Annotated in this window: 51 protein-coding genes, 1 tRNA gene and 11 pseudogenes (2 of these 63 only partly in view); 16 read left to right on the forward strand and 47 right to left on the reverse strand. The window is 38.1% G+C overall.

What is annotated here, in order from left to right; genetic code table 11:
• The 5 genes from MKX69_RS13395 to MKX69_RS13415 all read right to left on the reverse strand — a co-directional run.
• Positions 1-729 carry the beginning of an ApeA N-terminal domain 1-containing protein gene (locus MKX69_RS13395; RefSeq protein WP_010829803.1) on the reverse strand. 777 nt of this gene lie to the left of the window's left edge, so the window shows 729 of its 1506 coding nt (coding positions 1-729); the start codon lies at positions 727-729; its stop codon lies beyond the left edge, outside the window.
• A 265-nt stretch (positions 730-994) separates the two neighbouring features.
• Positions 995-1447 carry an ASCH domain-containing protein gene (locus MKX69_RS13400; RefSeq protein WP_010829804.1) on the reverse strand — a complete coding sequence of 151 codons (453 nt, stop codon included), beginning with the start codon at positions 1445-1447 and terminating at the stop codon, positions 995-997.
• Between the two features lie 14 nt (positions 1448-1461).
• Positions 1462-2421, reverse strand: coding sequence for a S66 family peptidase (locus tag MKX69_RS13405; protein ID WP_010829805.1), 960 nt, complete (start codon positions 2419-2421; stop codon positions 1462-1464).
• A gap of 297 nt (positions 2422-2718) precedes the next feature.
• Entirely contained in the window at positions 2719-3399 is a 681-nt protein-coding gene (locus tag MKX69_RS13410; RefSeq protein ID WP_016177626.1) for an IS6-like element ISS1N family transposase, read from the reverse strand.
• 647 nt (positions 3400-4046) lie between these two features.
• The gene (locus tag MKX69_RS13415; RefSeq protein ID WP_002290399.1) at positions 4047-5345 is read right to left on the reverse strand and encodes a polysaccharide deacetylase family protein; all 1299 of its coding nucleotides are present in this window, start codon (positions 5343-5345) and stop codon (positions 4047-4049) included.
• A 365-nt stretch (positions 5346-5710) separates the two neighbouring features.
• Between MKX69_RS13415 and MKX69_RS13420 the strand changes: the two genes are divergently transcribed.
• On the forward strand, positions 5711-6619 hold the full coding sequence (locus MKX69_RS13420; protein ID WP_002295743.1) for an IS982-like element ISEfm1 family transposase: 909 nt from the start codon (positions 5711-5713) through the stop codon (positions 6617-6619).
• 328 nt (positions 6620-6947) lie between these two features.
• On the opposite strand, the gene MKX69_RS13425 is transcribed toward MKX69_RS13420, so the two are convergent.
• From MKX69_RS13425 to MKX69_RS13450, 6 genes and pseudogenes are all read right to left on the reverse strand, one after another.
• On the reverse strand, positions 6948-7511 hold the full coding sequence (locus MKX69_RS13425) for a restriction endonuclease subunit S (RefSeq protein WP_002294754.1): 564 nt from the start codon (positions 7509-7511) through the stop codon (positions 6948-6950).
• Positions 7512-7525: 14 nt separating this feature from the next.
• Positions 7526-8569, reverse strand: coding sequence for a hypothetical protein (locus tag MKX69_RS13430; RefSeq protein WP_002292292.1), 1044 nt, complete (start codon positions 8567-8569; stop codon positions 7526-7528).
• A 132-nt stretch (positions 8570-8701) separates the two neighbouring features.
• A complete protein-coding gene (locus MKX69_RS13435; RefSeq protein ID WP_002292291.1) occupies positions 8702-9106 on the reverse strand; it encodes an organic hydroperoxide resistance protein in 405 nt (134 codons plus the stop codon).
• Positions 9107-9305: 199 nt separating this feature from the next.
• Positions 9306-9554 (reverse strand): GlsB/YeaQ/YmgE family stress response membrane protein, encoded by a 249-nt coding sequence (locus MKX69_RS13440; protein WP_002292290.1) that lies wholly within the window; start codon positions 9552-9554, stop codon positions 9306-9308.
• Positions 9555-10188: 634 nt separating this feature from the next.
• A complete protein-coding gene (locus tag MKX69_RS13445) occupies positions 10189-11070 on the reverse strand; it encodes a magnesium transporter CorA family protein (RefSeq protein WP_156249574.1) in 882 nt (293 codons plus the stop codon).
• 47 nt (positions 11071-11117) lie between these two features.
• Positions 11118-11384 (reverse strand): annotated as a pseudogene (locus MKX69_RS13450) (helix-turn-helix domain-containing protein); the annotation flags it as partial.
• A 213-nt stretch (positions 11385-11597) separates the two neighbouring features.
• Between MKX69_RS13450 and ypfJ the strand changes: the two are divergent.
• From ypfJ to MKX69_RS13465, 3 genes and pseudogenes are all read left to right on the forward strand, one after another.
• On the forward strand, positions 11598-12491 hold the full coding sequence (gene ypfJ, locus MKX69_RS13455; RefSeq protein WP_341010572.1) for a KPN_02809 family neutral zinc metallopeptidase: 894 nt from the start codon (positions 11598-11600) through the stop codon (positions 12489-12491).
• A 340-nt stretch (positions 12492-12831) separates the two neighbouring features.
• Positions 12832-12913: transfer RNA gene (locus MKX69_RS13460), tRNA-Leu, on the forward strand.
• Positions 12914-13028: 115 nt separating this feature from the next.
• A pseudogene (locus MKX69_RS13465) lies at positions 13029-13928 on the forward strand (cytochrome P450); the annotation flags it as partial.
• Here MKX69_RS13465 and MKX69_RS13470 read toward each other — a convergent pair.
• Positions 13922-14278: pseudogene (locus MKX69_RS13470) on the reverse strand (ABC transporter substrate-binding protein); the annotation flags it as partial. The pseudogenes MKX69_RS13465 and MKX69_RS13470 sit on opposite strands and share 7 nt — an antisense overlap.
• 490 nt (positions 14279-14768) lie before the next feature.
• Here MKX69_RS13470 and MKX69_RS13475 point away from each other — a divergent pair.
• Positions 14769-15218 carry a DIP1984 family protein gene (locus MKX69_RS13475; RefSeq protein WP_038809364.1) on the forward strand — a complete coding sequence of 150 codons (450 nt, stop codon included), beginning with the start codon at positions 14769-14771 and terminating at the stop codon, positions 15216-15218.
• 297 nt (positions 15219-15515) lie between these two features.
• Here the strand turns inward: MKX69_RS13475 and MKX69_RS13480 are convergent, their stop codons facing one another.
• Positions 15516-18092 (reverse strand): Spy0128 family protein, encoded by a 2577-nt coding sequence (locus MKX69_RS13480; RefSeq protein ID WP_072538801.1) that lies wholly within the window; start codon positions 18090-18092, stop codon positions 15516-15518.
• Between the two features lie 138 nt (positions 18093-18230).
• Between MKX69_RS13480 and MKX69_RS13485 the strand changes: the two genes are divergently transcribed.
• Positions 18231-19269, forward strand: a protein-coding gene (locus tag MKX69_RS13485; RefSeq protein WP_142434254.1) for an IS630 family transposase whose coding sequence is annotated in 2 segments (ribosomal slippage) — positions 18231-18728 and positions 18730-19269 — 1038 coding nt in all. Because the reading frame shifts where the segments join, the coding sequence is not laid out codon by codon here.
• 5 nt (positions 19270-19274) lie between these two features.
• Here MKX69_RS13485 and MKX69_RS13490 read toward each other — a convergent pair.
• The 5 genes and pseudogenes from MKX69_RS13490 to MKX69_RS13510 all read right to left on the reverse strand — a co-directional run bounded on the left by MKX69_RS13490 (position 19275) and on the right by MKX69_RS13510 (position 21653).
• Positions 19275-19556 (reverse strand): hypothetical protein, encoded by a 282-nt coding sequence (locus MKX69_RS13490; protein WP_038809225.1) that lies wholly within the window; start codon positions 19554-19556, stop codon positions 19275-19277.
• A 9-nt stretch (positions 19557-19565) separates the two neighbouring features.
• Positions 19566-19664 (reverse strand): annotated as a pseudogene (locus MKX69_RS13495) (BRO-N domain-containing protein); the annotation flags it as partial.
• 120 nt (positions 19665-19784) lie between these two features.
• The gene (locus MKX69_RS13500) at positions 19785-19928 is read right to left on the reverse strand and encodes a hypothetical protein (RefSeq protein ID WP_156272371.1); all 144 of its coding nucleotides are present in this window, start codon (positions 19926-19928) and stop codon (positions 19785-19787) included.
• 170 nt (positions 19929-20098) lie between these two features.
• Positions 20099-20899: pseudogene (locus tag MKX69_RS13505) on the reverse strand (NCS2 family permease); the annotation flags it as partial.
• Between the two features lie 154 nt (positions 20900-21053).
• Positions 21054-21653: an NUDIX hydrolase N-terminal domain-containing protein gene (locus MKX69_RS13510; protein ID WP_038809230.1), complete on the reverse strand. Its 600-nt coding sequence runs from the start codon at positions 21651-21653 to the stop codon at positions 21054-21056.
• 169 nt (positions 21654-21822) lie between these two features.
• On the opposite strand from MKX69_RS13510, the gene MKX69_RS13515 reads away from it, so the two are divergent.
• Positions 21823-22830 carry a DUF389 domain-containing protein gene (locus MKX69_RS13515; protein ID WP_227645005.1) on the forward strand — a complete coding sequence of 336 codons (1008 nt, stop codon included), beginning with the start codon at positions 21823-21825 and terminating at the stop codon, positions 22828-22830.
• A gap of 73 nt (positions 22831-22903) precedes the next feature.
• On the opposite strand, the gene MKX69_RS13520 is transcribed toward MKX69_RS13515, so the two are convergent.
• Both MKX69_RS13520 and MKX69_RS13525 read right to left on the reverse strand, forming a co-directional pair.
• Positions 22904-24298, reverse strand: coding sequence for an MFS transporter (locus tag MKX69_RS13520; protein ID WP_005879142.1), 1395 nt, complete (start codon positions 24296-24298; stop codon positions 22904-22906).
• Positions 24299-24428: 130 nt separating this feature from the next.
• On the reverse strand, positions 24429-25622 hold the full coding sequence (locus MKX69_RS13525) for an amidohydrolase (RefSeq protein ID WP_005879141.1): 1194 nt from the start codon (positions 25620-25622) through the stop codon (positions 24429-24431).
• Positions 25623-25802: 180 nt separating this feature from the next.
• Between MKX69_RS13525 and MKX69_RS13530 the strand changes: the two genes are divergently transcribed.
• Complete coding sequence (locus tag MKX69_RS13530; RefSeq protein ID WP_181811526.1) at positions 25803-28133, forward strand: helix-turn-helix domain-containing protein; 2331 nt, start codon at positions 25803-25805, stop codon at positions 28131-28133.
• Between the two features lie 49 nt (positions 28134-28182).
• Here the strand turns inward: MKX69_RS13530 and MKX69_RS13535 are convergent, their stop codons facing one another.
• Positions 28183-29214: an FUSC family protein gene (locus MKX69_RS13535; protein WP_038809228.1), complete on the reverse strand. Its 1032-nt coding sequence runs from the start codon at positions 29212-29214 to the stop codon at positions 28183-28185.
• A 193-nt stretch (positions 29215-29407) separates the two neighbouring features.
• Here MKX69_RS13535 and MKX69_RS13540 point away from each other — a divergent pair.
• Both MKX69_RS13540 and MKX69_RS13545 read left to right on the forward strand, forming a co-directional pair.
• Positions 29408-29611, forward strand: a pseudogene (locus MKX69_RS13540) (IS3 family transposase); the annotation flags it as partial.
• A gap of 95 nt (positions 29612-29706) precedes the next feature.
• Complete coding sequence (locus tag MKX69_RS13545) at positions 29707-29904, forward strand: IS3 family transposase (protein WP_002297837.1); 198 nt, start codon at positions 29707-29709, stop codon at positions 29902-29904.
• A 57-nt stretch (positions 29905-29961) separates the two neighbouring features.
• On the opposite strand, the gene MKX69_RS13550 is transcribed toward MKX69_RS13545, so the two are convergent.
• Positions 29962-30399: a universal stress protein gene (locus MKX69_RS13550; RefSeq protein ID WP_002336201.1), complete on the reverse strand. Its 438-nt coding sequence runs from the start codon at positions 30397-30399 to the stop codon at positions 29962-29964.
• Between the two features lie 8 nt (positions 30400-30407).
• A complete protein-coding gene (locus MKX69_RS13555) occupies positions 30408-32015 on the reverse strand; it encodes an Nramp family divalent metal transporter (RefSeq protein WP_341010573.1) in 1608 nt (535 codons plus the stop codon).
• 275 nt (positions 32016-32290) lie between these two features.
• Here MKX69_RS13555 and MKX69_RS13560 point away from each other — a divergent pair, with 275 nt between their 5' ends.
• From MKX69_RS13560 to MKX69_RS13570, 3 genes and pseudogenes are all read left to right on the forward strand, one after another.
• Positions 32291-33022, forward strand: a complete 732-nt coding sequence (locus tag MKX69_RS13560) for a metal ABC transporter ATP-binding protein (protein WP_142434257.1) — start codon at positions 32291-32293, stop codon at positions 33020-33022.
• On the forward strand, positions 33023-33877 hold the full coding sequence (locus MKX69_RS13565) for a metal ABC transporter permease (RefSeq protein ID WP_142434258.1): 855 nt from the start codon (positions 33023-33025) through the stop codon (positions 33875-33877).
• 2 nt (positions 33878-33879) lie between these two features.
• Positions 33880-34814 (forward strand): annotated as a pseudogene (locus tag MKX69_RS13570) (metal ABC transporter solute-binding protein, Zn/Mn family).
• A gap of 323 nt (positions 34815-35137) precedes the next feature.
• Here MKX69_RS13570 and MKX69_RS13580 read toward each other — a convergent pair.
• The 4 genes from MKX69_RS13580 to MKX69_RS13595 all read right to left on the reverse strand — a co-directional run bounded on the left by MKX69_RS13580 (position 35138) and on the right by MKX69_RS13595 (position 37977).
• Positions 35138-35563, reverse strand: a complete 426-nt coding sequence (locus MKX69_RS13580) for an HAD hydrolase-like protein (protein ID WP_002334633.1) — start codon at positions 35561-35563, stop codon at positions 35138-35140.
• A gap of 18 nt (positions 35564-35581) precedes the next feature.
• Complete coding sequence (locus MKX69_RS13585) at positions 35582-36925, reverse strand: PFL family protein (protein ID WP_341010574.1); 1344 nt, start codon at positions 36923-36925, stop codon at positions 35582-35584.
• A gap of 14 nt (positions 36926-36939) precedes the next feature.
• Positions 36940-37206: an ACT domain-containing protein gene (locus MKX69_RS13590; RefSeq protein WP_002290085.1), complete on the reverse strand. Its 267-nt coding sequence runs from the start codon at positions 37204-37206 to the stop codon at positions 36940-36942.
• A gap of 102 nt (positions 37207-37308) precedes the next feature.
• Positions 37309-37977 (reverse strand): 2,3-bisphosphoglycerate-dependent phosphoglycerate mutase, encoded by a 669-nt coding sequence (locus tag MKX69_RS13595; RefSeq protein ID WP_002334632.1) that lies wholly within the window; start codon positions 37975-37977, stop codon positions 37309-37311.
• Positions 37978-38258: 281 nt separating this feature from the next.
• Here MKX69_RS13595 and MKX69_RS13600 point away from each other — a divergent pair.
• Positions 38259-39119, forward strand: a pseudogene (locus MKX69_RS13600) (MATE family efflux transporter); the annotation flags it as partial.
• Here the strand turns inward: MKX69_RS13600 and MKX69_RS13605 are convergent.
• From MKX69_RS13605 to MKX69_RS13665, 13 genes and pseudogenes are all read right to left on the reverse strand, one after another.
• Positions 39113-39732: pseudogene (locus tag MKX69_RS13605) on the reverse strand (PTS transporter subunit IIC); the annotation flags it as partial. The pseudogenes MKX69_RS13600 and MKX69_RS13605 overlap by 7 nt on opposite strands.
• A gap of 19 nt (positions 39733-39751) precedes the next feature.
• Entirely contained in the window at positions 39752-40048 is a 297-nt protein-coding gene (locus tag MKX69_RS13610) for a PTS sugar transporter subunit IIB (RefSeq protein ID WP_002307675.1), read from the reverse strand.
• A complete protein-coding gene (locus tag MKX69_RS13615) occupies positions 40041-40505 on the reverse strand; it encodes a PTS sugar transporter subunit IIA (RefSeq protein ID WP_341010575.1) in 465 nt (154 codons plus the stop codon). The genes MKX69_RS13610 and MKX69_RS13615 overlap by 8 nt, the downstream gene beginning before the upstream one ends.
• 539 nt (positions 40506-41044) lie before the next feature.
• Positions 41045-42310: a serine/threonine transporter SstT gene (gene sstT, locus MKX69_RS13620; RefSeq protein WP_341010576.1), complete on the reverse strand. Its 1266-nt coding sequence runs from the start codon at positions 42308-42310 to the stop codon at positions 41045-41047.
• Positions 42311-42856: 546 nt separating this feature from the next.
• A complete protein-coding gene (locus MKX69_RS13625) occupies positions 42857-44149 on the reverse strand; it encodes a 5-methylcytosine restriction system specificity protein McrC (RefSeq protein ID WP_002336733.1) in 1293 nt (430 codons plus the stop codon).
• A complete protein-coding gene (locus tag MKX69_RS13630) occupies positions 44124-45791 on the reverse strand; it encodes an McrB family protein (protein WP_341010577.1) in 1668 nt (555 codons plus the stop codon). The genes MKX69_RS13625 and MKX69_RS13630 overlap by 26 nt, the downstream gene beginning before the upstream one ends.
• A 547-nt stretch (positions 45792-46338) precedes the next feature.
• Positions 46339-46923: pseudogene (locus tag MKX69_RS13635) on the reverse strand (type I restriction endonuclease subunit R, EcoR124 family); the annotation flags it as partial.
• Positions 46924-46972: 49 nt separating this feature from the next.
• Complete coding sequence (locus tag MKX69_RS13640; RefSeq protein WP_016177626.1) at positions 46973-47653, reverse strand: IS6-like element ISS1N family transposase; 681 nt, start codon at positions 47651-47653, stop codon at positions 46973-46975.
• A gap of 31 nt (positions 47654-47684) precedes the next feature.
• On the reverse strand, positions 47685-48086 hold the full coding sequence (locus tag MKX69_RS13645; RefSeq protein ID WP_435867853.1) for a S8 family serine peptidase: 402 nt from the start codon (positions 48084-48086) through the stop codon (positions 47685-47687).
• Positions 48087-48224, reverse strand: coding sequence for a hypothetical protein (locus tag MKX69_RS13650; RefSeq protein ID WP_177164651.1), 138 nt, complete (start codon positions 48222-48224; stop codon positions 48087-48089). It abuts the gene before it with no gap.
• Between the two features lie 259 nt (positions 48225-48483).
• A complete protein-coding gene (locus MKX69_RS13655) occupies positions 48484-49032 on the reverse strand; it encodes a hypothetical protein (protein ID WP_002292681.1) in 549 nt (182 codons plus the stop codon).
• The gene (locus MKX69_RS13660) at positions 49033-49890 is read right to left on the reverse strand and encodes a ParA family protein (RefSeq protein WP_002292680.1); all 858 of its coding nucleotides are present in this window, start codon (positions 49888-49890) and stop codon (positions 49033-49035) included. It lies immediately after the preceding gene.
• A 405-nt stretch (positions 49891-50295) separates the two neighbouring features.
• Complete coding sequence (locus MKX69_RS13665; protein ID WP_002343056.1) at positions 50296-51204, reverse strand: IS982-like element ISEfm1 family transposase; 909 nt, start codon at positions 51202-51204, stop codon at positions 50296-50298.
• Between the two features lie 145 nt (positions 51205-51349).
• Between MKX69_RS13665 and MKX69_RS13670 the strand changes: the two genes are divergently transcribed.
• Positions 51350-52030 carry an IS6-like element IS1216 family transposase gene (locus MKX69_RS13670; protein WP_001015311.1) on the forward strand — a complete coding sequence of 227 codons (681 nt, stop codon included), beginning with the start codon at positions 51350-51352 and terminating at the stop codon, positions 52028-52030.
• Between the two features lie 365 nt (positions 52031-52395).
• Here the strand turns inward: MKX69_RS13670 and MKX69_RS13675 are convergent, their stop codons facing one another.
• From MKX69_RS13675 to MKX69_RS13695, 5 genes are all read right to left on the reverse strand, one after another.
• Positions 52396-52794, reverse strand: coding sequence for a hypothetical protein (locus MKX69_RS13675; protein ID WP_234699759.1), 399 nt, complete (start codon positions 52792-52794; stop codon positions 52396-52398).
• Between the two features lie 534 nt (positions 52795-53328).
• Positions 53329-53619: a hypothetical protein gene (locus tag MKX69_RS13680; RefSeq protein ID WP_024636107.1), complete on the reverse strand. Its 291-nt coding sequence runs from the start codon at positions 53617-53619 to the stop codon at positions 53329-53331.
• Positions 53612-53890, reverse strand: coding sequence for a DUF2089 family protein (locus MKX69_RS13685; protein ID WP_002330374.1), 279 nt, complete (start codon positions 53888-53890; stop codon positions 53612-53614). Before MKX69_RS13685 ends, MKX69_RS13680 begins: the two co-directional genes overlap by 8 nt.
• 208 nt (positions 53891-54098) lie before the next feature.
• Positions 54099-54359: a restriction endonuclease subunit S gene (locus tag MKX69_RS13690; RefSeq protein ID WP_341010583.1), complete on the reverse strand. Its 261-nt coding sequence runs from the start codon at positions 54357-54359 to the stop codon at positions 54099-54101.
• A complete protein-coding gene (locus tag MKX69_RS13695) occupies positions 54360-55040 on the reverse strand; it encodes an IS6-like element IS1216 family transposase (protein WP_002287920.1) in 681 nt (226 codons plus the stop codon).
• Positions 55041-55842: 802 nt separating this feature from the next.
• On the opposite strand from MKX69_RS13695, the pseudogene MKX69_RS13700 reads away from it, so the two are divergent.
• Positions 55843-56223: pseudogene (locus MKX69_RS13700) on the forward strand (PH domain-containing protein).
• A 192-nt stretch (positions 56224-56415) separates the two neighbouring features.
• Here the strand turns inward: MKX69_RS13700 and MKX69_RS13705 are convergent.
• Both MKX69_RS13705 and MKX69_RS13710 read right to left on the reverse strand, forming a co-directional pair.
• On the reverse strand, positions 56416-57249 hold the full coding sequence (locus MKX69_RS13705; protein WP_005876744.1) for an energy-coupling factor transporter transmembrane component T family protein: 834 nt from the start codon (positions 57247-57249) through the stop codon (positions 56416-56418).
• On the reverse strand, positions 57236-57671 hold the final stretch of the coding sequence (locus MKX69_RS13710) for an ABC transporter ATP-binding protein (RefSeq protein WP_021109053.1). The gene runs 1256 nt beyond the window's last position; the window shows 436 of its 1692 coding nt (coding positions 1257-1692); its start codon lies beyond the right edge, outside the window — the gene reads right to left on this strand; the stop codon is at positions 57236-57238. The genes MKX69_RS13705 and MKX69_RS13710 overlap by 14 nt, the downstream gene beginning before the upstream one ends.

The following is a 57671-nucleotide window of genomic DNA, read 5'->3' on the forward strand; positions in this document are numbered from 1 at the left end:
ATGCAAAGGTATACCATTTAGGAATTCTAATAGCTTTTTGATGTATAGAGCGTTTTGAAAGAAGGAACGAAAGTTTCTCATTTCTCCACTATTTTCAAAAACTTTCAGATAGGACTTTTCTTCAAGAGAATAAGTACTGTTACTTTTATTCCTATTAAGAGTAATAGCTTCTAATATAGACAAATTTTCAGAATGAATGTTAAAAGTTCTTTCCCCATATTTGTCTAGATCAAACTGTACAGCCCCTTTATTTTCCTGGGGAAATACTAAGGTTGAAATAGAAGTTTTATCTATCCATGTATGTAAATGATTAACGGAAAACCTAATACTTTCAACCATGGGATCTTTTTTGAAATCACCGAATACTTTGTTGAGAGCGGTTCTTATTACATCATTACCCTCAATCTTATTAAAATTCACATCGAGTATATAAAATTCATTTACAGAATATGAATCAATACTAAAGCCAGGAATACTATCGGTACCTTTTACTCTATAACACCCTTCCAAGGCCAATAATTTCCCATCTTGTGAAAAACCATAAATTCGGTTTAAATGTTGAAATGTATCATCAAAGCTCTCAGAAAAGGAATCGAATAATTCAAGAATAATGGATTGAGATTTATAGTGCAGAATCCCTCTTATTCCATCCTTCATTTCCTGGTCTTCTCTAAACCATATAGCTAAAACATCAAAATCTTCATGCAGGTTATATTTATCAAGTTTCATTGTTTAAAAACCTCTCTTTTCAATGACATATATAGAAAAAATAGCTTTTTATAAAAGGAACATCTATTCGACACTCTAAATCTACATGGATAACGTTTGAAAATCAACATGTTGCTTATGACGGTTTTGGGTACACCCTAACCATACAAAAAGCGCCTTTTTTGGTGTTGTTCCCTGCTTAGTAAGATACTATGACTCCGTCAGGTATCCACCTGCACCTTGGCCACCCCTCTGGCATCCTTAGGGGTGGCTCTTCTGATTTTCATCATTGCTCCGCTCCTGGGAACACCATTTCAAATTCCTCACAGACCACTTGAGACTCTTCGCTAAAGGGAAGGCCGGCTTCCTGGTACGCTTCCGAGAAGAAATCGGTATGTACGCTCCTCCAATAGCCAAGGGTGCGGTCGCCTTCGCCTTCCTTGAAGGCATGGCGTTCTGACACATCTTGGAAGGGAACCACATAAACTTTGGTGATCTGGGTGATACAAATCGCATTATCCTGCCTGTCCAAGATGACATTGAACCCTCCTTCTAACGGCAAGGGTTCTTGATCTGCCTCATACAGGTCATAACCGGAGGTAGTGGCGGTCTTCACGCCCTGGCGGGTCAGTTCTGCCAGTTCGTCGGGAACCACGCCATACTGCCACGCTTCATAGGTGTGGTGCTTGTAGCGGGGGTATTCCTCAATAAAATGATTCCATAGTTCTTCTGCCTGCATCTGTTTTCCTCTCCTTAGATCATGATTTTAAGATTGCCTGCGTCTAGTTTAATTTTTTTGCCTATAGGAAAAGTAAAAATAGGTTGGGTATGGCCAAAGTTCACATCATAGAGGACGGGAATGCTCTTCAATACAGGGTGCTTGTCTAGAATACTTACCAGTATTTCTTCGGTCATCCCTGTCTCTTCAGGAAATCGGCCAATCACCAATCCCTTTGGATTTTTGGCAACCTGGAGCAGGGACGCCAAATCACGGGCGAAGTCATGGGACGTGTTCTCTTCTGCGGATTCGACAAAAAGGATTCCGTTATGGAGATCTGGCATATACTCGGTTCCCTGGAGCAGGGTGAAGGTATTGAGATTGCCCACATAGCTAACCCCTTCTGCTGTTCCGGGGGTATAGACCTTCCAAGCGTTCTCAACCAAATTTCGCGGCTCCTCGGGTAAGAACCACAAATCATCGCTGTAATGATCCGAGGCAGCCAGTTGGACCTCCTCCCTTCCCGCACATACCTTTAAAAAGTACTCTGTCTGGTAGTCTTGGAGCTCGTCCATCTTGAAGCTGGAATAGTGAGGTCCAATATACGTTACCAACCCGGTCTTAGCGGTGATTGCATTATTCAGGGCAGTGATATCGCTGTAGCCGCAAATAATCTTAGGATTACTCCGGATAAGATCGTAATCAATATAAGGCAGCAACTCATTGGAGTTGAAACCGCCAATGGTGGAGAGAATCGCCTTCACATTGTGGTCGGAAAAAGCCGCGTGGAGGTCTTCCACGCGCTCTTCTATCGAGGCCGAGCCGATCAAATCGGTGGCGTGGATATTCTTACTAAACGTGACCTTATAGCCCAGACTCTCCAGTCTTTCCTGAGCCTTTCGGTTCCCTTCCATCCCTCCCACTCTTTGAAAATTACTCGAAGGCGACAAGACCCGGATTTCATCGTTGGATTTTAACTTTTCAGGAATAATCATTTGTTACACATCCATTCTTTGTATTATGTTGTCAGATAATTATACCAAAGTATAAAAATCCAACTAGCTGTTAAAGGGAGCTGCAAAAAGCTCCTCATTCCTAAGTACGCATTCACGTACCAATGTGTAACAAATATACTAAAAAAATAATTATTTGTAGTATAATAGTTACATTGAAAGGAGGAAGACCATGAACGAAACCGTATGGGACCTCTTGGACCAGTACAAGGGCATCCTGACGCTGGTTCTGTTGCGAAGTTTGAAAATCAAACGCGCCCTCTCTGAACTCCAAATATCTTAGGCTGTTATTCCCATTAATACCTTGATTTCAGTAGACACCGAAAAGCCGAAGAGCGTTCCATTTCTTCGGTTCTTTTTATATATTCCTCGAATGGTCTCCATGCCCTTAATCGTGGAAGAGGCTGTACGGAGACTTTGATAAAATTTATTTCGTCGTTTAATAGGTCGATGGTCTTGTTCTATTAAATTGTTAAGATACTTCACAGTTCGGTGCTCTGTCTTAGTATATAAACCCACACTCTGTAACTTTCTAAAGGCGGAGCCAAGAGAAGGTGCTTTATCGGTCACAATTGCTTTCGGCTCACCAAACTGTTTATGGAGTCGTTTTAAGAAAGCATAGGCTGCTTGCGTATCCCGTTTCTTTCGTAACCAGATATCTAAGGTTAAGCCGTCCGCATCAATTGCACGATAAAGATAATGCCCACGTCCCTTAATTTTGATATAGGTTTCGTCCATTTTCCATGAATAGAAGGATTGTCTATTTTTCTTCTTCCAAAGATAATAGAGGACTTTGCTGTACTCTTGTACCCAACGATAAATCGTAGTATGACAAACATTTATTCCACGATCATATAACAATTCCTGAACTTCACGATAGCTTAGATTGTAACGCAGGTAGTAACCAACAGCGACAATAATGACGTCTTTTTTGAATTGTTTGCCTTTAAAATGATTCATTACTCTGTCCTCTCTGTCTTTTTTCTCAATTTTACACTAAAATAGATTTTTTGGAAAACTTTGCAACAGAACCCTATTTATAAACTGTAAAAGCCTAACTTTGAACGACAGCATAAACTGTTGCAAAAGTTAGGCTTTTTATCTGCTTTCGTGTGTCTACCTAGAGCTTTTTCTGACAGAAGTATTTACCAAAAGTTAAACGAAGAAAGTGAAAATCGAGAAGAAAGAATCACTCTTTAGCATGAAAAAAAAGAACTTTATCCTGATTAAAATAACGAAACAATCAAATATGACTTGTGCAAAAAAAGAGATGAGACCACTGCTACTTTTAGCAATGGTCTCACCTCTGTTTTACTGGTTATCGTCAGGTCAAAACGGTTTTTTTACAACCTATCTGCGGTATTCAAGAAGCTGTTTTTCTCTGTTCATTCTTATTGCTTGATGCAGACCAGCCTTTTCACAACCTAACACGCGGTGTTCAAAGAGCTGACCTTCAACAATAAGTCAAAACGCTCTTTTTACAACCTCTATTCACGGTGTTCAAGAAGCAACTCCTCAGCAATAAGCGCTAGATTTCCAAAATATGAGAAACTATTTTAGAAATCTAGTTCTTATTTGCTCGGAGCTGGACGCTTCTTTCACAACCTCTATCCTCGATCTTTTTGGTCATACACTTCTTTGACGTTGATAAATTGATCAAGTATTGGATTTTCTCCTTTTAGGTCAGCTTCGAAACGGATACCGTCAATATTGATTCTGGCGTTACGGTAGTAGTCAGTTCCTAGTTGTCCCCATGCAGGAGTTGAGGCATCGACATTGCAGAAGATATCAAATCCTTGTTGTTTCAAGTAAGCAAATTTTTGATTTGCTTCAGAATAAGGTTGCCAATCGCTGATGTCAGCGCCAAATGGGTAGATCAAAATATTTGTTTTGCCTAAAATAGGTGCAACTTCATTTTGCCAACGTTCATTATCTTGTTGGATATCGGCTAAAGAAGCTTGTGTCATATTCAAGTGTCCCCAAGTATGAGAAGCAAAACTCCAACCATCTTTCTTTAATTGATCAGCAACTTTTTTGGCTGCTTCGATTTCTTTGTTTGTTTTTTCGTTATCACCATATTCTGATTTTGATGTACGGTAACCTAATACACCATTATAGCCTGTTAAAGCTAATGTTCCTTTGGCGCCTTGATAAGAAAAATCGGGATGTTTTTTAATGAATGAATCGATCAATGGAACCATATCATAGTCACCAACAGTTTCCTTCTTATTGTCGATATAAATATTCTTGATTTGGTTCTGTTTATCGACAATCAACTTACTTGGAAATCCTGAATTGTCCATGTATTCATAATAGCTGACATCGTCTTGCGAAAGAATTAACGGTTTCTTTCCTTCTGGAAGAGAAACACCTGTAAAGGTCAGTTTTCCATCTGTTCCTTTTTTGACTAATCCATTTAGATTAACAAGAACATAGTTATTTTTATATAACTGATCAATGGTTTTATTGAATTCGGAAATAGTGACCATATAATCTTTATACCCTTGTGCTTGCTGGGTATGAAAAGCCTTAGCTGGATCAACGATCAGACTATGAAAGAAGACGTGTGAGATTTTGGTCGGGTCTTCCCATTTTACCAAGGATTCTTTTTCTTTTTTCAAAGTTGCTAACAATTGTTGCGCTTCTTTGGCGTCGTCTTTTTCAAGTAAGGCGATGGCTTCATCATAATGATAACTTGCAGCAAGCTGTTTTGCTTGATCAAGCTGTTTCGTCGTTTGTTTATCTTCAACAGGTTTTGAGCTGCTGCTTGAGTGTTGAGTTGTTTGACTAGTGTTTTCTAATTTATTGTTTGTTGCTGCTTGTGTAACAAAAAAGATACTTACACCTAGAATAATAACAGTGCATACAGAAGTGACAGCCAATATGATTTTGTGTGTATGTTTCATTTTATCGTCCCCTACTACTTTTTGATTTCAAAAACCCCCGTAAGCTTTTCTTAACCTTTTGAAAAACTTCCCATAACCATTGTAACGAATATAGAAACAAGTGTAAAAGAAACTTTTGTTTTTTTGATTTTTCTCTTATTTTCTTTAACTAGAGCGCTTTTTATGAGAAGTACTATTTTGTAAAAGTTATAAAGTGAGAGAGGTGAAAATGTTCGGATTTTCGCTGTTTTTATTTCCAAGAAAAACTAAAATAAACCCGTGGTGCTAGTTAATTTTTTCCTAGAGGAAAATGTCTAAACATGTTGGTAAATCAACAAAAAAACGCATATAGTAGTCTCAAAACTCCCAAGAAATGAGGACTACATATGCGTTCATCAAAATATACTGAACATTATACAGATACTTTTATAACATTCAAGGAAATTATGAGAACTGTTTCTAACATATACCACAATTGTGTACCAGATAAGATTAAAAACCGAAGAAATACTGATCAACTGAAGCAACGCGATACAGTGATTATTGCTTGTGTTATATGGGGCATAATTAATGGCTATACTAGCCAAAGAGCCACGTATAGAGCGGTTTGTTCCGTCTTATTTCCTAATGGTGACTTTCCTAGTAGGAGTCGATTCACTCGCTTAAGTTCAAACTTAGCTTACACTATCAAGATTATTCGATACTTTTTCATCAAGAAGCTCACCAAAGGTGAACTAGTCGGAATTATAGATAGTTTTCCTAGTCCATTATGTAAACCAGTTAGAAATAGACAAGCAAAACTATTGAATCAAATAGCCAAAGTTGGCTATAACTCAACAAAAAAATCTTATTTTTATGGTCTTAAAATTCATATGATCGTTACTAAGACTGGCTTTCCGATTACTTACTCAATCACGAATCCAGGTGTCCATGACGTGAAAGTGTTAGAGACTTTATCGGAAGAAGCGAATCTTCCCAATATCCTAGGGGACAAAGGATATATTAGCCATAAAATCCATGAAAAGCTTGCCCTTAAGGGCATTACTATATCCGTTCCGCCACGTAAAAACATGGATAAATCAGAAAAACTAGACCACAGCTTACTTGGAAAACAAAGAAAAACAGTTGAGACTGTTTTTTCTTCCTTAGAAAAATTAGGTTGTCAAAATTTCAACTCACGTTCTGTTAAAGGGCTAGAGAGTAGATTTGAAAGCATATTACTGGCTTACAGTGTTCTATTAAGTCGAGCACAACGACGTTTTGAAGGAACTTTGAGATATTCTTTAGGATATTAAAATTAACTAGCACCACGGGTATTTATAAATTTCTCCCTACCACTACCTATTGCTATTATTTAAAATAGGGATAATTTTTTCTCTTAAAAAATATCATTATTTGTGGTATGGAGCTGCGTATCATGAGTGAATGATATTAGGAAAACTTCATAAAATAAATCTTTTATACATTTCCACTTCTAGATGGTCATTCATGTTAGAAGAATCAAACTATTTTTTTACTGTCGTAATAATATTAAAACACTAGAACAAATCAATTAAATTCCATAAAATATAAATAATAGACCTAGCATCATCTGGTATAAAATGGATGCTAGGTCCGTTATATTTACTCAAAATTGATTCTACGAATAGATCTTCTTATCATTTCTATTTTAGTAGTCATGCGTTGTTGTTCTTCTAAAGGTGGTAATGGTATAAGTAGTTTAGATAAATTTGTACCATTTACATTTGGTTGCCCAGTTCCGTAAGAAATTTTTTCTAATAACTTCCAATATAATGGCGAGTCTAAGAAGCAGTCTACGTATTCTGATAATAATTTCTCAACTAACCTAATTCGAATCAAGTAAGAAGCAAAAACAGATTCCTCACTTATTTCCTTAACCAAGAAACTTTTTCCCATAGTTCCTCCTGTCCTTGCTATCAAAATGTCATTTTCTTCCAATCTTAAATCAACTAGTTTAGAATTACTAATATCACAGTAAGGCACACTGGACCAATTTACACGTCCCTCTTGTATATCTGTGATTCTCAAAAACTTAACATTGCCTTGTTTTTTCGCCGAATCTGTATAGCCATATTGAATCTTAGTAGAAATACTTCCTAAATAAACCCATAGTCGAACATCGCTAGATGATTTTTCTTGTCGTTCTTTATGAACAACAGTGATCATCTTGAGTTGTCCGACTATTTTTTAGTTGCAGCAATCTTTTTGGGACGCTTATTTGCATGAAGCAACGTTGCTAAGTCTAGTAATAAAACATTGGCTAACACAGGATTGGCTTTCTCGCGATACGCTGCGGCGCCACTTTCAAACAATACTGCTAGACGATCTTCTACAACAACGATTTGTTCCAAATACGGTGGAAATTTGATTCGTTTTAGGATCCGGCTAGGAGAGTCCCGCTCGGACACTAAGAGTTCCGAGGTATAAGGACCATAAGAACGACTGGCTAAGAGATAATGGCCATAAAAAGCCACACCTTGAATCTTATCAGATGTTTTTCTGCTCATTGTCACGGTTGGTTGGATTTTGTCTTTGCGGCGAATTGCTGTTTTCATTTCAGCTATCGTCGGCAATAGATAGAAAGTCAACTGTCCTTCACCTTTTAGTGTGAAGTTGCCAGATACCAGTTGATCATTGTTTTGAGTCAAATACGATGCTTGTGGAATCTCTGAGAGATCAGTTGTCAGCCAATAAGCGATTGGCTGTCCCGTCTCTTCAGATGTATCTGCTAAGATATCGATCAAACGTAAAGCGGCTACTCGTCCAGTAGCAGATCCTGTGATTGTCAACCATAAAAGTTCCCGTTTTGTATCATATACTAAGCCCCCTACATGTGGCCGTTTAGGTAAAATCAGCAGTTTGATCGGCTGTCCTGTTTCTCTATCCAGTACATGAATAATAGAATGATGCTGATGGTCATAGCAGTAGGCAGAAATAAACACAAAATCTTGAGAAAAAGCCAACCCTTGCGGCGTCATCCATTGACAAACCTCATTTTCGCCGGTTTCCGGCACCACCATTCTTGTTTCTGTTAATCCAGGAATGTTATATTGTTTTGCTTCAGCCTTTTCCCAAGCTGCTTGAACAATAGGATACCGTTTTAACTTTTTTTCAATATCCTGATGTATCCGTTGCTGCTTCCAATGCTTAAACTTTAGGACATAGTAAACAAGGAGGCCAATGACCAGCAACACTAAAATCATTATTGCTACCCGCTGTGTCATTTTTTTGCCTCCTTGTTCTATTCGATCAATCGTACATATACCGCTATTAATTACCGTAACTACATGTTTCTTTTACTAGCGTTTCTTTATAGGATCTTTCATAATCTCATTTATAGTAACATTAAGAATCCCTTATTCTACTATAGTCACTTCCACATCAATATTGCCTCTTGTTGCTTTAGAGTATGGGCAAAATGCGTGGGCTTCTTCTGCGATTTTCTCTGCTTGGTCCTTCTCAAGTCCTGGCAAAGAAACTTCTAAAACAACCCCGATTTGGTAGCCCCCATCTTCTAATTGAAATAAAGATACCCGTGCTTTGACTTCAGAATCAGACTCAAGATTATTTTCTTCCAGCATGTGTTGAACCGCGCCGTTGAAGCAAGATGCGTATCCAGCCGCAAAAAGTTGTTCCGGATTTGTCCCTTCACTATGGATTCCTGGGCGGTCGATCTTCATGTGCATACTTCCGTTTGGTGCCTCAACCTCGCCATCACGGCCTCCACGATTGATCATTGCTGTTTCGTACATTTTTTTCATTGAGATCATCCTTTCTTTCGTCGTTCTATATTAAGTGTAACGAGTATTTTTTAATCTGACAAAGGTAATGCTTGCACTCGGCGACATCAGTTAGACAACATCGATGATCAGTGATAGAAGCAGTTTATCTATACAAAAAAAGAAGCAGCGAAAAGCTGCTCCTTAAGATAATAGGTAAAATTGCTGATATATTTGACGATTAACCTCTTGAACGTCCCAAGAAAAATGATACTACAGCAACAACGATGATCGCACCAATGATAGAAGGAATCAAAGCCATTCCTGCTAATTGAGGACCCCAGCTACCTAACAATGCTTGTCCAATTGCTGAACCAACTAAACCTGCAACGATGTTAGCGATCCATCCCATTGATCCACCTTTATTTGTAATTGCTCCGGCAATCAAACCGATAATAGCTCCTACGATTAATACCCATAACCAATGCATAATTTTCTCTTTCTTTCTGTGAAATATTTATTACACATATTATGTTACGCTCCTTCTTAAAAATACACAAAAATTTTGCTCTTAAAAAAACAAAAAAAATTTAAAACGTTGTTATATTAAGGATAAGTCAACTTTTTTGGAATCGTTAACACTCACTGCAAGAGGTCAAAAAAACTGCCGCAGCTCTTTGAAAGCGTTTCGATCAGCAAAAAGTTATTTTCTGATAAAGGGTACCTAGACTATGTACGATTTTCTTTCATTGTCTGCTTTCAACCGTCATCTTCCCTATGAATAAAAGCAATCAAAGAAACCTGATTGTCGTACACAACTCATTCACTACATCCTTCTGATGAAACATCAAAACAATTGGCATTCCTTTGATTCTGCCTTTTGTATTTGAAACCTGCTTCCCCTCACTATGTAAAAGGATTATGAGAAAAAGCAACGATAGAAGTGAGCGTATGCAATAGCGAGTAAAGTAAAATATAAATTGTTCGGATTGTACCCCGGCCTTTCTTCTTAATATTTTTCATTTCTCGCTTCTCCCCTCTGCTTATTGGACAGTCTTCGCGATTGTGAAGTCACGAAAAAAAGCAACTTTGCCCAGCGTTCAATGCTAGACAAAGTTGCTTTTTTATTTTGTTTTTGAAAAGTCTTTCTTTGAAAGATAGACAGCAGTAAGGATGCCTACTAAGACAGCTAACCCAAAAACTAGAATCGTTCCTATCGTGTTATCCTTCCCAGGCAGTCCGCCAGTGTTGATCCCCCAAAGTCCAGCAATCAATGATGGCACTGCAACCACTAATGCTGCTGAATCTAAATATTTCATCAAATGGTTCAAATTATTGTCCATCATATCCGAGAATAGACCACCGATGGTTTCCAATAAATCGCGATAGATCGTGACAAGCTTGTTGGCAAATTTCTGTCGCAGTTTAATGTCGTAAACTAACGATTCATTATCTAATTTGTCTAAAAACTCTTTTCGTTCCATCAAGTGATTCACTGTAAGATTCTGATCTTTCAACGTGTGATCCAAATAAACCATATCTCGTTCTGTGTCTGCCAGATTAAATAGTTCATTATTTTCGGTTGTTTTACGGGCAGCCGCATCCAATTGGTCGATTTGCTTTTTAATCTCTTTCAACCCATTGATATAGTGGGTATAGATCATTAATGTGGCAAAAGCAATGATATCCTCAAAATGTCGAAGCTCACTTCCATGTTTCTCGATCAATCGCTCAACGAGATTCGATTCTCTAGAGACATAGGTGATCATCAATCCTTTGGAAAGAATAAATGTGTCAGGTTCAAGGCGTTTTTCAATGCGTTCTTGATGATTTGAAGAAAGATCGATCAATGTATAAAGAAACGGATTGTTTAATTTAGTGTCTCGTAAATGTTCTAATCGAGAAACTTCCTCTGGTTCATCGGAGCCAATAAAAATATCTTCCGGTAAATCAAAAAGTGTCAGCAGCTCTTTTTTTTCTTCTTCATTTCCATGTTTGACTACCAACCAATTATAGTCTTCTTCGGATGATTCTCTGATTTGGTTCTTTTCGATTGCTCCATAGTAAGGAGAATGAATCGCTTCAACATTCGTTGGATTTGTGACTCGCTTCCTTGAAAATAAGTGCCTGAATTATCAAAACGCAACAGTAAATTTTCTTTGACAAACAGTGTTTTTAGATAAACGATATCCTTGGCGATACTGCTCCTAGAAACATAATACTCATCAGAAAGTTGCTGGTAACTCAAGTGCTCCTCATTGATCAGCCGCTTAAAAATTTGCATGCGTCGGTCTTCGATCAAAGAATAATTGTTTTTCATTTGCTCACCCTCTACCTTTATTCTAGTGATACCTTAACAAATATGAAGACCAATTGTTAGATTAAAAAATGATTAAAAGGTGTGCACATCCTTTCCCTTGATAGCAATATCGGTCGTTTGTTCCGCAAAATCGCTTCAAGCAAGCCAAACTTTTCTCATCTTCCTCGTTTTCTCTTATAATAAATGTAAACAGTCAAATGAGGAGGAAACAAAATGAAATGGCGTGGGGGTAGACAAAGTTCCAATGTGGAAGACCGCTCTGGTCGTTCCGCAGGTTCAGGAGGAAAAATAATGGCCGGCGGTGGTATCGGTACGATTGTTATCGCAGTCCTCTTTTTTCTATTCAGTGGAGGTGATTTAAACTCCGTCACAGATATTTTGGGAGGCGGACAAGCCGCTAATTATCAAACAGAAAATGTGGCTTCAGACGAGTATACAGAGGAAAAAGAATTCTCCGCTGTCGTCTTCGGCCATTTGGAAGATTATTGGAATGGTGTTTTTGAAGCAGAACAGACTACGTATCAAGATCCTAAACTGGTTTTATTTACAGGAAGTGTTCAATCGGCTTGTGGGAATGCAACTTCTCAAGTTGGTCCCTTTTATTGCCCTGCCGATCAAAATGTTTATCTGGATCTCAGCTTTGCAACAGAACTTTCTCAAAAGTATGGGGTCAGCGGAGATTTTGCTATGGCCTATGTCATTGCTCATGAAGTTGGTCATCACGTACAAAACGAACTTGGTATTACACAGCAACTCGATAAGATCCGCCAACAGGTTTCTGAAAAAGAATACAATCAATATAGTGTTCGTTTGGAACTACAAGCGGATTATTTAGCCGGTACATTTGCCAAGTATCTACAAGGAAAAACTTATAACGGCCAACCGATTTTAGAAGCTGGTGATATCGAAGAGGCTATCACAGCTGCTAATGCCATCGGTGATGATACGTTACAAAAGGAATACCAAGGATATGTCGTACCAGATAGTTTTACTCATGGGACTTCAAAACAACGAGTTGAATGGTTCAACCGGGGGTTCAAATATGGTGATTTGGAGCATGGAGACACCTTCAATGAAAAAAACCTTGATTTGGTCTACGGATCATAACAAAAACGCTCCTTTTTAGTCACTCTTTTTTCACATTTGGGCGGTATAGTTTATTCATACCAACAAACCCTAACTTTTTCATTTTACTCCTTGCCTGCCAGTCCCCGCTGGCAGGCCCTTTTTTTCATGGTGCTATTTTAGTTTTTTTAACCTTTGGCCTGTTTTTTTCTTTAAAACGCTAAGGGTTGATCACAATTTTTTCATATTTTCCGGTTACTATATAAATAACCCAACAAACAACCCAACTTTTTCATTTTTTACTCCTTGTCTGTCAGTCCCCGCTGACAGACTTATTTTTTTTCTTGCCAAAATTCTCAAAATGCGCTAAGGTTATTTATGCGCGGAAGTGGCGGAATGGCAGACGCGCACGCTTCAGGCGCGTGTGAGTATATCTCGTGTGGGTTCAACTCCCATCTTCCGCATTTTGAGCAGATCATCCAAGATGATCTGCTCTTTTTTATGTGTTTCTTTTGTCTAAATAAAGAAAAAAGCTTAAGCTAGAAGTATATCAATAGGAAAAAGATAGGAGGAAATCCAATGAAAGAAGTACCAACAGCGAAAATCAAATTAACTGAGGTCAAAGAACTCTTTGATGCTGGTTATGAAATCTTAGGAGAATTACGGTCTGAGGTGAATGCCCCAGTCGTTAGAGCAAAATTTCTGAATCAAGAAGTGATTGCCATTTATGGAAAAGAAGCAGCAAAAATTTTTTATGATCCACGAAACTTTAAACGTGAAGGAGCAATGCCTAAACTCGTCCGTTCAACCTTGTTAGGTGAAGAGGGGGTTCAAACTTTAGACGGGGAACAACATCACCATCGGAAAAACTACTTTATGGACTTGATGACACCTGAGAGAATGACCGATTACCATGATTTGTTGGAACGAAACCTTTCTCATGAACTGGATAAACAATCCGGTACCTTTGAGCTTTTTTCACTCACAAAAAATGTTCTATTCAAAACGATTTGTGAATGGTCAGGAATCAATCTAGCACCACTGTCTCAATCAGAGATCAGTGAGTTAGCTGATTATCAAGTTGCTATGTTCAGCGGGACTGTCACCTCCCCTGTCGCCCATTTAAGAGGCGTCGAAGATCGTAAAAAATCTGAGAAATGGGCTCAAGGATTGATTGAAGAAGCTCATCAACATCCTGTTGCTGGCAAAGAATCATTAGCACTTTATACTTTCGCTACTGCCACTGATCTTGAAGGTAATTTACTGCCGATCGAAGTTGCAGCCGTCGATCTGTTAAATATCATCCGCCCTACGGTTGCTTTAACCGTTTGGATCGCTTTGATGGGACATGCCCTTTTTAGTACAACGACCATCTACCAAGCACTTAAACAAAACTTTTCGGAGTTACAGGATTCATTTATTCAAGAATTACGCCGCTTTTATCCTTTCTTTCCAATGATGCCCGCCATTAGCTTGCAAGCATAAGCAAAATCTGCTGCTTGCACTTGCTGCCCATCACTCCATTTGGCTTCTTCCTTTAGTTTAAAGGTATATGTCTTGCCATCTTCACTGATGACTGCTTCCTCCGCCAAACCGGGAACTGGCTGACTCTTTTCATCAAAACGATACAACCCTTCAAAAAGATGCTGGATAACGGTAAACGTAACTTTATCCGTTGTTTGCGTCGTATCTAATGTTGTCAACTCTGCCGGTAAGCTGACTGAAATCTCTTGAACTTCTGGATCTGTCTCCTTTGCGGACGATCCAGTCGTGCTACATCCTGCTAACAAAAAACTTAAAATTCCTACAACAACCAAACCCTTTTTCATTTACTCTCCTCTTTCCTTTTCACTTGCGAGTTGCAAGCTTGATCAAATAAAAAAATCCTCGTCCCTTTGCTGATCATCATTGATCAACAAAGGGACGAAGACTTCGTGTTACCACCCTTTTTCGTGTCATTTTTACAAATAACACCTCATCAGTACGTATGCATACTCGGCAGGATAACGGCTGCGTTCCGTCTAACCAGCGTAAACCAGTTAAAAGACTCTGAGCTCATCTTCACTTAGCGTTCTGTCCCCTTTCTCACCAACCCGGGTTCTCTTTAAACAGTCATCAAAGCTACTCTTCTCATCGATGTCCTATATTCTACTGAATTGATAAAAGTATACTATTCCTCGTTTTTCAAGTCAAACAGTTTTTAGAATTTTCAATCTTTTCAATAATGGCTTCGAGACTTTTTGGAGGGCAAATACTTGCCAGCTTAGTGTTTTTTTTCTAAGATAAAGAAAAGAAACCTTGCTTGAAAGGATGAAATCAATGAAACTTGCTGAAGCATTATTACTACGAAGAGATCTTGAATCCAAACTCACTCTGTTACGAGAAGAGATTGCCAGTAGTGCCGTGATCCAAGAAGGCGATACGTTAGACCGCAGCATCGACGACTTACTGCTGGATTATGAAACAACAAACCAAGAATTTGCCCAGTTGGTCATTGCAATCAATCAGCGAAATGCGGTCGTCAAAATCGGTGAACAAGAAACGATTGCTGCTGCATTAGAGAAACGGGAAGCTTTAAGGCGTTCGCATGCGATGCTAACGGCAACATTGGAAGCAGCCAAGGTTGCTCCACGGATGGGACGTAATGAGATTCGTATGATCCGAACGATCGATACCAAGCAAATCACCGACCGTTTGAATCAAACCGCAAAAGCCTTACGTGAATTAGACGGGCAGATTCAACAAACAAATTGGCTTGTTGATTTATAAAACAGCTGGGTGGGAGTCAAAAGCGAGCACAAAGCAGGTACAGGCTTATATGTACACCAATGGGGTCTGGCAGGGACCAGTTTAATGACTGCTGTTCAGTTACAAGCGTACAACTTATATTTTTCAATTAACGACCACGTGCTGGTTTGACAAGGTGGGTGCCTCTGTTTATCTTTTGTTACTCAAAAGGTAAACAGAGGTTTTTTTTTCAACAAGACCTCTTTCAAAAGCAAAAGACCCCCTGATCCGTTTCCAACATAGGAAACCAGATCAAGGAATCTTTGATCGTTTAGCTAGTTACTTTCTTTTCTGTCTGCGATATACCACTACCACAATGCCTACTAGTAACAAGCCTACTAACATCCAGCTGACTTGATACGTTTCACCGGTTTTTGGCAGTTCGTTTTTCTTCATCGGTGTTTTTGTATTCTGATTTTTTGCTGGATCAGGAGCTTTTTCTGGCGTGTAGCGGTTAGTAAAGGTTGGCTCGCTACCATAATCTGCTTTCGCTTCCAATGTTCCGTTTTGATCTTCGACATTTACGGTCACTGGAATCTCTGCGTCATCATAAGTGATTGTACTGTCTTGTCCGGCTTTTTCCCGGATCGTATAGTTGTACTCACCGGCTTTGTCGTACGGAATCGCATCAAAGTAAATTTTTCCGCTACCATCGTTGGTTTGACTTTGAATCACTTGTCCCTCTTGATCGACTAATTCAAAAGTGAACTCCCCTGCGACTAGTGAACGGCCAGTCAAGACTTTCTCTGCTTCCAACCCTACACTGCCAGCTTTTGGCGTGTAAGTGTTCGTGAAGACGGCGTTGCCTTCATAAGTCGCTGTTGCTTCCAATTGTCCTTCATTGTCTTTCACACTTACAGTCACTAGCACTTCCGTATCATCATAAGTGACTGTGTCATCTTGACCCACTTTCTCACGGATCGTGTAATTAAATTCGCCGGCTTTGTCGTATGGAATCGCATCGAAGTAAACTTTCCCTGTGCCGTCATTGGTTTGACTTTGGATTACCTTTCCTTCTTGATCGACTAATTCAAAAGTGAACTCCCCTGCGACTAGTGAACGGCCAGTCAAGACTTTCTCAGCTTCCAGCACTACACTGCCAGCTTTTGGTGTGTAAGTGTTCGTGAAGACGGCGTTGCCTTCATAGGTGGCTGTTGCTTCTAACTGTCCGTCGTTATTTTTCACCTCTACTGTAACATTGGTGATTGAATCATCATAGCTAATCGTAGCGTCATGTCCTTGTACTTCATAAATTTTATATCGATAGGTTCCTTCTTTTTGATAAGTAATCTCATCAAAAAGAATATTATTTGCCTTGTTCGTCTTTTCTTGAAGGATTTTATTTTCTTCATCTGCCAAAACAAAAGTGAATTCCCCGTCTTCGATCTGTCGGCCTTCCAAAGCTTTCGTAGCCGTTAAAGCTAGGCTAGTTTCGATAATTTCCCTTGTATTAGCTAGTTCAAAGACATAATCGACTTCCTCGCTCGAGATCGTAAACGTATATTCTTTTTCATCCCGCTCATATCCATCTGGTGCTTTCGTTTCTTGGATTTTATAATCTCCATATCGTAGCCCATCTAAGCGGTCAAATTCGCTAGTTCCTTGAATCAACTTATTATTTCTGACAACAAGTTCGGAGAAAACAACTTCGTAATTTCCTTCGGCATTTTTACGACTGAGTTGGAAATGTGCCTCTTTGTTGATCCCAGCTTCCTTATCCCCTTCTCTGTCATATTTCTTGATTGTCAACGAGCCATTTGTTCCCGTTGAAGTACCGCTACCGTTGGTAGATTTGACGATTACGTCTTTTGTTACTTGATGGATTTCCGTCTGACTTCCGTAAAGAGACACATCATTTGAAACAACTTCATTATTTCGAATGCCAGGATCAAGTTTCGTTTGATAAACGATGAAGTATGGACTGTCAATGACATCCTCAAAAGCAATACGTAATGTGAATGTTCCATCAATACCATTCGTTGTTACATTTGGATTGTCTTGATTATTGAAAATAACTTTCTCACCTTTTATCCATTGATCTCCGTCTTTGACGGCTTTATACACATCAACAAGGACTTTTCCTGTCTCATCGTACAAGAAAGTCTGTTGATTATAATTGATCGTATCTTCAATCACAGCATTCTTGATCGTTAGACTATCTTGGTTAACCAGCACTTCCCAACCCAACAGTCGATTATTGTCAACATTTTGAGTGCCATTTTTTGTTAACCAGTTTCCTTTTGCGGATCTCTCAACTTGCGCTTCAGCAGTTAAATCCGTTGTACCATCTGTCAAAGAGATCATATTGTTGTACTTGTAAACATCTGTAGCTGCTTCGACAGCAATGAAGACAGCAATCGTTTCTGAAGTGTCTTTCAACAGTTCTACTGTCACTTGTTTTGTCACTGGATCATACGTCAAGCGATAATCAGCTGAGCTCAATTCTTCCTTCAGAGATCTTACTTGGTTTTCTGTTCCGGATACGTCAACTGTATAAACTACTGCTTCTTTAAACGTTTGACCATCTTGTAATTGATCGACAATCTTGGTTCCTTCATGAAGTGTCGCTTTATACGTATTAAATAATCCCATCCAATAGATTTGATCACTTGTAGCAACATCTTCTGAAAAGATATTTGGGAAATTACGGTTAAAAGCTGCTTGCAAGTATGCTTTTACATCTCCTCCTTTTGGAATGAAAAGCCCTGCTTTTAGCGCGTTTAAGGTCCAAGTAGTGTCCATCCATGAATTTGCTTGAGCGGCTTCCCTATAAGAGTTACCGTCAATTTCATAATCGACAAAAGCAGAATTACTAAAACGTGTTTTGGCACTTCCTAAAGCGATCTGTGTCGTCATATCAAAAGTCGTTTTGAATCTGACCGTAATTTTGTCTGCTGTCTTTGCATAGTTTCCTTTTATATAAATTGAGTTAAATTGTATTCGTTTTTCCTCCTATAGGCGTATACTAAAGAAAACACTTGAGGAGTGGGGAACATGGAAACAGAACGCCAAATCCGTGAATTGGAAAAAGCGATGAATACGACAGACAACCGCCGGTTGTACGAGCGTTTCCTGGCAGTCAAGTTGGTTCTTGAAGGCCACACCCGGAAAGAAGCCGGGCACACCATCGGCCCCGACGAGCATACTGTCAGCCACTATGTGAAAAACTACTGCCATAATGGAATCCAAGGTTTAGTCTCCAAAAAACAAAGCGGACGACCTTCACGGCTGACAGATGAACAGGAAGCGGAACTGGTCCAAATCGTCGCCTACCACACTCCGGAGGAAGTAGGTTTCAAATCCCGTGCCAATTGGACATTGGCGATTGTGTGTGACCTGATTCTCCGGGAATGGAGTTATGGATATACGCAAAAAGGCGTGGCGGACCTCCTTCACCGGCTAGGACTAAGCTGGACCCGTCCGACGTATACCCTCAAAAAAGCGGATTCCAAGAAACAACAGGTATTTTTGGAAGAAACCTTCCCGAGCCTAAAAAAAATTGCTGAATAGCGATATTGACCACCTCCTATTCGAGGACGAAACCATGATCCGGGATTACCAAGCCATTGGCTGCACCTGGTTTCTCCGCGGCCACCAGCGAAAAATCCCCACTTATGGACAACACAAAGGGGTAAAATTGATAGGCACCTTGGATTATGAAACCGGTCGGATCATTTGTACAGAAGAAGGGGCATACGACGCAGCGGCCTTCCTCCGTTTTCTGGAGCGGACGTTGCGGGAATACCCCACCGGAAAAATCGTGATGGTATTGGATAATGCCCTTATCCACCACGCCAAGCTGATCCAGTCTTTTCTTGAAGAAAACGCTAGGCGCCTGGCACTCATCTTCCTCCCTCCCTACAGCCCTCAGTTGAACCTAATGGAAGGCGTTTGGAAGTGGCTCAAGGAATCGGTCATCAACAATGTTTTTTTTGACCACGTCCAGAAAATCAAACAGTCGGTCCGCGGTTTCTTAGCCGATGTAAACGAGCGTCCCCTTGTGGTGATTGACCGACTGTGCGTGCGGATGTAAAGTATTTAATTCAACCTATATAGGTCATCTTCATTTTTTAAATAGAAATTGTAGGCTAATTCTAAAGCAGAACTTTCGTTACTATCTAATAATTGTTGACGTATAATAAATGCTATCAAATCAGCAGCATTTAAATTTGCAATTAGTTCGTTAAACATTTGTGTAGCTTCAAGCGACACCTTAATCTTAGGTGATTTAAACATGATGACCGGTTTAAAGGTGCTCGTTACCCCCTCCGCATACGCCCGATATTTTCTGAATTGTGATAATAAGACGACATTCAACATCTTGTCTTCCTCATCAACGTGAGTGCAGATAGCTTTTTGTGGATTGACGTACCCGAGGATATTGGCCACATCCTTACCCACAAAGTAAGGAATATCCCAACCATCAATATGCGTACCGAACCGAAGTCCGGATTGTTAAAAACTGCTAAATCGTTCATATTGCAGAACCTCCGTAAAATTTTATTTGGAAGCTAAATTGACTTCCTACATATAGGCCACGGGAGGACCTCAAAAAGGACGTTTTTCTATAAGTTTTTTTGCAATTTTTCGTTTTAAACGATTCCAGCGGTGAGAAACATTGTTTTCTTTATCATCAATTAATGCCGCGTACTCCTGAATTGACATACGGTCTGAGATGATTGCAATGGCCAAAGCAGCCTCTTTAGGCTTTAAAGATTCACTTAACCAACCACGGATAGCTTCATCTTGATACTTCCGCTCACGTTCCTCTTCCTGTGAGTTGTCAGCATATAAAGCATCCAGATTGTAGCTATCGCCTCGTTTATGAGTAAGGCGTTCAACCGTTGCTTTGATATGCTCGTTCCCACCAATGTTCCTGCAGTATCAAAGAAAGTCACCAATAGGAAAGTCAATACGACGACCCACATTTGCAGAGAATTGATATCTCCAACGTGATGAAGTGCCACCAAAAATGTCGATGACATACTAGGTGCGGCCGAAACAATACTGGTTGGTGCTTGAATCAATCCTGTCAGCAAGCCAAGAATCGTTGTTGCTGCCATCCCAATGAAAATTCCCCCAGGTACGCGTCGTACCATCAAAATAGCTGTGATAACCAAACCAAAAATCGTTAGCCATGTGGTCCCGACACTTAAAGAACCTAATGCAACCAAAGTTGAATCATCCGAGACAATAATACCGCCCTCACTCAAACCCAAAAAGGCGATAAATAAACCAATCCCACCTGAAATCGCATATTTTAAATCAGAAGGAATCGCATCGATAATCAACTCTCGCAATTTAAAAATGGTGATCACGATAAAAATCAGTGAAGCAACGAAGACCCCTGCCAGAGCCGTTTGCCAAGGAACGCCCATACCAATACAAACCGAATAAGAAAAGAAAGCATTGATTCCTAAAGCTGGTGCAGTGGCAATTGGATATTTGGCCAACACCCCCATCAAGATACAGCCCAGTGCACTGGCTAACGCCGTGGCAGTAAACACTGCACCTTCATCCATCCCTGAAGCACCTAACACAGTAGGGTTCACGAATAAGATATACGCCATAGAGATAAATGTTGTAAAACCAGCCAAAATCTCCCGTTTGACTGTCATTTGCAAGGCATCAAGCCCAAAATAGGAATTGATATGATTTTTTATTTTTTTACTCCTCCGTCAATCAAGCAGATGTGAAAATTACACTTGATGTAAATAATGAAAACAACGAAATCGATGATAAACCAAGTTTCACTGCAAGTAAATAACATTTGACTGAAAATTCTCATTAAAACGCTTTTTTGACAATCTATCGAACTCAATCAACGTATACCTGATCGTCTTGCAGCAATTGAACCAACTGTTCTTTTGTCGTCCGTTTGATAGATAGAGGTGGCAAGTCATTTAAACCAAAATAACCACTCTCAGTCGTTTCACTGTTTGCGACAAATTCCCCTGAAAGTACGTCACAAGCAAACACCAATTTATAATATTGAAACAATTGGGGGATATCTTCTCTTAAATTGGTATCAAAAACCGCACGTAACGCGCCAACCGCAACGGTCAATCCTGTTTCTTCTAATACTTCTTTTTGAATATTTTCTTTGGGCGTCAAACCGACCTCGGCATAGCCACCTGGCAACGACCACTCCTTGCTCTGGCTGTCTCGCACCAACAGGACGCAATCCCCCTGTCTGATCAAGGCCCGCACATCGACTTTGGGTGTCGGATAGCCATCTTGATTGTCCAAATACACATGCAATGTGTCTATCTCTTGGTCGATCACTATTTCCATCAACATCAATGATATATCTTTTAGTTCTTGAAATCGTTCAATATCATAGGCGTCTTTTCCATAAAACAAGCCGGCTTCTGCAATTGCGCGTAATCGTTGAAAGTACTTGAAATAATCCACTATTCTCTCATCCCCTTTTTTCAAACTTGCTTGAGGTATCTTCTACATTCTTTATCTTAGCCTAGATCACCTTATTTGCAAAAATATTTGGTGCTGTTTACAGGCAGGCCGGTACTTATTTTTGTCATATCGTCCATTTTAGTCCAGAATAGAGACATAAGAACTGGAAAGGATGATCGAAGTGAACTTAACGCCTGACTTGATTTCAAGAGAACAACTGATTGGCAAAATCCAAAAAGATATGGATCAGACCGTATTGGTGTATGCGCTGCTTGTCTGCGCCACCTTGATCGCGTCGATTGGTTTGAACTATAATTCAACGACAACAATCATTGGTGCGATGCTGATTTCTCCTCTATTGAATGGTGTCAATGGCATTGGATTTGGTTTAGGTCTGTCACATTTTAACCTAGTACGAAAAGGATTGCTTGTATTCACGATCCAAGTGATCATTATCCTCGTGATCTCTTTTTTATTTTTCTATCTCACACCAATAAAAGATTCTACACCCGAGATCCTCACCCAGACTTCTGCCACAATCTGGGACATTTTGATTGCCTTGATTGGTGGTTCAGCCCTTGCTTTTGCAAAAGTCAGGGGGCGTGACAATGACGTGATCATTGGCGTGTCTATTGGTACTTCCTTGATTTTGCCTCTATGTGTGACAGGGTATGGGGTATCTATCAGAGATTATGCGATTGCCTGGGATTCGGCACAGCTTTTTTTCACAAATACATTTTTGATTGGGTTATCCCTCTTTCTCACCATCCGGTTGCTGCAATATAGTGATTTTAAACATCACCGTTTTTGGAAATTTGGTCTAGCAGCACTGCCAATTTTTATGATTGGCCTGTTTTTTGTCTATACTACTGTAGAAACTACCATCATCGAATATCATGCCAAGCGTTTTGTTGAAGCAAATTTAAGTGATCATTATCTATTGGCACAAACAATCGATGAACAGCAGCAGTCCATCGCACTTACTTTGGTAGGCGAGGTGCTCTCAGCTGAAGAACTTCAGAAATTAGCATCAACACTTTCAGACTACAACTTGAAAGAGTATCAGCTTGATGTCACCTTTTATGCAACAAATCAGGATGGTACTTTTGATGCCTCTGTTTTAGCCAAAATACTGAAGATCCAAAACGAAGGGACCTCTAAATTCCTAGGGTTAGATTAATAAAACGCGTTGTCAAAGTGGAAAAACCGCACCTTTGACAACGCGTTATTTTGCTTTTTATCGCAACGCTTATTTATTTTGTTTGGTGTTTAGGAATGACAAAGACAATAGAAAAAATAGCCAACACACAAAAGATGACATTGACCAAAAGGCCTGCAGTTGCTCCTGTTGTGATCGAGGATGATTGACTCAACCCATTATAAACACTCGCTGAGATGGCAATCCCCATTGCACCGCCTAATGAGCTAGCCATTTTGTAAATACCAGAAGCAACGCCAGCTTTTTCTAGCGGTACACTTGAAACGGCTGTGTCTGTTGAAGGAGTTGCATACATGCCTAGACCCATGCCAAATAATGAATAGCCGATGAAAACAAGCACAAGATATGCCATGCCTTGGACAATAGTCAAAGCCATCAATGCAACACCGATACCAGAAATCAATGCGCCAAACAGCATTGGTTTTCTCGCGCCCATTCTTTGCAGCATTTTTTCACCGATTCGAATTGTGATCAAAACAAGCGCCAAATACCCCAGTGATAATATCCCAGTACTTCCAGCAGAAAGTCCACGACCTTGTTGGACATAAGAGTTGATCACGATCATTGTTCCAGCTACCGCATTTAATAGAAAGTTGGAAATCGTCGCACCAAGATAACCTTTATTCTCAAACAAGCCAAAGTCAACAAACCCCGAATCAGTATGGGTTTCAACCCAATAGAATATACACAATCCCAGTACCACAATAAGTAGTAAACCAAGGGTTTTCAGACTAAGCCAACCAAAACTTCCCCCATTTGACACAAGTAAATTCAATGCCAACATCGATACGACAAATAAAACCAAACCGAATGTATCAAACCGCCCCTTCTTTTGGGTTCCTGCAATTGATTCAGGGGTTCCAAATAACAAGATCCCACTTAGAATCGATGCCACGATCGAGAAGACAAACACGTAACGCCAACCTAGATTACTATCGATTGCACCACCGAAGAAGGAGCAAAAACCTGAACCCCCCCATGAACCAATCGACCAATAACTCAACGCCCGTTGCCGATCTTTTCCTTGGAAATAGGTTTTGACCAAGGCCATCGTGGCAGGCATGATACATGCAGCTGAGATACCTTGAAGAATGCGGCCAGCAATAAATAATCCAGTGCCACTTGCAAAAATCAATGCTGCAGAGCCAATAATATTAAATAAAATACCAATATAGGTCAATTTGACCCGTCCGAATGCATCAGCAAATCCTCCTGCGACCACGATCAAAATACCTGAGAACAAACCTGTGATCGACACACCTGTACTCAGTACACCTGAAGAGATCCCTAAGTCTGTTTGAACATCTGGCGCCATATTTAATAAAGATTGCGCAAACAGCCAATAACTTAAAACACTCAAAACGATCCCGACCAATAGGCGATTATTGCCATGATAGGGTCCTTCGTTTATTGCAGTAGAACTTTTCATTTTCCTAAACCTCACTTTATATAATGGCATGCAAAAAGAGCAAAGCCCATGATCCCGATCAACAGATCATTGCTTTGATCTTTGATTGCATGGCAACTTCTTGCTTCGCAAAAAGCTACTATTTTTTACTCTATTCTTGGTCCAAATAGGTTACAACGATACTTGCCATTGATTTGGCAGCAATCAACAAACAATCCTCGTCAATCGTAAATTTTGGATTATGGTGGGGATAAATGGGCGTACCGGGTGTATGCGCCCCTACAAAGAAGAAACAACTAGGCCGTTCCAATGCATAGTAAGAAAAATCTTCTGAAGCTGTTTGCGGTCCACATTCTTTGACGGCTACCACCTCAGGGATTGCTGCTTTTTCTACTGCATCAGCCACCAATTGCGTCATTTCAGGGTCATTCATACAAACGGGATAGTCATTTTGATAATCAAGTTCGTACGTGATACCAAATGCTTCACAAGTCCCTGCTAATAATCGGCGAAACTCTGTTTCTACAACCGGACGCAAAGATTCATCCAAGATTCGAACATCTCCTGCCAACGTAACTGTTTCTTTGATGACATTGGCGGAACCTTTGCCATCAAATGAACCAATCGTGACAGTTGCTGCATCAAAAGGCCCAATGCGACGACTAACGATCGTCTGCACACTTGAGACAAATTGTGCGGCAGCGACGATTGCATCATTGGCATCTTGTGGCGCTGAACCATGTCCGCCTTTTCCAGTCATTTTGACTTGGAAGGTTGCACGCCCTGTATGGACTGCACCAGGGTGCACATACACGTTTCCGACTTCCATCGTACTCATCACATGGATACCAAAGACATTGTCGATGCCATCGAGACAACCTGCCTCGATCATGCCTTTTGAGCCGCCAGGTGTCACTTCTTCTGCGGGTTGATGGATCACTCTGATCGTACCTGCGATTTGATCTTTAAACTGAATCAATGTGTCCGCCAAAATCATCATATAGGCGGTATGGCCATCATGACCACAGGCATGCATGACACCTGGTACGGTAGAAGCGAATGGAACATCTGTTTCTTCTTGGATCGGTAATGCATCAAAGTCTGCACGGATGGCAATATGCTTTCCCGGTTTCCCACCTTGGATGTCCACCAAAATCCCATTGCCCCCGCCAACATGCGTCATCACTGTACAGTCCTTACCATCATAAAATGCAGCAATTTTCCTGGCCGTTTCCGTTTCATGAAAGGACAATTCTGGATGTTGATGAAAGTTTCTTCTTAACGCAATCATCTCGTCTTTACGATCATCTAATACGTCAAATATCTCTTGTAGTACTGTTTTCATTTCAATTCCTCCTCATGTCTATTCTAATATTTTCTATCTTAGCAACAATCCATTTCATTGCTATTTCAGATACATTCATAGAAATGATCCTGCTAAAGGAAATTTTTAGACTCTTTAAAGAACGATATTTTCTTCATCAAGAATCCGATGTATAATGAACGAGAGAAAAGAGGGATGCTAATGGATAATCTTCACGCCTGCCACATCAATTATTATCGTATAACCACACCGCAACGATTTTATGCTGAACACTTAACATTACTATTGGTCCTAAAAGGCCAACTGATCGTAGAACATGATACCCATAAACAACGTCTAGACACACAACAACTCTATTGTTTAAATGGTCATCAATTTGCTGTTTTTTCAGCCAACAATGAACGAGAAGCAGTAGTGCTATGCTTAGAGATTGATTCGCTTTTTTTTGCTGATCAGTTTCCAGCGTTTTTTAATGTGCATTTTCAGATACCTTCTGAGGACGCTACTGCAACAGCCAATGGTGAACTCTTGCAGGCAATCACTGATTTGGGTTTGAATGAGTTCAACCAACGAGATGAACAAAAGATCTATCGTATGATGAAATTGGAATCCATTATTTTTCTATTGACGCAATGGTATCAAACTGATCGCCACCATCCTATCCAAATCAGTGGATATCGGCAGTTGCCGGATATCCTGCAATATATAGATGCGCATATCCATGAAGGCATCAAAGTCAAAGACATCGCTGCGCACTTTTACGTTTCAGAATCTGCTCTTTCAAAACGATTCAAAAAAGAAACTGGGGAACAACTATCCCACTACATCAAAAAAATTCAGATTCACAAAAGTCTCTCTTCACTGCAATACTCAAAAAAAAGCATTGAACAGATTGCTCTTGAATCAGGTTTTGCCAGTGTCAAAGTCTATCGTGAACAATTCAAAGCTTTTCTCAAAATGACACCCACTGATTATCGTCAATCACAGCCGCCAATGGCGCAACAAACAACCTTTGCCAAAAGTACCGTGCAGTCGGATCTATCTGACAAAGAAATCCTGCATTTACTCTATCAAACTGTTCAACAACCAGCGCGGCAGCCTCTTTTGATCGATAGACGCAACCGTCATTTGGTGATTGATGAAGAGACGAAAAATGGGCGCTTCCATGTTGGAGAAACAATTATTCAACTTGCTTCACTGTCAGATTTGACGCAAGTCAAAGTTCAACATGAATTGACTGAACTGATTGAAAGCGGCTTGATCGATTGTCTTTATTGCCAAGACTTACTCAATACATCGGATATCAGCAATACGTTAGCCAATCTATTACAACTCAATTCATTTCCAGCCTTTGAACGATTGGATACGGCCTTTGATTTTTTGGTCAAACATCGTTTACCTTTGATGATTGGTTTCACATTACCGACGGCAGCAACAGAATATGCAGCTGATACATCATTTTCACTGATCCAAAAATTTTTGGTTCATTTAAAACGAAAAATCGATCCAAGCTGGGTTAAACATTTACGCCTATCATTTCAACTACCTATTGACTATTCATCAGCCGTACAAATGTACTATCTGCACCTGCATGATCAAATACGACACATTCTGCCAACTGTCTCGATTGGGATCCACTTGAATCTGCCAGATCCGCTCAATGTCACAACAAGTGAAAAACAATTACGCGCGTTGCACGCTACGATCATGGATACTGCTGACTTCATCAATTTTGATGGTGATCCCAACTTCGTCTTTCATGAAGATAATAGGCAAAAAACAGCCATTGAATCTTCCCATCATTATTTGCGCGAAAAAATCCATTGGCTGAAAAAAGTATGCCATGAACTGGCAATCAGTAAACCTTTGTACCTATTAAATTGGAACACATTGACAGGCGCAACCGTCGATTATAATGGGTTATTTTTTAGAGGGGCGATTATTCTGCAAGAACTGCTGGGGTTATCTGAACAAATCCAAGGATATGGATTTTGGTTGAACAATGAATTACATGAGCAGTACACATTTGATCAGCCTGGCCTGCATGCCTACAGTACTGGTTTGGATCTTTATCACTTTCAAAGCAAAAAAAGACCCGCATTCTTTTGTTTGTCTTTGATTCGCCGTTTGCAGGGACAAGTGATTGCACAAGGCGAAGAGTATTTAATGACGAAAGAAGGACAAAACTATCAGTTATTGCTTTGGAATACGAATTTTTTTGACCCCCATTTGTCTTCTGAAGAAGCGTTTCTAGAAAGCCAATCCCTAGATATCTCCATCGATGTCCAGGTTTTGCCTGCTGGCAGATATCAGGTCAAGCAGTTGGACTTTGACCGCAATCACGGCGCTGTTTTTTATGTTTACGCCCAGTTTCAATCGGCCGCACAGTTAGATCGTGAAACCGAAGCGTATATCGATCAGAAAACCATGATGAAACTACATGTTTTTGATCGCATGATCACGGATCGGTTCCGCCATTTTTCAACCATTGACACGAATGGTGTCCAGTTGTTCACATTCACCTTAATATAAAAAAAGACTGTCAGTTTGTACTGACAGTCTTTTTTCTTGTCTATTCCCCCTACTTCTCTTTAAAATGAATCATACTTTGTTCCATTTGTTTCAAGGACCAATCCATGACAAAAATCAAAATCATCGCCAGCAAACTACCGATCAACGCACCTGAAAAACGCAACGGAATCAATTGTAGCGGGGTAAAACTACTGCCAATCGTCATCAACAGCAATACTTGTGGATTGGTAAAAAAATTGGCAACTGTATAATTGATTGGCATATACAATTCTGTCAAAACATTTAAAATGATCAAAACGACGGCCAATGCCGGTAAAGATAAATGTAAAGACATCAATAAAAATCCAAGAAGCAAGCCAACGATTCCGCCAAGCACACGGCCAATCGTACGATTCTTGATTTTCTCCATATGTTCGCCAGCTAGCACTGCAGCCGCAGAGATCAAGATCCAATAGCCATTGCTTTCTCTTAGCAAATAGGCAATATACGTGGCGATAAATAAAACCATGGAAAAATGGAGTGCTTTCAATACCATTTCAGGCTGTTGGTACAGTGCTAAATAATACTTATCTTTCATTGACAATCGTTGAAATCTTGTTGTTTCGCTATGTAACGGCAATCCTTCTGCCAGTGAGATCAACAAACCTGATACGATCGATCCTGCCAAACCATAAAGCAAATATGAACTCTGATGGAAAATATCCGCAACTGCCACAGTATGAAAATTAAACCCAGTTGCATAAAGCATCAGAACAAAGAAATAATCTGGTTTTGGGATGCGATAGACTTTTGAAAGTAAAAAAGCCGAAAAAGACAAACAGCCAATAATAAAAGGCGCACTCCAAGGCGCTAAAGCAGTCAATGCACCTAATATGAATGCCAACAGCAACGCACCACCATGAAGCAAAATTGCTTTAAAATTATAAAGGAATGAGACATGTTGAAACGCCAAATAAGAAAAAGCCCCCATGGCGCCGACTGAACTAATCAACGGATCTTTTAATAAGATACCTAACAAAAGCGGGACCCCCATCGCCAATCCAGAGCCTAAAGGACGCAATAGCGTACGTTTTTTCTTCATGATTTTCCTGCCTTCTCTATTGATCAGAAATATGTAATAAAAAACAAACGTTCCTTAATTAGTATACGGAGCAAAATAGAAATTAGCAAATCTATTTTCAGAAAATGTTGATTTCATTCAAAATCATCCCCAAACGCTATCCATAATCATCGCAATCTAGGATATTTTACTGTAAAATTAAAACTATCACCATTCCTACAGCCGTAAAGGCTGTCCCTACGATAACGAAGGAATCGAATCATTCCATGCATTATTGAAGAAAGAACATGTGTCCCAACGACCAATATATCAAACTTTTGAAGAAGCAAGGCGACAAATTTTCAGTTACGTTCAAGGATTTTATAACAACCACAGAATTCACAGTGCTTTAGCATATCTGTCTCCGGTTGAATTTTAGAAAAAGATACTGGCTGCTTAACATAAAAAATCTCTCGTAAAAAGTGTCTCAGCTATTGACTCTAATCCAAAAAGCATTATCACATTCCAGGAGGAATGGTTCTACAAACGGATTTATGCAGCCAGTATACAATAATCGAATCTTCCTATGCATCATTGAAAAAAGAAGAGGTCTATACGACTACTTACTCAGATTTTGAAGAAGCCAAACGAGCGCTATTTAGCTACATTAGTTCGATTGGTTATCTAACTCCACAGGAGTTTGAAGACCTGTCAAGAGAGGAAATAGCATAACCATCTCTATTAAAATTTGTCCAAGATATTGACCTAAATACATATTATCTGCAATATTTACTTAATAACTGTAATTGAGATTGGAGAATTTTTAACCATATAAGTAGCATGCGAACCAAAATATCCTTTAATTCCATGCATTGATCGCGATCCAATGATTAAGATATCTGCAGATGTTGCTGGCAAAATCGTCTTAGTAATTTCCTCGGCCGGATCACCTTCTCCACTGTACAGCTGAATGTTTTTTACACCGCTATTTTCTGCATATTGTTTGTACTTTTCCAAATTAAATAACAATTGACTTTGTTTCTGTCTCAAGTACTCAGGGTCTAACGCTTCATAAACATTCAACTCTTCAATTTCTAAAATTGAGGCAATCAGTAATGCGGCTCCAGTTTTACTCGCTTGCTTTACAGCATATTGAAAGGCTTTTTGAGCTCCTTCTGATTCATCTACCCCGACTAAAATATTTTTAAATTCATCAAATCCTTCCATAGTGCATCTTACCTTTCATTAATTAATTGATTATATTTTTTATTTCCTTTATACAGTTCAATAATTGTCCACGCTAACAGTAGTAATACTGCGACGATAATGACATAGGCAATAGAATCAGCTAGTACAAGTTGGCTTGATGTCACCTTTTCACCAAAAAAACCTTCAATTTGGCCGGGCAATCCAATCAAATTTAAATATGTCAATCCAATTACTGAACCCCATCCTAGTATCCGAATAACTATCGAATTTTTAAACCGGCTTCCCATTTCCACCTCACTATTGGTCATCATTAATAATGGTACCATCGAAAATGGTAACGCAAAAGCTAAGAAGACTTGTGAATTATTCATTAGTGTATTTAACGCTGTGTGCTCCCGAATCGTTCCTTGCCTGCTTGTAATAATTACACAGATTAACACTGGGATAACTGAGATCAAACGCGTAATTAAACGTCTTAGCCAAATTGGCATTCTCATATGAATGAATCCCTCCATAATTACTTGTCCAGTTAAAGTTCCGGTAATCGTTGAATTTTGTCCAGAAGCTAGTAACGCGACTGCGAATAATGTAGAAAGAAGACCTGATTTTGCAACGGTGATTAAAATTCCGTTACTCAATGTATCCGGATTTGATAAAGCCTCATACAACCCAAAGAATGACGGATCTTTCACTACCCCTGTTTTAAAAACAGCAACTCCCATTATGAGCAATAAGGAGTTAACAAAAAAAGCGAGAGTCAATTGAATGTTAGAATCCCATGTTGAAAATCGTACAGCATTGGCGATTTCATCTTCATCCGTACGATTTATCTTTCGAGTCTGAGACACAGCCGAATGTAGATATAAATTATGAGGCATAACGGTTGCACCAATAATTCCTAATGCACCAGTTAAAGGCGTTTGACCACCAATTGAATGTGTAGAGGAGAACGTTTCACCAGTCGGAACCAATCCTTTAAGTACATCCCCCCAATTAGGATCAGACAACGCTACTTGATAAACAAACACAAAAAGAATTACAAAAATCAAACAGACAACTATTGCTTCAATTTTTCTAAAACCAACTTTCGTTAACAACAATAATAATAAAACATCAAATACCGTAATAAAGACTGCGACGACAAGCGGAATATTAAAAAGTAAATAAAGAGCAATTGATGCGCCAATTACTTCCGCAATATCTGTTGCCATAATCGCTAATTCCGTTAAAATCCATAAAATGATTCCTAGTTTTTTACTCGTTCTCGCTCGAATTGCTTGAGCTAAATCCATTTGACTAACAATTCCCAATTTAGCAGCCATATATTGTAATAGCATTGCAATTAAACTAGACATTAAAATGACCGACATTAATAAATACTGGAAGTTTTGCCCACCCGTAATCGAAGTAGACCAGTTGCCTGGATCCATATATCCCACAGCAACTAATGCTCCCGGTCCAGAATAGGCGAACAAGGTTTTCCAAAAGCCTTTGCCTTTGGGTACCTCGACAGTTCCGTTAATTTCCTCTAAAGAGGGACCATTCGCATGCTGAATTAATCGAGGTTTGTGCTCTTTACCGGACTGACTTGTTGTATCTTTCAAAATATTTCCACCTTCCTTTAAAAACATCATAAGTATACACCTCTTTTTTATTAAATTAAAGCAAAATATTAGACAAACCTAAAAAAAAATAAATATTCGCCTAATTTAATATTATTTGCCTTCATTTCATTTGTATCGGAATGAATCAATTGTACACGTTAAAAATATATCTATATGATAATTACCGTTGTTAATATTCACGATTTTTTGTTGAAATAGTCGAGAGAAAAAAATAAGGTTGACCAAAGTATTTTTAGAGGTTAGGCCAAAATTAGAAAAATTTAGTTTTTAAAGGAGGTTTTTATTTGTTAACTGTAAAAAAATTATCTGTTGCGTACGGCGATACACCGGTATTCAATAATTTATCCGTCCATTTTAATGCAGGGAAGATTACTGGCATTATCGGACCTAATGGAGCTGGTAAATCTACTTTAATCAAGGCAATATTGGGTCTTATTCATCCAAAATCAGGTAGTAGCGCGCTTGATGGTCATTCAATGGCAACAGTAAAAAAGAAGGTTGCCTATGTAGAGCAACGAAAGGATTTAGATCTCAGTTTTCCAATCAATGTCTATGATTTGGTTTTAACTGGTAGTTATGGAAAACTGGGATTGTTTAAGACTCCAGGAAAAAGCGAACGTGTTGCTTGTGATGCAGCTCTTGAGCAAGTTAAAATGACTGACTTTGCTAATCGGCAAATAGGTAATTTGTCAGGAGGACAATTACAGCGGGTATTCGTAGCTCGAGCAATTTTACAACAGGCAGAAATTGTTGTCTTAGATGAACCTTTTGTTGGAATTGATGTGGAAAGTGAGAGTGCCATCATGGCTATTTTAAAACAATGGCGAGACGAACAAAAAACCATTATCGTTATCCATCACGATTTAAATAAAGTTTATGATTACTTTGATGAATTAGTCATTATGAATCACGGAATCATTGACTTTGGGCCAACTCAAGAAGTCTACAATTCGAAGAATATCAGTAAAGCATTCAGTGCTGACTTATCTTCAGTTCTATTTCAGGAGGTAAATTGAATGACTGCTCTCTCGGATTTTTTTCAAGCGTTAGGAAAATATGATTTCCTTCAAAGTGCATTAATCACTGCAATAATGGTGGGGATTATGTCTGGGATTATTGGGAGTTTCATCATTCTACGAGGAATGTCTTTGATGGGGGACGCTATTTCTCATTCAGTATTGCCAGGGGTTGCTGTTGCTTATATGTTAGGTATAAATATCTTGATTGGAGCATCTATTTTTGGTGTACTAGCTGCAATGTTAATCGGCTACGTGGCTTCTCATAGTAAAATCAAAGTAGATACTGCAATAGGGGTTGTCTTCAGCTTCTTTTATGCATTGGGATTCATTTTAATCTCTATGGCCGAAAGCTCAACCAATCTACACCATATTTTATTTGGAAACATTCTAGCTGTTAGTAATAGTGATATGATCACAACGGCAATTATTTTAGGAATTGTGATTATTTTTGTACAAGTATTTTATAAAGAATTGTTAATCACTTCCTTTGATCAGACCTTCGCTAAAACATATGGATTAAATACCCAACTAATCCACTATAGCCTTATGCTCGTCTTAACGCTAGTAACCGTATCAGCATTACAAACTGTCGGAATCATCTTAGTAGTGGCCATGTTAATTACGCCAGCTGCAACAGCATACTTTTGGACCGACCGCTTGTCCGTGATGCTTGTTTTCTCCGCTATATTTGGTGTTGTCGCATCAATTTGTGGTTTGTACTTCAGCTACACATTCAACTGGGCTTCTGGTCCAGCGATTGTTATTGTCGCAGCAGGGTTATTCTTAATTTCCTTTATCTTCTCACCAAAACAAAACTTGTTACATATACACAAAAATAGAAAAGAGGCGTAAATATGAAAAGAATATTAGTAACCATCGTAGTAGTGATCGCAGCCGTCGCCGGAGTAATTTTTTTGTCAACGGACGAAGTGGAGATTCCAAACAATCAACAGATTCCAAAAAAATCAGCGTAGTAACTACAAACTCGATTTTGGAAGACATGGTTAAAAATGTGGCTAAAGATCGCGTTGAACTATATAGTATTGTTCAACGCGGCGTGGATCCCCACGAGTATGAACCTAAACCGGAAGATATCTCAAAAGCAACAGATGCAACAGTTTTATTTCACAACGGACTGAATTTAGAAACTGGCGGTAGTGGTTGGTTCAAGAAGTTGGTAAGCACTGCTCATAAAGAATTCGATAAAGATGTTTTCGCCGCCAGTGAAGGTGTAATACCGGAGCACTTAACAACCAACATCGAAGAAGAAGATCCTCATGCCTGGCTTGATTTAGCCAATGGTGTTCAATACGTCAAAACAATCACCAAAGTCTTAAAGGAAAAAGATTCAAAAAATGCAGATTATTACCAAACTAATTCTGATGCTTATATCAAAAAATTACAAAAGTTACATGAGGAAGCGCAATCAAAATTTCTCGATATTCCTGAATCACAGCGTTTATTGGTCACCTCAGAGGGTGCCTTCAAATACTTCTCAAAAGCCTATCATGTTGCGCCAGCTTACATTTGGGAAATCAATACCGAATCTCAAGGTACTCCCGAACAAATGAAAGCTGTGTTAGCTAAAATAGAAAACTCTGATGTCAAACATTCGTTCGTAGAAACCTCTGTTTCATCTAAGTCAATGAATAAAGTTGCCGATGAAACGGGATTAGAAATTTATTCCAAAATTTTTACTGATTCATTAGCAAAAGAAGGTTCCGAAGGCGATACCTACTATACAATGATGAAATGGAATCTAAACAAAATTCATGATGGTCTAGCTTAGCAATGTTAAAAACATATTGATATTTTAAAGTTTCCCTCTAAGTAATTATTCTTGTAGTTTATTTAGAGGGACGACTTTTGATGATTGAGCGGTCCTCAGATATCTCATTACGATAAGATATCATCAAAAGACAAATTATTACTTATATAGGTTGAATTAAATACTTTACATCCGCACGCACAGTCGGTCAATCACCTCAAGGGGACGCTCGTTTACATCGGCTAAGAAACCGCGGACCGACTGTTTGATTTTCTGGACGTGGTCAAAAAAAACATTGTTGATGACCGATTCCTTGAGCCACTTCCAAACGCCTTCCATTAGGTTCAACTGAGGGCTGTAGGGAGAGGGAGGAAGATGAGTGCCAGGCGCCTAGCGTTTTCTTCAAAAAATTCTAACATTCCTTCTTTTACTAACAATTCGCGAGTCGAAGCGATCGTACGATGAGTCAAGATATAATGTTTAGATCCTTGTTGTTTCAATTGCGTCAATGTGTCATACACATGATCAAATGTGACAGGTTGGCGTGTATCAAGCGTTTCGTATTGATGGAAATCATCTGAGAATTCTCGAAAGTCCAAATGATATTTTTCAGTCAATGCTTTTGAAGATTTTTCTTTCAATAATCGATAAACAGCTTTTGGATCAGCAACTACTTGCCGATCTTCTAAAGCTTTCATCATGCTGTCAAGCATGATCGGATACGTATCGAACAACGTCCCGTCAAAATCCCATATATATGAATCAAACATTATTTTCTCACTATCTTCCTAATTTTTAAATGAATGGATTGGTGCCGGGATCCGCCCGCCTCGTTGGATAAAGTCCGTCGATTTCGCCGAATTCGTCCGCATGACTGGAGCAGTCCCCAGCAAACCGCCGAATTCGACAGAATCGCCGACTTTTTTATCTTTAGCGGGGATGATCCGCACCGCCGTTGTTTTATGATTGATGACACCGATCGCAGCTTCATCAGCGATCATCGCCGCAATCGTCTCCGCTGGTGTATCTCCTGGGATCGCGATCATGTCCAGACCCACTGAACAAATGGCGGTCATCGCTTCTAATTTCTCCAGATTCAGATAGCCTTCTTCTACGGCTTTGATCATACCTGCATCTTCAGAAACCGGAATGAATGCGCCTGATAAGCCTCCCACATGGTTGCAGGCCATCACGCCGCCTTTTTTCACAGCATCGTTCAATAAAGCCAGTGCGGCAGTTGTACCGTGTGTGCCGACAGATTCCAAGCCCATTTCTTCCAAGATCAACGCGACACTATCACCAACTGCCGGAGTAGGAGCTAATGACAGATCCACAATACCAAAGGGTACGTGCAATCGCTCAGAAGCGATTTGACCGACTAATTGTCCCATCCGCGTGATTTTAAATGCCGTCTTCTTAACTGTTTCAGCAACCACATCGAAAGATTCGCCTTTGACCTTTTCCAGAGCGCGTTTTACTACGCCCGGTCCGCTGACACCGACATTGATCTCGCAATCTGCTTCACCGACCCCGTGGAATGCTCCCGCCATGAAAGGATTGTCTTCCACCGCATTCGCAAAGACTACCAACTTCGCACAGCCCATATCTGAAGCTTCGGCGGTTTGTTTGATGGTTTCACCCATCAATTTGACAGCGTCCATATTGATCCCTGCCCGTGTCGAACCAATATTGACAGAAGAACAGACAAATTCTGTTTCTGTCAAGGCTTCCGGAATCGATTGGATCAAGGACAGGTCCGCTCCTTGATAGCCTTTTTCAACTAATGCGCTATACCCGCCGATAAAATTGATCCCCACCGCTTTTGCGGCTTTGTCCAAAACTCGCGCAAAAGCAACACAGTCTTGCCCGCCGCTTGCGGAAGCAACGATTGCGATCGGCGTTACCGAGATCCGCTTGTTGATGATGGGGATCCCAAATTCACTGGCGATCTCGTCACCGACTTTTACAAGATTTTTCGCTTTGCTGGTGATTTTATTATAGATATTTTGACAAGTCTTTTCTGTGCTGGCATCGATACAGTCCAACAATGAAATACCCATTGTGATCGTCCGGATATCAAGATTTTCTTCTTCTACCATCCGGATCGTTTCAAGAATTTGTTTTGTTTCCATCATTTCCCTCCGAATTATAGTTTATGCATCGCATTGAAGATCTCTTCATTTTGAATGCTGATTTTGACGCCCAACGTGTTTTCAACTTGACTCAATGCTTGCTTAATCGCTTCTAAATCAGCCTCTGGTTGCATTTGCAACATCATCATCATGGTAAAATAATCTTCCATGATCGTTTGAGATACATCTAGAATATTGATATTCAATTCTGCCAACTTCTGGCTGACACCGGCAATGATCCCAACCTTGTCCTTCCCGACCACCGTTAAAATAGCTTTCATTATTCTTATTCCTCCAATTTTTTCAATAGTATACCATAATTTATGATAGTTTTATGAAAAATTCTGAAACAAAGGGCTATTTCCTTCAGCCAATATTCGTCTTTAGAGGATCGATTTATTGACGATCTGCAAGTTCTTATCAAAGCGGTAGTGGATCGGCTGCGCATTGGGAATATCAATGGTATCCATTTGGTCTTCCGGTACATCCTCCAAATATTTCACCAGTGCCCGCAGACTGTTGCCATGTCCGGTAATCAAAACATTCTTACCCGAACCCAACAGCGGCGCGATCTCGTCTTGCCATAATGGCGCGACCCGCTGGACCGTCATTTGCAGATTTTCTCCATGAGGAATGTCTTGATCTGCCAATTGTGCGTAACGGCGATCAAAATGGTTTTCTTCTACTAATGGAGGCATTTCATAATAATCTCGACGCCAGCGTTTGACTTGATCTGCCCCGAATTCTCGTGCCATTTCATCCTTATTTTTCCCTACTAAAGCGCCATAATGCCGCTCGTTCAGACGCCAGGTTTTAAATGTCGGTATCCATAACTGATCGCTTTCTTCTAAGATGATCTGGCAAGTCAATGATGCCCGCTTCAATACTGACGTAAATGCAGCGTCAAACTCGATCTGCGCGTTTTTGATTTTTTCCCCTGCCTTACGAGCCTGTTCCTGTCCTTTTTCTGTCAGAGAAACATCCAGCCATCCCGTCCAATAATTTTCAAAATTTGCTTCACTTTCCCCGTGCCGCATCAGTACTACATCCATATGTCTTCCACCTCTCTTCCTTTATTATCCCAGTTTCTTTGAGAAATGTCATTTGCAGTTGACATCTTTTTCATCTTTTTCATAAAATTTTCTTAAAGCTGTACCAATTGATTTTAAAAAATCTAAAGAACTGAGTTTATGCTATCAAGCATCTTTTTTGTAAGCATTAACAAATTGCTCTTTTTTTGCTGTATTTTTTGTATAAATCAGCTATTTGTGGTTCTATTAAACTATGGTAATATGTAATTTGCAAATATTCTGAAAAAAATTGAGGAGTTATCATGAGAGACCTAACTACAGGCACCCCAGCAAAGTTGATTTTTTTATTTACCATTCCATTACTCGTGGGGAATATTTTCCAACAGTTCTATAATATGGTAGATATGATCATTGTTGGGCAAACGATCGGTAAAGAGGCATTGGCAGCAGTCGGCGCGACAGGAAGTATCACATTTTTGATCATTGGTTTTGCTCAAGGTTTGACCGCTGGATTATCTATCATCACGGCGCAACGTTTCGGCGCTCAGGATTTTCGCGGTGTAAAGAAAAGTTTTGCTGTTGCTATTATAATTAGTTTCACAGTAACTGCTATTTTGACTGTTTTGAGTTTAGTATTTTTACGTCCGTTATTATTGCTGATGCAGACACCGCCGGATATTATCCAACAAGCACAGGAATTTATCTCCGTGATCTTAGGCGGTATGTTTGCCTCAATGGCGTTCAATCTTCTTTCAAATATGATTCGAGCGCTAGGAGATAGCCGAACACCTTTGTTCTTTTTGATTTTCGCTGTGATCATCAATGTGATTTTGGATTTGGTGTTTATTATCAATTTCCACATGGGGATCGCTGGGGCTGGGTATGCGACAGTTATCGCGCAAATTTCCGCAAGTTTGATGTGTGTCATCTATATCAAACGGAAAATCCCGTTGCTGCAAGTCTCTAAAAGTGATTTCAAAATAGATAAAGACACTATTTTCACTCATTTAAATGCGGGCTTGCCTATGGCTTTCCAATCATCCATCATTGCTATTGGAGCGGTGGTATTGCAGTCTGCTCTAAATAGTTTGGGAACAGATGTCGTAGCGGCTCAAGCTGCCGCGGGAAGGATCGACCAATTTGCCACTCAGCCAATGATGTCTTCGGTTGTGCGGTCTTTATATTTACTAAATAGCTTGCCAATATAACCAGACAGTGCATAGCCAACCATATTAAAATGGCCAATAGCAGTTGCATCACTTCCTGTAATCTTACGCATGAAGGGCTGACATAATTGAGGCAATGCTGCGGAGAAGAAGCCAAGTAATAATCCACCAACGATAATTGCGGCTACATCCGAGAAGTTATGCGCTTTCAAAATCAAAGATAACACACACGCAAAGAACAAACTATGACCAGTCGTAAAAAAGATATTTTTGAAAGGAGTAATCCTAGCAATTACTAAGTTCATGATAAATCCCAAAATCAGCGTACTACTCGTAACAAACGCAAACTCTGTCTGCGCTAATGCTGTCGCTGCTTCAGGAGAAGCAACAACTCCCTTGATATGAAATCCGGTTTGGAACAACGTATTGAAGTTCTGCAAAGCCCTGTCATGATCGTGCCACCTGCATTAAAGATCTAAAAGCCAATAATTGTCTTAGAGGTTCCAGTCAAGACTTCTGTTCCAGACTTTTTTTGTGCTAATAAGCCTATCATAGCCACAAGCCCTAATAGTACTGCGGGCGTACTTAAGAAGCTAATAATAAAATCCATTTTCAGCCTTCCTTTCTAACTACTGTTTTTCTAACTCAATAAATGCTTCTTCAAGTTTTATCTTAATTTCATTCTTATCCACAATATTCGCAATGCCAACAATCTTCTGTGGTAAATTTTTTTCTATTAATTCATTCGCTACATCAGGCAAAGTAATGATCATATCTCCTTGAAAACCTGGCACACCATCTAAAGATGAATGTTCTACTTCTAACGGAAAGTTATTTTCTTTAACAACTTCATTGACTTTGATCTTTAGCATCAAACTTGATCCTACTCCTGCACGGCAAGCTACTAAAGCTTTATGACTATTCATGTTTATTCTCTCCTTCTGCTTTTTCAATATAGTTTTTAAATTCTTCTCTAGATGAAACGACTTTGATAAATTTTAGAAAATCTGGATTTCCTAATAAATTTGCCAATTCTGATAGCAATTCAATATGCGCTTGGTTATTCTTGGCGCTTAATGGAAAAAGATATTTAACTGGATCATTGGTGCGATGACCTGAAGTAACTGGGGTCTTCAATCGCATAAATCCAATAGCTACATCTTTTGCTCCACTTTCCACCGTTGCATGAGGTAAAGCAATATTTTCAGTAATAACGATATATGGACCGGTCTCTTCGTAAATCTTCAAAATTTTTTCGACATATTTTTCAGTTACTACATCTGCTTCTAAGAAAGGTTGCAAAGCTTTTCTTATTGCTTCTTCAAAGTTATTTGCCTGAACATCTAGTTGAATATATTCATCTTTGATTACTTTACTTAACACTTATTTCGCCTCTATTTCATTTATTACTTGTGCACGTCTATACTATAAGTTCCTCCGCCTTACTTGACAATATAAACTGGGTTCACTTTTTTATAGTGAAAAAACAAAAAGCGTGCTCTAATGGGAATTTATTCTTATTTTCTGTGCCAAGAGCGTTTGACCCATAAAAAAATAGCCTTCTCTCAAAAAAAAAACAGTTCGTTTTTTCTTCCCTATAAAAGAAAAAACGAACCAAAATAAGGCTGGGGCAGAAGTGCTTCACTCTGAGAAATAAGCCGAAATTCACGAAAATTATTTTTCAAATTTTTGTGAATTTCGGCTTATTTAAGAAGGAGTTGCTTCTACCCCCGCCGTTTATTCATTTTTAAAGAATGAGACAAAAGTGTTTCTTACTTTTATCCCACGCTCATTTTGATTCTACATAAATTTAAAATAAAAAAACCTTTACCCTATACTTGAAGTTAGGATAAAAGCTTTTTATTTTCGGTCAATCATCACTTCAGAAAACCAATCATCGAAAAATGATCACCCATTCGCAATCAGTTTGATTCACTTAAGGAATCTTTTAAGGAGATTGCTTCTCCGTTACGTTTCCGCGCGCTTAATTCCCCAATCGCTGTGAATAACAGATCACTAGAAGAGTTCAAAGCTGTTTCTACCGAATCTTGGATCACACCGATAATAAATCCTATCCCTACAACTTGCATCGCAATCTCATTCGAAATACCAAACAAGCTGCAAGCCAAAGGAATCAATAGCAACGAACCTCCCGCAACGCCTGAAGCTCCACAAGCAGCAATGGCTGCCAACAGACTAAGGATCAATTTTGAAGCAAAGGACGCTTCGATCCCTAATGTTTGTACCGTCGTCAATGTCATCACGGTAATCGTTACAGCAGCGCCCCCCATATTGATGGTCGCTCCCAACGGAATCGAGATCGCATAGGATTCCTTCGTTAATTTCAATCGTTCGGCTAACATCATATTGATAGGAATGTTGGCTGCTGAACTACGTGTAAAGAAGGCGGGAACCGCACTTTCTTTTAAGCAAAAGAAAATCAATGGATAGGGATTTTCTTTGATAAATAAGAAAGTCAGAAGCGGATAAACAACTAAAGCGACAAATAACATGGTTCCTACTAATACCAGAACTAGTTGAAGATATTCTGCTAAGCCAGACAACCCTGTCGTTGAGATCGATTGATAAACTAATCCTAGGATACCGATCGGTGCAAACGCAATGATCAGCTGCACTACGTGTGACAAGGCTACAGAAACTTGATCCACGACTTCTTTAGTTGTTTCCGTACGACTACGCAAAGCCAGCCCTAACAAGACGGCCCAGAACAAAACGCCTAAATAATTTGATTCAATGATTGCTTGGATCGGGTTTTGTGTCACGTTAGTCAACATCGTAGATAAGACACTGCCGATATTTTGTGGCACCTTTTCAGAGACCTGTTCTTGCAAAGTGATTGGGATCGTAAAAATCGAACTAACGACTACTGCAACTAACGCAGAGAGGAACGTTCCACCTAAGTATAAAAATAAAATAGGTTTGACATAGGTTTCATTCCCAACTTTATGTTTTGCAATCGAAGCTGCCGTCAGAAAAAATACCAAGAGAGGAGCAATGGCTTTTAAGCAACTGACAAATACAGTCCCCAATATGGTGATAAACGTCCATGAGGGTAAAAAAATACCAACTATAATACCAACTATGATACCGCAACTAATTCGTTGAACTAAAGACATATCCAAAAACTTATCTAACAAATAATCACCCCTATATAGTTTAACCATCATTTTAACATCTCTAAAATAGAAATAAAAGATAAACTTTCTAAAAATTCAAACTATTAAAGAGGATCGGACAGAAGCGTTTAAATCCGAGAAATAAGAAGGAGTTGCTTCTGCTCCCACCGTTTATTCTTTTTTAAAGAATGAGTCAAAAGTGTTTCTTACTTTTGTCCCACGTTCGTGGGGAAAAAATTAACGAAATGATGATTTATTGATTTGAAATAAAGAATAGGTTAGATTCTAGGCGGAATTCATCAGTAGTCTTGTTCTTGTAGACTTTCAATAAATCCATTTTTTTGAATGATTTTTTCTGTTACTGCAACGCTACGGGTACAAAGGGCATTTTTAATTTTGTGTTATTTCATTATTACTCATCTCTCATTACAACAACATTGTACTGTCAAAAAAATCCTCATTTATGATACGGAGCTGGGTATCATGAGTGAATGATATTTATAAATCACTGGATATTGAAGTATATTCTGTTTTCTCAACTTATTTAGTCAGATTTTTTAATGAAGATTTTTTGAGTAACATTTCTATAATTCCTACTTATTGAAAAGTAGTTTGTAGTGCTGCTTCTACCTCTCTCATCTGTTCTACAAATTCCAAATAACTTGACGCAGCTTGCGGAATGAAAAAATGATATGTGAATATTTCTCCTCCTAGCCCGCTTAATATGCCTATTTTTTTATACCCATGATTTGCAGGAAGGGGATCGGAAGTAGGTTGCAGAAAGCCGCCTTTCATTGTATCTGCTTGGTCTAAATTCATTATATGAATATATGTGACTAACTGATTATAGTCATTTCTAGTATCAAGATGTTTTTTGTATTTTGTATCAATTGGTATATTATTAAATGTAAAATCTGGATATCGTGGGGACCGGTTGGGCTCTTGAAATAAATGCATTGTTGCTAACCCTTTATCTCTGCCATAATGTTTCCAACCAGTGACTTTCCCAATGTATTCTTCCCATAGCCAAGACACATCGATAATGATTCCATGTATTTGATTTTTATCACTTCCAAATCCTGATTTTTCTTCCGATAAAATTTGGATACAGATTTGTTGAAGAGCCGAATACTCCTCGTAATAACTATGTTTGACTGGATGAAGGATATTCTCTTGAAGGATATTAAATTGATTTAATCTAGCATAACCAGGTGTTATTTGTTTGATTAGAACCACGTTTTCTTTCGTATCCTCATCTCCACTAAGTAAGAAATCGTACTCATTTTGGATTTTTTCAATAGTATGACGAATAAGCTGGGTTAGGTGATTATTATAGTTAAACTCTCGTGTTCGATAAGCAACTTTTCCAACGAAAGGAACATTCGAACGGATGTGTTTTGCAACATCAACAGCTCCCTTGATATTGGCATTATTGTATTCTCGTTTGACATATTCTTTGTATATCCCTTTACGCATTGCTTCATTCAGATAATAAGGAAAGAGAAATACCAACAAATCGTAGTATGTCATCTTTTTAGATGCACTAAAATGATCATTAATCACGTTGTAATTCAAAACACGCTGAAGCATATAACGTAAAAAGAAATCTTCATGCTTCATTTGATTAGCGAATCTAGAATGAATTCTTAATTCATCTGTTGAATCGCTAAGGATACCTACGACATTACAAGTCCAAATTTTTCCATTTCTTGATTGAAATATCAAGTTATCTTCACTTAGATCCTTGGATTGATTTAACTGTTGCGGAAAGATAATAAAATTTTCTTTCTCTAAACTACTTAAGTCACGATTAACTAAGTTCGTAATGATTGGATGTTGCACAACTGAGTCATTGATTTCTTGATTATCGTGTAGAGGTTTCAGCTTCATCTAAATCACCGTCATTAGAGTATACCTTTTCTAGTATTTCTAATTTTTCTTTCGCCTTATGTTCACCACGAAAATAGTCTTTCAATAATGGATATAACTTAGTATCCCATAATTGTTCCATTGTCTCCTCACCATTATCGATACTTAAAAAATAACTAGCACCAATTTGGTAATCAGTTGACAATCCACCTTTTTCTTTGGCAACGATCGCCTCATTTAAGCGCATCATAAGTTTTTTTGTTTTCTCTTGAGTCAGCATATTTTGTGCTGAATCTTCTGCTTTTATTTCTAAGAAAGTAAATCGCCGGCGCATAGCAAAATCAAAAGTATCAACAGAACGGTCAATGTCGTTCATCGTCCCAATAATATAAACATTATTAGGAATATAGAATTTTTCTTCTGGATTTTCATGGAGGTTTGCATACTGTGTGTAAACACCTTCTTTATGCCCACGATATCCTGGATCAATTGAGAAAAATAATTCGCCGAAAATTTTGGAAATTTCGCCCCGATTAATTTCATCAATGATAAACACATAGTTTTGGTTATTCGTAGAATCTACCGTTGACGCCGTGTAGTTTTTTAAGCCAAATTCTTCTTCTAAGTGTTTTACAATCGCTTTTCGATAAGCATCAAATCCACCTTTTGGCGTACCAGGTAATCCACGATAGACATTATAAATTTGGTCATGGTTCATGTAAGTAGTAGTTTTTGCAGGATAAACACCTTGAATTTCATTTCTTTCATAGGCTAGAAGATTGCGTACTGGTTTACCTGTCAATGTTTTAAGTTTATTGTAGCCTTCTCCCTCTATACTAGCTTCCGTTACCGCATCGAAAAATTTAGCCCAAGCTTCTTCAAAATTATCTTGTCCATTTACTTTCTTTGTTTTCTTTGCTTTTTCAACAAAGCTCTTAAAGCTTCCATCTTTCAAGGTGAAACTAACAACGCCATCATCGGATGTAGTTGGACGTAACCCTTCGACAAAATCAGTATAATCATAGCTAGGATGAAACTGGACAAATCCAATTCGGCTCTTTTCATCTTCGCTCAATTCATTGATTTGTGTAGTTCTGCCATTTGAAACGACATCAGCTGCCATTTCATTTGCAAGGAATGTTTTCCCTGTTCCAGGAGCGCCACGTAGAATAAGGTTTTTGGATTTTATTAATTTATCAGATAATGCTTGTAGATACCCTTTTACATCTGTTTCTTTAGGATTCATTTCTTTTTTATCTTGATAATTCCAAAATGTTTCAACTATTTCCTTTATCTCAGAAGTTATTGGCTTATCCGACGGCAAATGAATAATTTTTTTAATTTCTTTTTTTACACTAAAAACTAATTTTTTATCATTTTCATTACTACGGTCATAAGCAATATTAGTATATCCTGTATTGACATATCCCTTTGCCCAAAGTTTTTTCCCAGCATTATTTTGGTTATAGTTCCACCCAAAATGCAAATTATCTATAATAATCGAAGACTTTCTGTCAGTTTTCCGCTTTCCCCTAATAAATTTGTTTTGCTTTGCTTTAACTTCACTATAATTTCCTTCATTATTATCGTAGCACCAATTGCTGAATTCAATTAGTTCTGTAACTACCTCAGAGAGTTCTTCCATTCTACTACTATCATTCATTTAAATACCTTCTATACAATTTGATTTATTTTTTTAATTTCTCTATTAAATTGACGATGTATGTTAGCTTTATTTCCAGCTTTCATAGATACTGTATAACCCATAATATAAACATATCTACTATTAATTTAACTAGTTTCTTCTAAAATTTAATTTAAGAAACGATTCAATATCTGTAATGCCAAAATCGATTAATTTTTTTAAAATTCTTTTTTCTTGCAAATCATCCAGTTGTGTTCCCTCCTCACACCCACTATACTCTAAATATTATATCCCTCTTTATCATTAAATTCCCAAATAAAATAACACAATAAAAAAATTAGCTGGTTAGTTTCAAGTGAGAAATAGGATTATATTCCAAGAGTCTCCAGAAGAACGTGTCCACATGATTCCGTTCATAAGTGAAAAAGTATAAACTCATGGAATTAATATCTAGAAATGGGTATAAAAATTTCCCCTTAGTTCTATTTTTGATATCAGCTTGTTACAGAATCTATAAATACCACTTGTTATCGATAATAATTAAAAGAATTAAATAATGATTTTTTTACCTCAATTCATTTTCAAGTTGAATCAACTCATCATCTAACATTTTACGCCATGCTCGCTTCATTTCTTGTGGGTATTTAAATGGCTTCGCTTCTGGATGTTTGGCTTTATACCCTTCGTAATCCTTACTGTTGATAATTGCTTTCATATTAGGAATTGGATCTTCACCTAGCATATATTGCAGATTAGAAGCATGTAATTCTTTCTCAGAAACAAACCACTCATTGGAAAAGGCATGAATCAATTCATCACTTGCTTGTGTAAAATAGCGACGCTTAATGACAAAGATATCTTCATTACTATCTAAAGTCCCCACATCAAATGCATTTAAAATTTGTCGGTAAACTTCTTTGACTCCTTCTGTTTTATTCAATTTAGCCAAAGCTTTTTCAATTTCTTCTCGTGCATCTGAACTATTCGCAGCATAAGTTCCTAGTAATTGATCAATATAAGTAGAATCAATATCATACAACTTAGTGGTATTTTCACTATAAAATTCGATCGTTGAAAAATCTTCTCCCTCTTTTTCTGGTTCTTCCTCCATCAATGAACCCTTCACGGTCTCATATACACCAATTGGTTCTGTTGCGAAGTTTGAAAATCAAACGCGCCCTCTCTGAACTCCAAATATCTTAGGCTGTTATTCCCATTAATACCTTGATTTCAGTAGACACCGAAAAGCCGAAGAGCGTTCCATTTCTTCGGTTCTTTTTATATATTCCTCGAATGGTCTCCATGCCCTTAATCGTGGAAGAGGCTGTACGGAGACTTTGATAAAATTTATTTCGTCGTTTAATAGGTCGATGGTCTTGTTCTATTAAATTGTTAAGATACTTCACAGTTCGGTGCTCTGTCTTAGTATATAAACCCACACTCTGTAACTTTCTAAAGGCGGAGCCAAGAGAAGGTGCTTTATCGGTCACAATTGCTTTCGGCTCACCAAACTGTTTATGGAGTCGTTTTAAGAAAGCATAGGCTGCTTGCGTATCCCGTTTCTTTCGTAACCAGATATCTAAGGTTAAGCCGTCCGCATCAATTGCACGATAAAGATAATGCCCACGTCCCTTAATTTTGATATAGGTTTCGTCCATTTTCCATGAATAGAAGGATTGTCTATTTTTCTTCTTCCAAAGATAATAGAGGACTTTGCTGTACTCTTGTACCCAACGATAAATCGTAGTATGACAAACATTTATTCCACGATCATATAACAATTCCTGAACTTCACGATAGCTTAGATTGTAACGCAGGTAGTAACCAACAGCGACAATAATGACGTCTTTTTTGAATTGTTTGCCTTTAAAATGATTCATTACTCTGTCCTCTCTGTCTTTTTTCTCAATTTTACACTAAAATAGATTTTTTGGAAAACTTTGCAACAGAACCAGCTTGTTTACTCCAATTAGGATCGTTAAGAATAATTGATCGATTTCCTAAAGAATCAGTTGTATTTGGCTCCTCAACATCATTCAACGGCTCTAGTTCAACCACATAGTTTGGCTCTGCATAATTGACCATATCAGAAGCATTAAATGTTCTTACTGCCTCTTCCACACTAATTTCTTCGTTCAATTTCACTAATAATACTTGATCTCGCTTATTATAATCGCTTTCATTTGTCCTAAGAGTCAAATCTTTTTCCACCATAACTTTTACACCCAATAAATTTTGCGGTTTATTTTTCTCTGTTGAAATTCTTTGTGTAGCCTTTAAACTGACAATTAGCTCATTAGGTACATACTCTATTTAAGAGTCATCTAATTGGCTCATAATCCTTTCTTTTTGGTTAGTATCTGCAGTTACTTGTTTAGTATGAGCCATGAACCCAAACATACTCACCCCAACAACCAATCCTAAATATATTTTCTTTTTAAACTTTTTCATCTACATCTCCTCCTAATAGTTTTATTTTAGAGTTAGCTCTATTACTTATTTACTAACTCAACAACAGATTATCATACACTTGTTAATGAAATCACAATATCTCATTAAAACACACCCTAAAATCATAACCGTTCCTATGCTCATTTTTTGGATTTTTTAATCACGTAACCAGAAAAATAAATCCCCTCTATTTCACGCAAATCAAAGAAGAACTAAGTAACTACCGTTTAAAGGTAGTTACTTAGTTCTTCTTTGATTATTATCTAACTTTATTATTCATTCCCCACCCTTTGCGCAGTGAGTCTTCGGTATCTTGTTTTATCTGACTGGTAGTTCTTATTATTTCTCCACGATCATCTAATTCTGGAACAATTGGATATTTTTCTCTGAACAAGTCTAGTTCTTTCACCACGTCATTAAACAAATCTTGCTTATCTTCTTGCGTAAGATTCTGTTTAATATACTCATCTAAAGCTTTTCTAAGCAATTCATCTCTTGTCATATTAGTCTCATACTTTTCTACTAAAACTCTGGAAGTCGCATTTAACAAAGTCGACAGTTTTAAAGGATGCTTGGTGGAATAAACCTTATCAAACTTTCTGATTGGTGCGCCAACTTTTTTTGTTCTTCCTCTACTCTGTCTTTCAACATTGGAGGAAGTTTTTATTTCTTGAACTTGGTGCACTTCTAATTGCTTATTTTCAGATGGTGTAATTGCTTGCTGCTTTTTCTTTGCTTCTGCTTCTTTTTTTATTTTGGCGAGTCCTTTGTTGTTCCCAAAAATATCAAGTCCTTTGATGTCAGCCAATTACTCCACCTCCGCATACCAATTCTCGTGTTCTTCCAATTCTTTCAAAATACTGATAAATAATTCGTGGCTTTTGCGATCCCATTGTTTTAAGAGACCTTTCTTTGTCTTCTCCATCGTAATACCTGATCCGTCGTATCGTTTTAAGCGCGCATTTTTGAGTACAACATTTTTAATCAAATGTTCCCCATAAATCTCTTGGGCTTGTTTATACATTTCCTGATCTACTGCGTCACCGCTTTCCAACATGAAAGGAATAACACCAGCAACATATAAATTTGTATCAAATTCTTTCACAAAAAAGTCCATATACTCAAGATATTGCATCGCATTTCTCATCGATTTTACTTGGGTCTGTAAGACGACGATTGCCCAGTCCGCAATGTACATCGCGGATTTACTATATACAGAAATAGAAGGTGGGACATCTAAATAGATGACGTCAAACTCATCAAATAATGGTTCTAGCTTTTCTTTCATATATTTGAATTGGGATAATGAATCATTATATTGGTCTTTGATCCAATCATCATACATTTCAAAGGACATGTCTGCTGGAAGTATATAGAGGTTATTGATTACTTTATAGACAGCCTCTTTAGGTGGAAGATTGTTTATCAACACGTCAGTCACAGTATTTTCGTAAACAATCGGTTCACCTTCTCCGCCTCCTTCTTCGTTAGTGAAGTTCATATGCGTTAAGTTCATCACATCAGAAGTATTTCCTTGCATATCCAAGTCAATTATCAAGGTTCTTTTTCCTTCATTAACTGCTGATTCAAACCCTAACATTTGCGCGCACGTACTTTTACCTACGCCACCTTTAAAATTACCGATTACATATTTCTTCGCTACCACGTTCCTACCTCTTTTCTTTTAGCAATATTCATTTGATACTATTATAACATATTTATTTTTAGTTACTACCAAAAAAAAGATATATATGTACTACCTTATAATTAATAAGTAAAAGGTAGTACATAAATAAGGAAAAGCTGAAATATATTGATTTATAGCTTTCCTCAAAGTAATGACGTTATTTAATTTATCGAGAAGCAGAGAATACTCGCGACTTTAGTCATATAGACGAATCATATTTTCGATAAAAAAGAAGCCGTCCTTCTTAAGAACGACAACAAATCACTAGATTAATTTTTTCAACTGCTCATAAAAGTTTTCATGCGTTCCACATAACGGTTCTGTTGCAAAGTTTTAAATCCACTATCAAATAAGGTAGAATAATACCCGTGGTGCTAGTTAATTTTAATATCCTAAAGAATATCTCAAAGTTCCTTCAAAACGTCGTTGTGCTCGACTTAATAGAACACTGTAAGCCAGTAATATGCTTTCAAATCTACTCTCTAGCCCTTTAACAGAACGTGAGTTGAAATTTTGACAACCTAATTTTTCTAAGGAAGAACAAACAGTCTCAACTGTTTTTCTTTGTTTTCCAAGTAAGCTGTGGTCTAGTTTTTCTGATTTATCCATGTTTTTACGTGGCGGAACGGATATAGTAATGCCCTTAAGGGCAAGCTTTTCATGGATTTTATGGCTAATATATCCTTTGTCCCCTAGGATATTGGGAAGATTCGCTTCTTCCGATAAAGTCTCTAACACTTTCACGTCATGGACACCTGGATTCGTGATTGAGTAAGTAATCGGAAAGCCAGTCTTAGTAACGATCATATGAATTTTAAGACCATAAAAATAAGATTTTTTTGTTGAGTTATAGCCAACTTTGGCTATTTGATTCAATAGTTTTGCTTGTCTATTTCTAACTGGTTTACATAATGGACTAGGAAAACTATCTATAATTCCGACTAGTTCACCTTTGGTGAGCTTCTTGATGAAAAAGTATCGAATAATCTTGATAGTGTAAGCTAAGTTTGAACTTAAGCGAGTGAATCGACTCCTACTAGGAAAGTCACCATTAGGAAATAAGACGGAACAAACCGCTCTATACGTGGCTCTTTGGCTAGTATAGCCATTAATTATGCCCCATATAACACAAGCAATAATCACTGTATCGCGTTGCTTCAGTTGATCAGTATTTCTTCGGTTTTTAATCTTATCTGGTACACAATTGTGGTATATGTTAGAAACAGTTCTCATAATTTCCTTGAATGTTATAAAAGTATCTGTATAATGTTCAGTATATTTTGATGAACGCATATGTAGTCCTCATTTCTTGGGAGTTTTGAGACTACTATATGCGTTTTTTTGTTGATTTACCAACATGTTTAGACATTTTCCTCTAGGAAAAAATTAACTAGCACCACGGGTAGAATAATAGAAAAAGATAGCAGGAGGAATGACGATGAATCATTTTAAAGGAAAGCAATTTCAGCAGGATGTGATTATTGTAGCCGTGGGCTACTATCTTCGTTATAACCTTAGCTATCGTGAAGTTCAAGAAATCTTATATGATCGTGGCATTAACGTTTCTCATACGACGATTTATCGTTGGGTGCAAGAATATGGCAAACTACTCTATCAAATTTGGAAAAAGAAAAATAAAAAATCCTTTTATTCATGGAAAATGGATGAAACGTACATCAAAATTAAAGGAAAATGGCATTATTTGTATCGAGCCATCGATGCAGATGGTTTAACCTTGGATATTTGGTTACGTAAAAAACGGGACACACAAGCAGCCTATGCTTTTCTTAAGCGGTTAGTGAAGCAGTTTGATGAACCGAAGGTTGTAGTCACAGATAAAGCCCCCTCTATTACAAGTGCCTTTAAGAAACTAAAAGAATACGGCTTTTATCAAGGGACAGAACATCGTACCATTAAATACCTGAATAATTTGATTGAACAAGACCATCGTCCAGTAAAGAGACGCAATAAATTCTATCGAAGTTTACGCACTGCCTCTACCACGATTAAAGGCATGGAAGCCATTCGAGGATTATATAAGAAAACCCGAAAAGAAGGCACTCTCTTCGGGTTTTCGGTCTGTACTGAAATCAAGGTATTATTGGGAATCCCAGCTTAAATCATAGATACCGTAAGGGATTTTATTCTTTATTTAAAACTTTGCAACAGAACCATTGTCAGCAACTTTTTTATTTTAAAACTTAAATCAAATCATCAATCGGCACAGATTGGTATTTCGTGGTTAAGCCGTAGTCCCCACTCTGCTTGCACCGCTTCGTTTTTTTATGTGGCATAGATGCGTCAACCACTCATCAAGAAATTAGACTTCTCTATGGAACAATTTAACCGCATGCTCTGCGTGTCAGTTTTCTTTAAACTCATTATAGCATAAAGTCTCCCTATTCGCTTTTGTCGCTCCGCTTGTACACCTCAATTGAAAAAATCGGACGTTCTGCCTTTAGGAAAAATCCCTTGCGGTCGTGGTTACTTTGATTTTTTTGATAGAGTTAAGTATTTATCTCTTCCGTCAAATGGAAAGATAGCACGTATGGCAGACTCAAACACACCTTTAGCGATTACTTCTAGTTCTTCCAAGTCATCTTGAATATCAACGGTTATATGATTACTTCTTTCCCAGTCAATTGTACATTGAATTGTATGTTCTCCAAAGTCAACATCAAATTCTTTGGTTTGATTTCTGTGTATTACCCCAACATATTTATCGTCTATTAAGACTCTGTATGCTCTTAATTTGTTAGCACCTTTTGACGTCCTCGATAATCTTATCTTTGGCATGATTTTATCCTCACTTCCAAAATTTCCGCCATTTTTTTGTTCTTCTTTGGGTTTTGTTATTGCTTGTTCCTTTAGCTGTTCCTGCAAAGCTTCGACTTCCTCTTGTGGTTGATTGTCTGTCTACTCTTCCGCTTGTAGCAAGGGTTTCATCTGTTATTTTTTTGAAAACAACTTTTTAATCGCTCCCAATTTACGATAAGAAAACAAACAGGGATAAAAATGAACATGATTGCTAGTAAAAGCATGCCTACCATCCCAAATAATCCCTCCATCTTTGGTTCTATTATATCAAAAAACATAAAAATAACCCCTATTACCTGTCCAATAGATAACGGGTGTTATTTTAATAGCGTTGTATAGGGGTTATTATCTAATTATAGACCCCATTGGTAGGAGCAAAGCTGCTAAAGTGTATAAAAAATGCCATCACCTCAAGCCAAGATAATAGTCTTCATGAGCAACTACCTACCCCAAAAAGTATGTTCTAACAAAAATTCCAATCAATATGACAACAGCTAACAATAGTGTAGTTTTAAAATATGAAACGCAACAAGAGTAAGTAATGATTCGGTGCTGCTCTTGTTATAGGAGTTATTTGAAGATTGTAAGCCCTAAAAAGTGTTATTTTTTTCGTGATATATCCTTAGCTTTCATTTTTTCGATTTCTTTGCTGGCTTTCTTCTTCCTATCCCTCAGTGCCTCTAACCAGATACCATTTAAAAGTGCCTCTCCCACAATCAATACCATTAGTTTGGCTAGTAAAGACTGATCCTTAGTAAAGATGATATAAACCATTAATAACAGAAAAGCAATTCCAGGAATCGCTCCAAACCATTTTGGCAAATATCTATCTAAAACGTAAAGTATAGCTACAATCAACATACCCATTAAAAGCCCTTTAAACTCACTCATTTTTTTCCTCCTTAAAATCTTCAATAATTTGTTTTGCTAAGTCTAACGATATTTTTTCGTCAATTACCAATTGCATAATTTTGGCTTCAAAGGTACTTGTATTATCCTGTTCAATTAAATCAATTTTTTGAATAATTTTATTCAAGCGCATTCTGACGGTCGGATAACTTACTTGATATACCTTTGCCAATTGCTTTAGAGAGCCCGAAGCATGTACTAACTGTTTAACAAATTCTTGGTCCGCTTGATCTAGTGTTAAAAACCAGTTCATATTTCTCCCCTCCTTAATTAAATAATATTTATTTTAATTTAACATTATTTATAATAAATGTCAACAAAAGACATTATTTTTTATATGTTGACCGATTTAATTTGACTCCGAATTTGACAAAAATAGTCTTTCAAAGCGATAACAATGCCGCTTTGAAAGACTATTTAAAAAGTATTTAGTACAAAATTGTTATTTAGATTTATAGACCCTAAACAAACATCTTTTGTAAAAAGCCTTTTTTCTGTTCTTTCAATAAATCTAACTTACGTTGATGAAGAGTGATAGTATCATCTAATTGTTTGAAGAATGAGCCGATTTTTCGTTGTTCTTCATAACTGGGAACACTTATTTCAAAGGTAGAGTATTCTTTTGCATTTACCCCAGGTTGTCCTGAACGTTGTGAGGTAACTCGAATGGTTCTGTTGCAAAGTTTTAAATAAAGAATAAAATCCCTTACGGTATCTATGATTTAAGCTGGGATTCCCAATAATACCTTGATTTCAGTACAGACCGAAAACCCGAAGAGAGTGCCTTCTTTTCGGGTTTTCTTATATAATCCTCGAATGGCTTCCATGCCTTTAATCGTGGTAGAGGCAGTGCGTAAACTTCGATAGAATTTATTGCGTCTCTTTACTGGACGATGGTCTTGTTCAATCAAATTATTCAGGTATTTAATGGTACGATGTTCTGTCCCTTGATAAAAGCCGTATTCTTTTAGTTTCTTAAAGGCACTTGTAATAGAGGGGGCTTTATCTGTGACTACAACCTTCGGTTCATCAAACTGCTTCACTAACCGCTTAAGAAAAGCATAGGCTGCTTGTGTGTCCCGTTTTTTACGTAACCAAATATCCAAGGTTAAACCATCTGCACCGATGGCTCGATACAAATAATGCCATTTTCCTTTAATTTTGATGTACGTTTCATCCATTTTCCATGAATAAAAGGATTTTTTATTTTTCTTTTTCCAAATTTGATAGAGTAGTTTGCCATATTCTTGCACCCAACGATAAATCGTCGTATGAGAAACGTTAATGCCACGATCATATAAGATTTCTTGAACTTCACGATAGCTAAGGTTATAACGAAGATAGTAGCCCACGGCTACAATAATCACATCCTGCTGAAATTGCTTTCCTTTAAAATGATTCATCGTCATTCCTCCTGCTATCTTTTTCTATTATTCTACCTTATTTGATAGTAGATTTAAAACTTTGCAACAGAACCCGGAGCCTGATACGCAAACCACTCTGACATAGAATTTTTTGGATACTTCTTTTTATATTCTGGATAATCCATAATCGTGATCATTACTCATCAACCTTCCAATAATTAAATTTATAAATCTAAATGTTTTTCTTGTTTGGCTTATCTGCTATTTTAGTTGTCGATTTTCTCGCTACATTACCACTATTCATTTGATAATATTATTATAAATATCATCATAATTGTATTCTTTAATAAATCCAATTTGCTCAGAAATTCATGTAACAAGTACTAGTCAGCAGTTTCAGTAACAACTAAAGTAATACGGATTTTTGTATTTATTTCGTTTTCTCCTAATGAATTCCTAAACTATTTTTCGACGGTTCTATTTGTAAACTAAAAATTGACTAACTCATTGACACACATCAGTTTTTAAGTCATCATAAATATATAGTTAAACATAGATATCGATTTGCTATTCCTATGCATTTGTGAATACATGATCATGAAGACCAAGTATACTCTTTAGTAAAAAACTAAAAAAGGACTTTTAGGAAGATATCTGGTCAAACTTACGAATATAAACTGAATTATTTGAAGACAAATGAATAGGTTCTGCTAGAAAGCCTTGTCGCTTTCTTTGATAAAAATTAACCCGAGGCTGGGACAGAAGTGTTTCTTACTTTGTCCCACACTCACTATCTTTTAAAAATGACAAATCTATTATATCAGAAATGAGGAATCAAGAAATGGGATTATTCGATGGACTAATGGGAAATGCTGCACAACATGATAATAAATCTGTATAAAAAGAACTACAAGGGGTCTTAGTACCTAATGAAAACGTGGATTTAGCTTTTAAATTAGTAAGAGACTTAATTGTTTTTACAGACAAACGATTGATTATCGTTGACAAACAAGGTGTCACTGGTAAAAAAGTAGAATATAAGTCGATTCCTTATAAATCAATCTCACGTTTTTCTGTAGAAACAAGTGGTCATTTTGATTTGGATGCAGAGTTGAAAATTTGGATTTCTAGCGCTGAACTTCCAGCCGAGAGTCTACAATTCCGCAAGGACAAAAATATTGTAGCTATTCAACAAGCATTAGCTTCTGCTGTTTTATTCTAACTATTGAAAATCATTGAACCAATCTAACAATGATCCGTCCTTGTTTTTGACAGAAAATCCACCGAAAAATCAATTTTTTCGATAATGAGTAAGTCAATGAGGATTTCACTAACAAACAAAAACTGGAAGACTGAAAATCGTAAAAAAGATTTCCAGTCTTCCAATTTTTTGTCTTGATATATATCCAAAACTCTAGCGAAACGGGTTATAAAAGCGTCCGCCATTGATGAACAATAAAGATATTCCTGCAGCACACAATAAGATTACCAGTAATAATGCCAAATAATCATTGCGTTTCAAGGGTTTAGCTAACAACCAAGTGCGGCTTTTTTTCTTACCGAAACGACGAAGCTCCATCGCCGAAGAAATCGTTTCGATCCGTTCTAAACTGGAAAAAATCAAAGGAATCGCAATCGTTAAATTGCCACGTACTCGTTTCATCAACGAGGCTTTCTTGGATAGCTCATTTCCTCGAGCTTGCTGTGCTTTTGAAATCGTTCGAAAATCTTCTTGAATATCTGGGATATAACGCAATGCTAAAGAAAAAGCATAAGCGATCTTATATGATCCACCTACTCGATGAATACTTGATGCCAATTCACTAGGGTTCGTCGTCAAAATAAAGATCAACCCTGGTGGGATCGTGACGAAATATTTGATCAGCAGATTGAACTCATAAAAAAGTTGTTCTTGTGTGAGTGTATATCGGCCGATTCCTTCAAAAATCACATGTCTTGTCCCATAGATCGTCACGCCATATTCTGGTGCAAATAGATAAACCGTCAATAAATTCAAAATCGAAAAGAATGCGATGAATTTCAATACAAAGGAAATCTCACGATACGTAATTTTTGCTGTTCGAAAAAGAATAATAGAGAAAAGCGCAAGCACTAGCAAAAAACGTGTGTCATAAGAAATCATCCCAACTACTGAAATCATTAAAAAGCACAACAATTTAGTGAAGCCGCTAAGTTGATGGATCACCGTTTTTTTCGGCAAATAACCGATCAAATTATTGTCTGCCATCAGTAGGCACCTCCTCATGCTGGATGAATGCCGACACAAAATCGGTGGCATCTGCTAAATGATTGTTTTGTGCCAAACGATAGAGACTCGTTTCACGCAGACTTGCTGAGGCAACTAATTCTGCCGAAGATAAGACATTGGCAGGGGTCTCATCCGCGATGATCTGTCCTTGTTTCAATACCAACGTCCGTCGGATGTGTTCCAACATCAGGTGCATATCATGGGTGATCATCAAGATGGTAATCCCTTGCTGGTTCAACGTGCGTAAAAAGGTCATCATTTCATTATAATGGTAATAATCTTGCCCCGCTGTAGGTTCATCAAGGATCAGCAATTCAGGCTCGAGTACTAAAATAGCTGCAATTGCTACTCGGCGTTTTTGCCCATGGCTCAATGCAGAGATTGGCCAATTACGAAATTCG

Source organism: Enterococcus sp. FSL R5-0957 (assembly GCF_038008005.1).
GTDB lineage: Bacteria > Bacillota > Bacilli > Lactobacillales > Enterococcaceae > Enterococcus_B > Enterococcus_B faecium.

Excerpts from the sequence above, each read along its gene's own strand:
- MKX69_RS13400 (WP_010829804.1), bottom strand. The coding sequence starts at position 1,447 with ATGCAGGCAGAAGAACTATGGAATCATTTTATTGAGGAATACCCCCGC.
- MKX69_RS13405 (WP_010829805.1), bottom strand. The coding sequence starts at position 2,421 with ATGATTATTCCTGAAAAGTTAAAATCCAACGATGAAATCCGGGTCTTG.
- MKX69_RS13410 (WP_016177626.1), bottom strand. The coding sequence starts at position 3,399 with ATGAATCATTTTAAAGGCAAACAATTCAAAAAAGACGTCATTATTGTC.
- MKX69_RS13415 (WP_002290399.1), bottom strand. The coding sequence starts at position 5,345 with ATGAAACATACACACAAAATCATATTGGCTGTCACTTCTGTATGCACT.
- MKX69_RS13420 (WP_002295743.1), top strand. The coding sequence starts at position 5,711 with ATGCGTTCATCAAAATATACTGAACATTATACAGATACTTTTATAACA.
- MKX69_RS13425 (WP_002294754.1), bottom strand. The coding sequence starts at position 7,511 with ATGATCACTGTTGTTCATAAAGAACGACAAGAAAAATCATCTAGCGAT.
- MKX69_RS13430 (WP_002292292.1), bottom strand. The coding sequence starts at position 8,569 with ATGACACAGCGGGTAGCAATAATGATTTTAGTGTTGCTGGTCATTGGC.
- MKX69_RS13435 (WP_002292291.1), bottom strand. The coding sequence starts at position 9,106 with ATGAAAAAAATGTACGAAACAGCAATGATCAATCGTGGAGGCCGTGAT.
- MKX69_RS13440 (WP_002292290.1), bottom strand. The coding sequence starts at position 9,554 with ATGCATTGGTTATGGGTATTAATCGTAGGAGCTATTATCGGTTTGATT.
- ypfJ (WP_341010572.1), top strand. The coding sequence starts at position 11,598 with ATGAAATGGCGTGGGGGTAGACAAAGTTCCAATGTGGAAGACCGCTCT.
- MKX69_RS13475 (WP_038809364.1), top strand. The coding sequence starts at position 14,769 with ATGAAACTTGCTGAAGCATTATTACTACGAAGAGATCTTGAATCCAAA.
- MKX69_RS13480 (WP_072538801.1), bottom strand. The coding sequence starts at position 18,092 with ATGACGACACAGATCGCTTTAGGAAGTGCCAAAACACGTTTTAGTAAT.
- MKX69_RS13490 (WP_038809225.1), bottom strand. The coding sequence starts at position 19,556 with ATGTTGAATGTCGTCTTATTATCACAATTCAGAAAATATCGGGCGTAT.
- MKX69_RS13515 (WP_227645005.1), top strand. The coding sequence starts at position 21,823 with ATGATCGAAGTGAACTTAACGCCTGACTTGATTTCAAGAGAACAACTG.
- MKX69_RS13520 (WP_005879142.1), bottom strand. The coding sequence starts at position 24,298 with ATGAAAAGTTCTACTGCAATAAACGAAGGACCCTATCATGGCAATAAT.
- MKX69_RS13525 (WP_005879141.1), bottom strand. The coding sequence starts at position 25,622 with ATGAAAACAGTACTACAAGAGATATTTGACGTATTAGATGATCGTAAA.
- MKX69_RS13530 (WP_181811526.1), top strand. The coding sequence starts at position 25,803 with ATGGATAATCTTCACGCCTGCCACATCAATTATTATCGTATAACCACA.
- MKX69_RS13535 (WP_038809228.1), bottom strand. The coding sequence starts at position 29,214 with ATGAAGAAAAAACGTACGCTATTGCGTCCTTTAGGCTCTGGATTGGCG.
- MKX69_RS13545 (WP_002297837.1), top strand. The coding sequence starts at position 29,707 with ATGGTTCTACAAACGGATTTATGCAGCCAGTATACAATAATCGAATCT.
- MKX69_RS13550 (WP_002336201.1), bottom strand. The coding sequence starts at position 30,399 with ATGGAAGGATTTGATGAATTTAAAAATATTTTAGTCGGGGTAGATGAA.
- MKX69_RS13555 (WP_341010573.1), bottom strand. The coding sequence starts at position 32,015 with ATGATGTTTTTAAAGGAAGGTGGAAATATTTTGAAAGATACAACAAGT.
- MKX69_RS13565 (WP_142434258.1), top strand. The coding sequence starts at position 33,023 with ATGACTGCTCTCTCGGATTTTTTTCAAGCGTTAGGAAAATATGATTTC.
- MKX69_RS13580 (WP_002334633.1), bottom strand. The coding sequence starts at position 35,563 with ATGTTTGATTCATATATATGGGATTTTGACGGGACGTTGTTCGATACG.
- MKX69_RS13585 (WP_341010574.1), bottom strand. The coding sequence starts at position 36,925 with ATGGAAACAAAACAAATTCTTGAAACGATCCGGATGGTAGAAGAAGAA.
- MKX69_RS13590 (WP_002290085.1), bottom strand. The coding sequence starts at position 37,206 with ATGAAAGCTATTTTAACGGTGGTCGGGAAGGACAAGGTTGGGATCATT.
- MKX69_RS13595 (WP_002334632.1), bottom strand. The coding sequence starts at position 37,977 with ATGGATGTAGTACTGATGCGGCACGGGGAAAGTGAAGCAAATTTTGAA.
- MKX69_RS13610 (WP_002307675.1), bottom strand. The coding sequence starts at position 40,048 with ATGAATAGTCATAAAGCTTTAGTAGCTTGCCGTGCAGGAGTAGGATCA.
- sstT (WP_341010576.1), bottom strand. The coding sequence starts at position 42,310 with ATGATGGTTAAACTATATAGGGGTGATTATTTGTTAGATAAGTTTTTG.
- MKX69_RS13625 (WP_002336733.1), bottom strand. The coding sequence starts at position 44,149 with ATGAAGCTGAAACCTCTACACGATAATCAAGAAATCAATGACTCAGTT.
- MKX69_RS13630 (WP_341010577.1), bottom strand. The coding sequence starts at position 45,791 with ATGAATGATAGTAGTAGAATGGAAGAACTCTCTGAGGTAGTTACAGAA.
- MKX69_RS13640 (WP_016177626.1), bottom strand. The coding sequence starts at position 47,653 with ATGAATCATTTTAAAGGCAAACAATTCAAAAAAGACGTCATTATTGTC.
- MKX69_RS13650 (WP_177164651.1), bottom strand. The coding sequence starts at position 48,224 with ATGAAAAAGTTTAAAAAGAAAATATATTTAGGATTGGTTGTTGGGGTG.
- MKX69_RS13665 (WP_002343056.1), bottom strand. The coding sequence starts at position 51,204 with ATGCGTTCATCAAAATATACTGAACATTATACAGATACTTTTATAACA.
- MKX69_RS13670 (WP_001015311.1), top strand. The coding sequence starts at position 51,350 with ATGAATCATTTTAAAGGAAAGCAATTTCAGCAGGATGTGATTATTGTA.
- MKX69_RS13680 (WP_024636107.1), bottom strand. The coding sequence starts at position 53,619 with ATGAGTGAGTTTAAAGGGCTTTTAATGGGTATGTTGATTGTAGCTATA.
- MKX69_RS13685 (WP_002330374.1), bottom strand. The coding sequence starts at position 53,890 with ATGAACTGGTTTTTAACACTAGATCAAGCGGACCAAGAATTTGTTAAA.
- MKX69_RS13695 (WP_002287920.1), bottom strand. The coding sequence starts at position 55,040 with ATGAATCATTTTAAAGGAAAGCAATTTCAGCAGGATGTGATTATTGTA.
- MKX69_RS13705 (WP_005876744.1), bottom strand. The coding sequence starts at position 57,249 with ATGGCAGACAATAATTTGATCGGTTATTTGCCGAAAAAAACGGTGATC.